Origin of the sequence: Nocardiopsis prasina DSM 43845, from assembly GCF_000341265.1 — a bacterium.
Classification (GTDB): Bacteria; Actinomycetota; Actinomycetes; order Streptosporangiales; family Streptosporangiaceae; genus Nocardiopsis; species Nocardiopsis prasina.
This window is the reverse complement of the sequence record NZ_ANAE01000070.1, coordinates 1-47,417: the sequence shown is the minus strand read 5'-3', so window position 1 is coordinate 47,417 and position 47,417 is coordinate 1. Positions and strand designations below refer to the sequence as shown.

Annotated in this window: 41 protein-coding genes and 1 pseudogene; 19 read left to right on the top strand and 23 right to left on the bottom strand. The window is 71.0% G+C overall.

Annotated features, from left to right (window positions below; all coding sequences use genetic code 11):
- On the bottom strand, window positions 1-4,554 hold a 4,554-nt coding region (locus tag D452_RS0102050; RefSeq protein ID WP_017542490.1), incomplete at its 3' end, for an NAD-glutamate dehydrogenase.
- A gap of 366 nt (window positions 4,555-4,920) precedes the next feature.
- Window positions 4,921-5,667: an HAD family hydrolase gene (locus D452_RS0102045; RefSeq protein WP_017542489.1), complete on the bottom strand. Its 747-nt coding sequence runs from the start codon at window positions 5,665-5,667 to the stop codon at window positions 4,921-4,923.
- A 133-nt stretch (window positions 5,668-5,800) separates the two neighbouring features.
- Here D452_RS0102045 and D452_RS0102040 point away from each other — a divergent pair, with 133 nt between their 5' ends.
- On the top strand, window positions 5,801-6,283 hold the full coding sequence (locus D452_RS0102040) for a hypothetical protein (RefSeq protein WP_017542488.1): 483 nt from the start codon (window positions 5,801-5,803) through the stop codon (window positions 6,281-6,283).
- Between the two features lie 106 nt (window positions 6,284-6,389).
- The gene (locus tag D452_RS27560; RefSeq protein WP_017542487.1) at window positions 6,390-6,668 is read left to right on the top strand and encodes a hypothetical protein; all 279 of its coding nucleotides are present in this window, start codon (window positions 6,390-6,392) and stop codon (window positions 6,666-6,668) included.
- Between the two features lie 152 nt (window positions 6,669-6,820).
- Here D452_RS27560 and D452_RS0102030 read toward each other — a convergent pair whose 3' ends face one another.
- Window positions 6,821-7,135 (bottom strand): DUF397 domain-containing protein, encoded by a 315-nt coding sequence (locus D452_RS0102030; RefSeq protein WP_017542486.1) that lies wholly within the window; start codon window positions 7,133-7,135, stop codon window positions 6,821-6,823.
- A 2-nt stretch (window positions 7,136-7,137) separates the two neighbouring features.
- Window positions 7,138-8,103: a helix-turn-helix domain-containing protein gene (locus D452_RS0102025; protein WP_239646308.1), complete on the bottom strand. Its 966-nt coding sequence runs from the start codon at window positions 8,101-8,103 to the stop codon at window positions 7,138-7,140.
- 66 nt (window positions 8,104-8,169) lie between these two features.
- Here D452_RS0102025 and D452_RS0102020 point away from each other — a divergent pair, with 66 nt between their 5' ends.
- The 3 genes from D452_RS0102020 (at window position 8,170) to D452_RS30160 (ending at window position 9,829) form a co-directional block, all read left to right on the top strand.
- The gene (locus tag D452_RS0102020; RefSeq protein WP_017542484.1) at window positions 8,170-8,487 is read left to right on the top strand and encodes a hypothetical protein; all 318 of its coding nucleotides are present in this window, start codon (window positions 8,170-8,172) and stop codon (window positions 8,485-8,487) included.
- Between the two features lie 107 nt (window positions 8,488-8,594).
- Window positions 8,595-9,683: a methyltransferase domain-containing protein gene (locus D452_RS0102015; RefSeq protein ID WP_017542483.1), complete on the top strand. Its 1,089-nt coding sequence runs from the start codon at window positions 8,595-8,597 to the stop codon at window positions 9,681-9,683.
- Window positions 9,680-9,829 (top strand): hypothetical protein, encoded by a 150-nt coding sequence (locus tag D452_RS30160; RefSeq protein ID WP_017542482.1) that lies wholly within the window; start codon window positions 9,680-9,682, stop codon window positions 9,827-9,829. The genes D452_RS0102015 and D452_RS30160 overlap by 4 nt, the downstream gene beginning before the upstream one ends.
- Here D452_RS30160 and D452_RS0102005 read toward each other — a convergent pair.
- The 7 genes from D452_RS0102005 to D452_RS0101975 all read right to left on the bottom strand — a co-directional run bounded on the left by D452_RS0102005 (window position 9,802) and on the right by D452_RS0101975 (window position 16,071).
- On the bottom strand, window positions 9,802-10,260 hold the full coding sequence (locus D452_RS0102005; RefSeq protein ID WP_017542481.1) for a DUF6912 family protein: 459 nt from the start codon (window positions 10,258-10,260) through the stop codon (window positions 9,802-9,804). The genes D452_RS30160 and D452_RS0102005 overlap by 28 nt on opposite strands.
- Window positions 10,261-10,314: 54 nt before the next feature.
- Entirely contained in the window at window positions 10,315-10,971 is a 657-nt protein-coding gene (locus D452_RS0102000; protein WP_017542480.1) for an HAD family hydrolase, read from the bottom strand.
- Between the two features lie 138 nt (window positions 10,972-11,109).
- Window positions 11,110-12,780: a glycoside hydrolase family 3 protein gene (locus D452_RS0101995; protein ID WP_017542479.1), complete on the bottom strand. Its 1,671-nt coding sequence runs from the start codon at window positions 12,778-12,780 to the stop codon at window positions 11,110-11,112.
- A 97-nt stretch (window positions 12,781-12,877) separates the two neighbouring features.
- Window positions 12,878-13,366, bottom strand: a complete 489-nt coding sequence (locus D452_RS0101990; RefSeq protein ID WP_017542478.1) for a PTS sugar transporter subunit IIA — start codon at window positions 13,364-13,366, stop codon at window positions 12,878-12,880.
- A 94-nt stretch (window positions 13,367-13,460) separates the two neighbouring features.
- Window positions 13,461-13,697 carry a glucose PTS transporter subunit EIIB gene (locus tag D452_RS0101985; protein WP_017542477.1) on the bottom strand — a complete coding sequence of 79 codons (237 nt, stop codon included), beginning with the start codon at window positions 13,695-13,697 and terminating at the stop codon, window positions 13,461-13,463.
- A 119-nt stretch (window positions 13,698-13,816) separates the two neighbouring features.
- Complete coding sequence (locus tag D452_RS0101980; protein ID WP_017542476.1) at window positions 13,817-15,286, bottom strand: PTS transporter subunit EIIC; 1,470 nt, start codon at window positions 15,284-15,286, stop codon at window positions 13,817-13,819.
- Between the two features lie 47 nt (window positions 15,287-15,333).
- Entirely contained in the window at window positions 15,334-16,071 is a 738-nt protein-coding gene (locus D452_RS0101975) for a GntR family transcriptional regulator (RefSeq protein ID WP_017542475.1), read from the bottom strand.
- A 282-nt stretch (window positions 16,072-16,353) separates the two neighbouring features.
- Between D452_RS0101975 and D452_RS0101970 the strand changes: the two genes are divergently transcribed.
- Together D452_RS0101970 and D452_RS0101965 are read left to right on the top strand one after the other, a co-directional pair.
- Complete coding sequence (locus D452_RS0101970; protein WP_017542474.1) at window positions 16,354-17,394, top strand: SIS domain-containing protein; 1,041 nt, start codon at window positions 16,354-16,356, stop codon at window positions 17,392-17,394.
- Window positions 17,395-17,646: 252 nt separating this feature from the next.
- Window positions 17,647-18,042: a YciI family protein gene (locus tag D452_RS0101965; protein WP_017542473.1), complete on the top strand. Its 396-nt coding sequence runs from the start codon at window positions 17,647-17,649 to the stop codon at window positions 18,040-18,042.
- Window positions 18,043-18,115: 73 nt separating this feature from the next.
- Here D452_RS0101965 and secA read toward each other — a convergent pair whose 3' ends face one another.
- Entirely contained in the window at window positions 18,116-20,962 is a 2,847-nt protein-coding gene (gene secA / locus D452_RS0101960; RefSeq protein ID WP_017542472.1) for a preprotein translocase subunit SecA, read from the bottom strand.
- Between the two features lie 329 nt (window positions 20,963-21,291).
- On the opposite strand from secA, the gene D452_RS0101955 reads away from it, so the two are divergent.
- The gene (locus D452_RS0101955) at window positions 21,292-21,792 is read left to right on the top strand and encodes a hypothetical protein (RefSeq protein WP_239646307.1); all 501 of its coding nucleotides are present in this window, start codon (window positions 21,292-21,294) and stop codon (window positions 21,790-21,792) included.
- A 91-nt stretch (window positions 21,793-21,883) separates the two neighbouring features.
- Here the strand turns inward: D452_RS0101955 and hpf are convergent, their stop codons facing one another.
- The 5 genes from hpf to mtrA form a co-directional block, all read right to left on the bottom strand.
- Window positions 21,884-22,555, bottom strand: coding sequence for a ribosome hibernation-promoting factor, HPF/YfiA family (gene hpf, locus D452_RS0101950; RefSeq protein WP_017542470.1), 672 nt, complete (start codon window positions 22,553-22,555; stop codon window positions 21,884-21,886).
- 773 nt (window positions 22,556-23,328) lie between these two features.
- Window positions 23,329-24,411 (bottom strand): phosphoribosyltransferase family protein, encoded by a 1,083-nt coding sequence (locus tag D452_RS31625; RefSeq protein ID WP_017542469.1) that lies wholly within the window; start codon window positions 24,409-24,411, stop codon window positions 23,329-23,331.
- 75 nt (window positions 24,412-24,486) lie between these two features.
- Window positions 24,487-26,391, bottom strand: a complete 1,905-nt coding sequence (locus D452_RS0101940) for an LpqB family beta-propeller domain-containing protein (RefSeq protein ID WP_017542468.1) — start codon at window positions 26,389-26,391, stop codon at window positions 24,487-24,489.
- Window positions 26,388-28,166: an MtrAB system histidine kinase MtrB gene (mtrB, locus tag D452_RS0101935; RefSeq protein ID WP_026128893.1), complete on the bottom strand. Its 1,779-nt coding sequence runs from the start codon at window positions 28,164-28,166 to the stop codon at window positions 26,388-26,390. The genes D452_RS0101940 and mtrB overlap by 4 nt, the downstream gene beginning before the upstream one ends.
- A gap of 16 nt (window positions 28,167-28,182) precedes the next feature.
- Window positions 28,183-28,860: an MtrAB system response regulator MtrA gene (mtrA, locus tag D452_RS0101930; RefSeq protein WP_014908694.1), complete on the bottom strand. Its 678-nt coding sequence runs from the start codon at window positions 28,858-28,860 to the stop codon at window positions 28,183-28,185.
- Window positions 28,861-29,876: 1,016 nt separating this feature from the next.
- On the opposite strand from mtrA, the gene D452_RS31195 reads away from it, so the two are divergent.
- The 5 genes from D452_RS31195 to D452_RS0101905 all read left to right on the top strand — a co-directional run bounded on the left by D452_RS31195 (window position 29,877) and on the right by D452_RS0101905 (window position 35,031).
- Entirely contained in the window at window positions 29,877-30,887 is a 1,011-nt protein-coding gene (locus D452_RS31195; protein ID WP_017542467.1) for a glycerophosphoryl diester phosphodiesterase membrane domain-containing protein, read from the top strand.
- Entirely contained in the window at window positions 30,884-31,519 is a 636-nt protein-coding gene (locus D452_RS0101920) for a DUF4129 domain-containing protein (RefSeq protein ID WP_017542466.1), read from the top strand. Before D452_RS31195 ends, D452_RS0101920 begins: the two co-directional genes overlap by 4 nt.
- Window positions 31,516-32,685, top strand: coding sequence for a DUF4350 domain-containing protein (locus tag D452_RS0101915; RefSeq protein WP_017542465.1), 1,170 nt, complete (start codon window positions 31,516-31,518; stop codon window positions 32,683-32,685). The genes D452_RS0101920 and D452_RS0101915 overlap by 4 nt, the downstream gene beginning before the upstream one ends.
- Window positions 32,686-32,749: 64 nt before the next feature.
- Window positions 32,750-33,733 carry an AAA family ATPase gene (locus D452_RS0101910; protein ID WP_017542464.1) on the top strand — a complete coding sequence of 328 codons (984 nt, stop codon included), beginning with the start codon at window positions 32,750-32,752 and terminating at the stop codon, window positions 33,731-33,733.
- Window positions 33,733-35,031, top strand: a complete 1,299-nt coding sequence (locus tag D452_RS0101905; RefSeq protein WP_017542463.1) for a DUF58 domain-containing protein — start codon at window positions 33,733-33,735, stop codon at window positions 35,029-35,031. Before D452_RS0101910 ends, D452_RS0101905 begins: the two co-directional genes overlap by 1 nt.
- 59 nt (window positions 35,032-35,090) lie before the next feature.
- Here the strand turns inward: D452_RS0101905 and D452_RS0101900 are convergent, their stop codons facing one another.
- The 4 genes from D452_RS0101900 to D452_RS0101885 all read right to left on the bottom strand — a co-directional run bounded on the left by D452_RS0101900 (window position 35,091) and on the right by D452_RS0101885 (window position 39,781).
- Window positions 35,091-36,581 (bottom strand): sodium:solute symporter family protein, encoded by a 1,491-nt coding sequence (locus D452_RS0101900; protein ID WP_026128892.1) that lies wholly within the window; start codon window positions 36,579-36,581, stop codon window positions 35,091-35,093.
- Window positions 36,582-36,717: 136 nt separating this feature from the next.
- Window positions 36,718-37,101 carry a RidA family protein gene (locus D452_RS0101895; protein WP_017542461.1) on the bottom strand — a complete coding sequence of 128 codons (384 nt, stop codon included), beginning with the start codon at window positions 37,099-37,101 and terminating at the stop codon, window positions 36,718-36,720.
- Window positions 37,102-37,146: 45 nt separating this feature from the next.
- Window positions 37,147-38,334, bottom strand: a complete 1,188-nt coding sequence (locus D452_RS0101890; protein WP_449289515.1) for an alanine racemase — start codon at window positions 38,332-38,334, stop codon at window positions 37,147-37,149.
- 178 nt (window positions 38,335-38,512) lie between these two features.
- Window positions 38,513-39,781: an amidohydrolase/deacetylase family metallohydrolase gene (locus tag D452_RS0101885; protein ID WP_017542459.1), complete on the bottom strand. Its 1,269-nt coding sequence runs from the start codon at window positions 39,779-39,781 to the stop codon at window positions 38,513-38,515.
- A gap of 221 nt (window positions 39,782-40,002) precedes the next feature.
- On the opposite strand from D452_RS0101885, the gene D452_RS0101880 reads away from it, so the two are divergent.
- The 5 genes and pseudogenes from D452_RS0101880 to D452_RS0101865 all read left to right on the top strand — a co-directional run bounded on the left by D452_RS0101880 (window position 40,003) and on the right by D452_RS0101865 (window position 44,433).
- Complete coding sequence (locus D452_RS0101880; RefSeq protein WP_152498512.1) at window positions 40,003-40,890, top strand: sugar kinase; 888 nt, start codon at window positions 40,003-40,005, stop codon at window positions 40,888-40,890.
- A gap of 73 nt (window positions 40,891-40,963) precedes the next feature.
- Window positions 40,964-41,056: pseudogene (locus D452_RS31810) on the top strand (IclR family transcriptional regulator); the annotation flags it as partial.
- A gap of 91 nt (window positions 41,057-41,147) precedes the next feature.
- Entirely contained in the window at window positions 41,148-41,708 is a 561-nt protein-coding gene (locus D452_RS27555) for an IclR family transcriptional regulator (protein ID WP_017542457.1), read from the top strand.
- A complete protein-coding gene (locus D452_RS0101870) occupies window positions 41,705-42,337 on the top strand; it encodes a bifunctional 4-hydroxy-2-oxoglutarate aldolase/2-dehydro-3-deoxy-phosphogluconate aldolase (RefSeq protein ID WP_017542456.1) in 633 nt (210 codons plus the stop codon). Before D452_RS27555 ends, D452_RS0101870 begins: the two co-directional genes overlap by 4 nt.
- Window positions 42,338-42,396: 59 nt before the next feature.
- Complete coding sequence (locus D452_RS0101865) at window positions 42,397-44,433, top strand: tetratricopeptide repeat protein (protein WP_017542455.1); 2,037 nt, start codon at window positions 42,397-42,399, stop codon at window positions 44,431-44,433.
- Here D452_RS0101865 and D452_RS0101860 read toward each other — a convergent pair.
- Complete coding sequence (locus tag D452_RS0101860; protein WP_026128890.1) at window positions 44,430-45,425, bottom strand: stage II sporulation protein M; 996 nt, start codon at window positions 45,423-45,425, stop codon at window positions 44,430-44,432. The two genes, D452_RS0101865 and D452_RS0101860, sit on opposite strands and share 4 nt — an antisense overlap.
- 116 nt (window positions 45,426-45,541) lie before the next feature.
- Here D452_RS0101860 and D452_RS0101855 point away from each other — a divergent pair, with 116 nt between their 5' ends.
- On the top strand, window positions 45,542-46,369 hold the full coding sequence (locus D452_RS0101855) for an RDD family protein (protein WP_017542453.1): 828 nt from the start codon (window positions 45,542-45,544) through the stop codon (window positions 46,367-46,369).
- Here D452_RS0101855 and D452_RS0101850 read toward each other — a convergent pair.
- Window positions 46,345-47,417, bottom strand: a 1,073-nt coding sequence (locus D452_RS0101850) for an adenosylhomocysteinase (protein ID WP_017542452.1), incomplete at its 5' end; no start/stop codon positions are given. The two genes, D452_RS0101855 and D452_RS0101850, sit on opposite strands and share 25 nt — an antisense overlap.

Sequence of the window (47,417 nt, the reverse complement as noted above, 5' to 3'; positions counted from 1 at the left end):
CCGGCCGCCCCGCCGGACCGGCTGGCCCGTACGCCTGGCGATCTCCACCAGGTCCAGCGTGGAGTAGGCGGGGACCATCACGGCGACGCGCTCGGCGAGGTCCCTGGGCACGCCCAGCGAGGTGTACCGGTCGCGGCGCTCCTCGAAGGCCTCCAGGTCCCGCCCGCGCAACAGCTCCTTGAGCTGCGGCAGCACCTCGCCCACGCCCTCGGCGAAGAAGCCGATCTCGCTGGCGAGGTCGAACGGGAAGGTCCGGTTGCGCAGCAGCCACCGGGCGGACCGCTCGGCCAGCTTGCGGATCTCCAGCAGGAGCACCAGCTGGCTGTCCACCGAGATCTGGTGGTCCAGCTCCTCGATCTCGCCCCAGTACTGGCGCAGCCCCAGGATCTCCTGGGTGACCAGGTAGGCCCGGGTGATGTCGGCGGCGCTGGAGCCCAGCTCCTCGTTGAGGCGGAACGCGAAGGTCGTGCCCGACCGGTTGACCATCTGGTTGGTCACCTGGTTGACGATGATCTCCCGGCGCAGCGGGTGCGACTGCACACCGGCGGCGAAGCGCTCCAGCCGCAGCGGGGTCGGGAAGTAGTTCGTCAGGGTCGACGCCAGGTACGGGTCGTCGGCCAGGTCGGACAGGCCGATCTGCTCCTTGAGGCTGATCTTGGTGTACGAGAGCAGCGTGGCGAACTCGGGGCCGGTCAGCCCCTTGCCCTGGGCGCGCCGCTCGGCGATCGCCTTGTCGGAGGGCAGGTCCTCCTGCTTGCGCTTGAGGACCTTGGTGCGCTCCAGGTGGCGCATGTAGCGGCCGTGGACGTGCAGCATCTCGTGGGTCTGCTTGCGCGCGGCGGCCAGCACGGCGTTCTGGGAGTAGTTGTTGTCCAGGACCAGCGACGCGACCTCGTCGGTCATGTCGATGAACAGCTGGTCGCGGTCGGCCTTGGCCATCTCGCCGGAGCGCACCTCGCGGTCCAGCATGATCTTGATGTTGACCTCGTGGTCGGAGGTGTCCACACCGGCGGAGTTGTCGATGAAGTCGCTGTTGACCCGGCCGCCGTCGCGGGCGAACTCGATGCGGGCGGGCTGGGTCAGGCCCAGGTTGCCGCCCTCGCCGACCACCTTCACGCGCAGCTCGGTGGCGTCCACCCGCACCTGGTCGTTGGCCTTGTCGCCGACGTCCGCGTGGGTCTGGCCGCTGGCCTTGACGTAGGTGCCGATGCCGCCGTTCCAGAGCAGGTCCACCGGCGACGTGAGCACGCACCGGATGAGCTCGTCCGGGGTGAGCGCCGTGACGTCCTCGTCGATGCCGAGGACCTCGCGCACCTGCGGGGTGATCGGGACGGACTTGGCGGTGCGCGGGTGCACGCCGCCGCCCTCGGAGATCAGCGACGTGTCGTAGCTCTCCCAGGTGCTGCGCGGCAGGCGGAACACGCGCTCGCGCTCGGCCCAGGAGGTGGCCGGGTCCGGGTCGGGGTCGAGGAAGACGTGCCGGTGGTCGAAGGCGGCCACCAGCTTGATCTTGCGGGACAGCAGCATCCCGTTGCCGAACACGTCACCGGACATGTCGCCGATCCCGACGACGCTGAAGGGCTCCTCCTGGACGTTGACGCCCATCTCGCGGAAGTTGTACTTCACCGACTCCCACGCGCCCCGGGCGGTGATGCCCATGGCCTTGTGGTCGTAGCCCACGGAGCCGCCGCTGGCGAAGGCGTCGCCCAGCCAGAAGCCGCGCTCGAGGGAGATCGCGTTGGCGGTGTCGGAGAAGGTCGCGGTGCCCTTGTCGGCCGCGACCACCAGGTAGGAGTCGTCGCCGTCGTGCAGGACGGTGCGCTCGGGGTGCACGACCTGGCCGTCGACGAGGTTGTCGGTGACGTCCAGCAGGCCGCTGATGAACTGCTTGTAGCAGGACACGACCTCGGCCATGACCTCCTCACGGCCACCGCCGGAGGGCAGGCGCTTGCAGACGAACCCGCCCTTGGCGCCGCTCGGCACGATGACGGAGTTCTTCACCATCTGCGCCTTGACCAGGCCGAGGATCTCCGTCCGGAAGTCCTCGAACCGGTCCGACCAGCGCAGACCGCCACGGGCGACCGAGCCGAAGCGCAGGTGGACGCCCTCGACGCGCGGCGAGTACACGTACATCTCGAACCGGGGCCGCGGGTGGGGCAGGTCCGGGATCTCCTGCGGGTTGAGCTTGAGCACCAGGTAGGGGCGCCCCTCGGAGCCGCCCTGGTAGTGGTTGGTGCGCAGGGTGGCCTGGATGACCGCCAGGAACGAACGCAGGATGCGGTCGTGGTCCAGGCTGGCCACTCCGTCCAGCTCGCCCTCGATCTTGCCGACGATCACGTTGCCGCGCTCGGTGCGGCCCTCGTCGGACTGGTCGGGGTCGAAGCGGGCCTCGAAGAGCTCCACCAGGAGGTTGGCGATCCCGACGTTGGCGACGAGGACGTCGGCCAGGTAGTCGGGGGTGAAGGTCGATCCGGTCTGGCGCAGGTACTTGGCGTAGGCGCGCAGCACGGTGAGCTGGCGCCAGTCGAGTCCGGCGCGCACGACCAGGGCGTTGAACCGGTCGGACTCGCCGAGGTCGCGCCAGGAGGCGTCGAAGGCGTCCTCGAAGAGGCTCTTCAGACGGCTCGGGGAGAGGTCGGAGGCCTCCAGCGGGCCCAGGCCGAAGTCGTAGATCCAGACCCGCCCCACCCCGTCGACGGTGATGTCGTAGGGCAGCTCGTCGACGACCTCCACACCAAGGTGCTCCAGGACCGGCAGGACCTGGGACAGCGAGATGGGCTCGCCGATCCGGGCCAGGCGGAAGCGCCAGCTTCCGGGGGCGCCCTCGGGCTGGTGGAGGCTGGCCGAGAACTCGCCCTGGCGGTTCTCGGCGTCGGTGCGCTGGAGCAGCTCCTCGATCCGGGAGATGTCCTTGGCGGCCACCGTGGGGTCGTTGTCGATCTTGTAGGCCTCGGTGAGACCGGGGCCGTAGCGCTCCTTGAGAGTGGTGGCGCGCGTGGGACCGAACTCGTCGACGAGGGCGTCGTCGAAGTCGGCGTCCCAGGAACGGGCCGCCTGACGGACCTTCTCCTCCAGCTCGACCTGGTCGATGTCGGCGAGGGTCTGTCCGCTCTGGGCCCTGGCCACCAGGTAGAGGCGGGCCAGCGGGGCCGCGCCGATCATCACGTTGTGGTCCATGGTGGCGCCGTGGAAGGCGTCGGCCAGGACGTCCTGGATGTCGAGGCGCACCTGGGTGCTGTACTCGTCGCGCGGCATGTACACGAAGCAGGACATGTAGCGGCCGCCGTAGGGGTCGCGGCGCATGAACAGCTTGGTGCCCCGGCGGTCGCGCAGGCGCAGCACACCGCGGACGATGCTGTAGAGCTCGCCCACGGGGATCTGGAGGAGTTCCTCGCGCGGGAAGGTCTCCAGGAGTTCGATCAGGTCCTTGCCGTCGTAGCTGTCGGCCTCGAACCCGGCCAGGGCCAGGACCTCGGCCTGCTTGCGGCGCAGGATGGGGATCTGGGCGATGCTGCTGGTGTTGGCCTGGGACGAGAACAGGCCGAGGAAGCGGCGCTCGCCGACGATGTTGCCCTGGGCGTCGAACTTCTTGACGCTGATGTAGTCCAGGTACTTGGGCCGGTAGACCGTGGCGCGCGAGTTGGCCTTGGTGAGCACCAGCAGGTAGGGCTCGCGGGCCTTGCCCCGGATCTCGGGGGGCAGCGCGGAGAACCGGGTGGACGCGGACGGGTCCATGCGCAGGATGCCCAGGCCGGTGCCGGGCTCAGGGCGCAGGGAGTCGTCGCCGTTGTCGTCGGTGACCAGGGCGTACTCGCGGTAGCCCATGAAGGTGAAGTGGCGCGAGGCGATCCAGCGCAGGAAGTCGACGCTCTCGCCGATCTCGCGGGGGTCGACGCCGCCGGCGACCAGACGGTCCGGGTACGCGGAGAGCTCGTCGGCGATCCGGATGACCCGGTCGCTCATCTTGGCGGAGTCCTCGTCGGCGTAGCGGACGTCGCTGAGGACGCGCTCCAGCCGGGTGCTGATCTCCTTGACCCGTTCGGGGTCGCTCTGCCGGTCGATCTCGATGTGCATCCACGACTCGTCGATGGGCAGCAGGCCGTCGCCGCCGATCTCCGGGTCGACCTGGACCAGCTTGCCGGCCAGGTCGCGTCCGACGGTCATCTGCGGGTGGATGATCAGCCGCACCCCGGCGCCCAGGTCGCTGAGGGCCATGGTCACGGAGGAGACCAGGAACGGGGCGTTGTCCGTGACGATCTCGACGATGCTGGTCTGCTGCTCCCAGCCATCGTGTTCGAGGGTCGGCGTGTAGACGCGGACCTTCGCGCGTCCCGGTGCCCGTTCGGCGCCGAAGGAGCGGTGGGCCTCGGCGGTCCCGCAGATCTGCTCGGGGCTGCGCCCGCTGATCTCCTCGGGGTCCGTGTGCCGGTAGTAGAGGGGAAGGAAGGCGCGGACCGCGTCGGCGGCCTCGGGGCTCAGTCGGTCCCCCGGACTCCATCGGGAGGCCGCGTCATTGAGCAGCTTCTGAAGGATGACGTCGGATTGCCCGGACATAGGGATCTCTCACTCCTTTGTGAGCAACGTCGCACGAGCACAGTCGAGGACACCCGGTCATGTGACGTGTGTGACTCGTCAAGCGACGTGTGAACTTCTGTGGCTGGCTTGTGAATTCTCGTGAGGTCCTTGGGCCGCAAGGATCCCACGAGGGCGTTGGTTGGGTTGGTACCTGTGCGCACAGGTGGCGTCAAACGAGGTCGGGACGTCGTTGTCCCGGCCTCTGCACGGTCCCCACTCAGTGGGGACCGACCCCAGGCTACTGCTTTTCGCGCACGAGAACAGGACCAACACCGTTACAGCACGGTTACGCACTGTAAGACCTGGATTGCGGCGGACACCGGAGGAGCCGTGTGCCCGGTGCGGTCACCGCGTCGTGGCCTGGTGGACGGCGGTCATCACGGCCCGGGGATCGCTCAGGTCCGGGAGCACGATCTGCGCTCCGGCGTCCCGCAACTGCCCCTCGGTCGTGGACCCGTTGAGCACCGCGACGGGGATCGCGCCGCCGATCAGGGCCGCGCGCACGTCCGGGGCGGAGCCGGTGACGAACACCGTCTCGTCCTCGGCGTAGGCCCGGCCGCCCTCACCGGAGGCGTGCAGCCTGATGGACTGGATCAGGCTGGACTTGGGGTAGTTCACGGAGCCGAACCCGCCCACCGCGAGGTTGAGGTGGGTGTCCAGGCCGAAGGCCACCAGCTTGGCGATGGCGTTGGCCCGGGTGCTGCCGCTCACCACGGTCTGCACGGTGTCCGGCAGCGCGGCCACGGCGGCGAGGGAGGCGGCGGCGCCGGGCATGACCCGGCCCTTGGCCAGGAGCTGTTCGTGGCGGGAGGCGAAGGAGGCCTCCAGGGCGGCAAGGAAGTCGCCCAGGACCTCGGTGTCGGGTTCGAGCTCGACGTAGTTGCGGGCGCAGAACTCGAAGAACATCTCGGAGTCGGTGCGGCCCGAGGCCGAGGTCAGGTAGACCAGCGGCTCGCCCGTGACCTTCTCGAAGGCCTCGGCGTAGGCGGCCCGCATCACCTGCCCCACGTCGAGGAGGGTGAGGTCGATGTTCCATAGCACCAGGCGGCTGATGGCTGACTCCTCGGCGTCGGGGTTCGGGGACGCCACCATTGTGCCGGATGGGCGATTCAGGGAGGAAACGGAGTTCGCACCCGGCCACCGCCGGAGCGGCCGGGGGACCCGCCGCGTCCCATCCACGCGGACGCCCGTGAGCGGACGTACCCCTCCCCCGAAGGAAGGTTCCATGACCGGATTCCGGAAGCTCTCACTGCTCGCCGCGACGGCGGTGGTTCTGACCGCCTGCTCCCCCGGCGGCCCGCCCCGCGACGGGACGGCGGTCGTCGGCGACGATCCCCGCGTCGTCGTCCACGACCTCTCGTTCGGTCCGGACATGCTCCTCGTCCTGACCCTGGAGTACGTGCCGGAACACGGTTGCCTCCTGGTGCGCACGATCGACGCCGAGACCGGGGAACCCGGGGAGGTGCTGACGCCGATCTGGCCGAGCGACGTGGAGCCCCTGAACACGGGAGGGCAGGCCGGGGTCACCGTTCCGGAGGTGGGTGAGTTGGTGGACGGTGACTCCTTCACCAGCGGGGGCTCCCACACGGACGCCTCCGAGCTGGACGAGGTCCCCGACCTGCCCGGAGAGTGCCTGCCGGAGGGCGGGTTCGTCACGATCAACCAGGGTTCGGTGGAGAGAGGTGCCCCCGTCCCGGGCCAGGAGTGACACGCGGGGCAAACGGCGTCTCGGCTGGTGGCCGGATGGGGCCACTCCCCCGTTCCCGCTCCTTCCGAGGCGTACCGTGATGGTCCCCGCGCCCCCTGGAGGCCCCGTGGACGGCAAGGACGTGCTCGCCCTGACAGCAGGTCTGATCGGCGGGATGGCCGTCGTGGCCTACCTCGGCGGGGGGCTCCTGGGCCGGGTGTTGGACGGCGACGGTTCCGCGCTCGTTCCCCTGATCCTGCTCGCCTCGGGGACGGTGGTGGCGTTCGCCGCCCTCAACGCGTGGCTGGACTGGGACTCTGACGGCGGGAGCGGTGGTGGCGGCGGTGGCGGTGGCACGGGCAGCAGCGGAGACGGTGGGGACGGAGGGGGCGACGGCGGCGGCTGAGCCCGACGCCGCCCCGCAGAGGCGACGCCCACCGTTCGTGATCCGAGCGGGCATCGGGGGCAAGGAATCTTGTCCCGGGCCAGGAGTGATGCGCGAGGCACACCCGACGGCGTCCCAGCCCGGGCCAGGGCCGGGACGCTGAAACGGGAACCTCAGAGGTGCGAGGGACGAGCGGCGATCAACTGCGTGAAGGCGGCCCACTCGGCGGCCCCGATCGGCAGGAAGCCGTGGTCGGGGTTCTTGGAGTCACGGATGGCCGCACCGGTGGGCAGGTCAGCGACCTCGACGCAGTTTTCCTGGGAGGAGGAGTGGGAGGACTTGCGGAAGGCTGGAGCGACCTGGGCTACCTCGACGCAGTTGTCCCCGCCGGATGAGTAGGAGGACTTGCGGAAGGTGAGGATGGGCGCGACCTCGACGCAGTTGTCCTGGGCGGATGAGTAGGAGGACTTACGGAACTCCAGCAACATGATCAGGCTCGCTTGTCGTGCTCGGCGGCGATGGATTCGATGAGGTCGAGGGACCTCTGAGGATCCAGAGCCAGATTCTGAACGGCATCGAAGACCAGCGCATGCTGATCGAAGTAGCTCTCGTCCTCAACGTACAGCGCCTCAACCACCGTAGGAATCGAGACTATGCCCGGCTCCGGCCTGGGGAAATCGAAGAGCGTGAAGGCCCCGTCCACAGCCGGATGACCACCTACCTCATCAGGCAATACCAGAATCGTGACCTTGTAGTGGGAAGCCATCCCAACCAGGAAACGCAACTGCTCCGCCATCACCAAGTGGGAACCGACGACTTTTCGAAGCGCTGGTTCGTCGACGATGGCGGTCAGGCGAGGACCATCAGGCACGTCGAGAACCCCGCGTCGAGCCATACGCGACTCCACCTTGCGGGCGATCTGATCAGGCGGCACGACCTGACTGGCCCTGGACACCGCTGCGGCGTAGTCAGGCGTCTGAAGCAGTCCAGGGATCAGAACGACTTCGTATGTGCGGATTCGGACTGCTTCGGCTTCCAGGTCAGGCAGCGGTCCAGTGAAGAGGTCAGCGTACTTGTGCCAATCGCTGCGTCCGCGGGCCTCCTCAGTCAGACTGAGAAGATGCGCCCGTTCCTCTCCCTCCACCCCGTAGAGGTCGAGCAGGGCTTCCACCTCGGAGCGCTTGGGGAACTTCCACTCGTTGCGCTCAGCACGCGTCAACTTGGTGGCCGAGGACCATCCCAGCTCTGCCGTCACCTGGGCGGCGGACATACCGCTGTTTGCCCGCAGCCGTTTGAGTGCGGCCGACAGGCGACGGCGCCGTACGCCAGGCGAGTGTCCACCAGTCACGGAAACCCCTTCCAGACCGAACCTTTGGGTCTGAATCGTAGTGGTGAACGCTCCCGGCAGGTTTTTTAGATCAAACACAATAATCGCCTTGCGATTGTGTCTGAACACAATCATACTGGAGCCAGTGGGACACCCATACCGGGTGTCGCCTCCTCTACGTAGGGAGCTGACTCCATGGCGTCAACCTTCGTGCCTGATGTCGAGCTGTACACCGAGGTCATCCAGATCATCCGGGGCGGTGAGCCCGACGAGAACGGGATCTCGCTGGCGGGGCGAATCTCACCGCTGGCTCCGAGCTACAACACGCAGACCTGCGCGTGCTCCTGCGTCGCGATCGGGCACAGCTTCTGGGAGCGGCTCGACCGGCTGAACCCCTACCGGAAGGACAGCGACATCTGGATGCGTGTCCTCCTGGAGGGCGACGACGAGGGCGGTCTTCCCGAAGGCGCGAGTGTCGTCGAGACGAGGCGGGTGAGCTACCGCGTCCGCTAGAGCCCCTTCCGTGCCGTTGGGCGGCGCCGTCCTCGCAACGCGGCGCCGCCCATCCGCACGGCCGGACATCATCCATGGCAAAAGTGCCTCAAGGAAAGCGGTACGGCGTGAACCTGGACAACCTTCATGCGCGGCTGGTCGACCGATTGGACACCACCGACACGATCCGTGCCGCCTTCACCGACCACTCCCGGCACCGGTTCATCCCGGACCTGGTCTGGCCCAGCAGCCAGGGCCTACCGCTCTACCGAACCGCCAACCTCGCGCGGTGGGCGGCGTACGTCTACGACGATGACGCCGTGGTCATCCAGGCCAATGACGGGGGCAGCGGCTCGTCCAACATCGCCACTTCCTCCTCCTTGGCACCGCAGCTCATGGCGGACATGATCGCGGCGGCCGGGGTGGAACCCGGAATGCGGGTGCTGGAGATCGGTACCGGGACCGGCTGGAACGCCGCGATCCTCGCCTCTCTGGTCGGACCCACCGGGCACGTGACCTCGTTGGAAATCGACCCCGACGTCGCCGCACACGCCCGGTCCCGGCTCTTTGGAACCGGAGTGCGAGTCATCACCGGAACCACCGCCCCCGATGCGGACGCCTACGACTCGGTCATCGCCACCTGCGCGGTGAGGCACGTACCCGAGTCGTGGACCACCTCCCTCACCTCTCCGGGCGTGGCCGTCCTCCCCTGGGCGCCCTACGACTACGACGGCCCCACCCCGGTTGTCGCCCTGTCCCACGCCCTCCGGGGCGACTTCCTGTGCGATGCCTCGATCATGCGCGACCGCACTCAGAGGCTCCCCCGAGACACCTTCGCGGGGACCGCCCAGGAGATGGAACAGGTGGGTGGCTTCCCTGTCGGCTCCCGAGAGCTGGTCGACCGTGACCTGCTCACCCGCCTGACCCTGGCTGCCCCAGATCTGCGTCTTGAGGAGGGAAGACGCCCCTGGGACGGTGACTCCGCCCCGGTCATCGCGCTGAGCACGGCTGATTCCTGGGTGCACCTGTGGCCGGACGGCACCACCACGGGGGCCGGTCCCCGCGACCTCGGCAAGGAACTGGGAGAGGCCTACGTCGAACTCGACGCGGCGGGCTGGCCCGAGCTGACGGAGTTCACCCTGGAGGTCTCTCCCGACCGCAGAACACACACGATCCGAGCAGGTGCCCTCGGCCCCTGGGAGCACAGGCTCCGGTGAGCGCTCCCGAAGAAGCCAAGGACCGGGCCGCCACCCGCCTGTACGAACGCCTGGGCTGGGAGCGTCTGGGCGCGATCACGCACGCCTTCGACGGATCCCCCGGGGTACCCGCGTACTGCTACGTCTGGGACTCCTCGACCAGGTAGCGGATCTCCTGGACCGCGAACCACATGAGCTCGTGGTCCTCGGCGGCTTCGGAGGCCGGCTCGGCCGCGGCCTCGGCGATGTCGGCGGCCGCGTCGGTGTCGTCCAGGTGCGCGGACCGGAGCTTCTTGTAGGGCACGCCGCCCCGGACGGTGACGCGGGAGACCCCGTCCGCGTGGCGGGCCTCGTGCTCCACGGCGGCGTCGGGCATCTCGGCGGCGAGGACCACGCGGCGGCGGGGCGCCCCGGGGTCCTCGGACAGCATGCGCAGGGAGGCCTCGGCCGCCGCGTACATGGCGTCGTACTCGGCCTCCTCGGGGTCCCCGTCGGGACCGGCGTCGGCGGTGAAGGCCGGGAGGGCCTCCCCCTCCAGTCGACCCCGGTCGAGCAGGGCCGCGAGCGCGGGGACGGTACTGGGCAGGAAGACGTACATGGGCTCTCCAGGCGGGATCGGGTCCCTACGAGTTTCCCAAAGAACCCGACGAGGTCAGACCGGCTGCCGCTGGTGGTCGTCCTCCGGGGCCAGGAAGCGGGACAGCGCCCGACGGGTGCTCTCCACGTCCGTGTGCAGGATCCCGGTCATCCCCAGGGACTCGGCGGTCTCGATGTTGTGCGCCAGATCGTCGATGAACACGCAGTCCTCGGGCTCCAGGCCCAGCTGCTCGCAGGTGAGCAGGTAGATGCGCTCCTCGGGCTTGCGCATGCCCACCTCGCCGGAGATCACCACCGTGTCGAAGGTGGCCGCGAAGTGGTCACGCGGGTATCCGTTGCCCCAGGAGTTGGACAGCAGCGCGGTCGCGTGTCCGCTCCCCCGGGCCGAACGCAGGGTCTCGTACATGCCGTCGACCGGGTCGAAGTGCGCGAACATGCGCTCGATCAGACCCTGCGCCCGTACCGGGGCGCCGTGGGTGGAGCGCAGCAGGGCGGCGAGGTCGCGTTCGAACAGGTGGGTCTCGATCTCGCCGCGTTCCAGGGCGTGCACGGGGTTGTCCGGCACGCTGTCGTCGAAGTACGGACGCATGACCTCGTGGTAGTGCTCGATGTCGATGCGGTCGGACCTGAGCCAGGCCCGGATTCCCTCGGGCAGGGGTGGGGTGAGCACACCGCCCCAGTCGGAGATGACCCCTCGTCGGGTGCCGTTCATCCGGTCGCCTCCTTCGGTGATCGCCATGGGGACCACCCGCCCGGACCTGTGCGGAGCCGACGGAGCCGGACGGGGACCGGGTTCTTCCCGTTCCCCGTCCGGTTCAACCGCGCGTCACCCGGTGGCGACCCGGTGGCGTCAGTAGCCGAGTCCGGTTCCGGAGGCCACGTCGGCACCGGGGATGTCCACCGGCAGTGTCCCGGAGGGGTCGACCTCTCCGGCGATCACCCGGGCGGCCGCCACCCGGGAGACCTCGACCGCCGAGTACAGGGCCAGGTAGGCGTCGACGTCCGGGAAGGCCTCCAGGTCGTAGGGTCCGCCCTGGGCGACCACGACCACCGGGGTGCCCTGGGAGCGCCCCGCGGCCACCATCCCGCGCTGCTCCTCGGAGCCCCGCGCGTTCCGGGTGCCGACCACCAGCACGTCCTCGCCGCCGTCCACGACCTCCAGTCCGGCGTCGGTCAGCGCCGGGGCGATCCGGTCGGCGCCCTCACCCTGGACGCGCACGCGCGTGCCCGCGTCCAGCGGCAGGAGGTCCGCCTCGTTCCGGACCAGGGTGACCGAGGCGTCGGCCACCCGCTGGGCGGCCTCGGCGTGCTCGGGGTTCTCCATGGCCGCGTCGGCCTGGGCCGGGTCCGCGGACTCGCGTTCCAGGACGCCGCGCTTCTCCTTGAGTGTGAGGACGCGCAGCACGGACTGGTCGATGCGCTCCTCGGTGAGGCGTCCGCTCTCGACCGCCTCCCGGATCGCCGCCACGGCGGCTCCGGGGTCCGGCGGCATGAGGAGCTGATCCACCCCCGCCTCCACCACGCGGACGGCGACCTCGCCGTCGTCGTGGGTCTGGCGCACGCCCTCCATGTTGAGGGCGTCGGTGGTGACCACCCCGTCGTAGCCGAGCTCGCCGCGCAGGATCTCGTCGATGATCACCGGCGACAGGGTGGCCGGGTCCTCGCCCGGGTCCAGCTGCGGCATGAGCACGTGCGCGGTCATGATGGCGTCCACGCCCGCGTCCACGGCGGCCCGGAACGGCGGCAGGTGCTCGGCCTCCCAGCGGTCCCGGGGCAGGTCGATCACGGGCAGCCCCGTGTGGCTGTCGACGTCGGTGTCGCCGTGTCCGGGGAAGTGCTTGATGACCGGCACGACGCCGTGCTCGGAGTAGGCGTCGGACTCGGCCAGCACCATCTCCGACACCAGTTCCGGGTCGGAGCCGAAGGAGCGGATACCGATGACCGGGTTGTTGGGGTCGGTGTTGACGTCGGCGTCGGGCGCGTAGTTCATGTTGACGCCGACCGCGAGGAGCTCGTCCGCCGTAGTCGACGCCCGCAGCGCGGCGAGGTCGGTGTCACGGGTGGCACCGACAGCCATGGCATCGGGGAACAGGGTGCCCACGGGCATGCGCACCACGAGGCCCTGTTCCTGGTCGATGCTGACGAACAGGGGCACCCCCTGACCGACCTCGGCCGCCTGGTCCTGCATCCCCGCCGACATCCGCGCGATCTGCTCGGCGTCGTTCAGGTTGGCGTCGAAGTAGATGACGCCGCCGGGCCGGTGCGCCTCGATCTGGGCGGCGTTGTCGGCGGCCGTGGTGCCCTGCGCGGTCAGGACCAGGAGCTGGCCGATCTTGTCGTCCAGGTCCATCTCGGCGAGCAGCTGCGGGGCAAGGACCGGCTCGAAGGGCTCGGCCGTGGCCTCCGCACTGGGGTCGTTCTCGGGCGAGGTGTCCACCTCCTCGGGTGTGGTGCAGGCTGTGGTGATCAGGGTGAGGGCCACGCAGGCCGGGGCCAGGGCGCGTGGCACGGACGATCTCATAAGGGACTTCATCTCCGCCGGATCGCTGGTTGCGGCCGGAGACTACCCGTTCGCCGGAGCGGGCAGGACACACCCCGCCGTGGCGGGGGGCGGGGGCTCACTCCCAGACGAACAGGACCTCCCCCGGCTCGACCGCTCCCGCGGCCAGGTCCGCGAGGCCGCCCGGCTGGGCGTCCAGGGCCACCACCGGCACGACCGAGGGTCGACCGGCGGCGGCGACCGCGCCGGGCGACCAGCGGATCACCGGTGTGCCCGCCGCCACCTCCGTGCCCTCCTCGGCCAGGAGGGTGAACCCCTCCCCCGCGAGCTGCACGGTGTCGATGCCCAGGTGGACGAGGACACCGCGTCTGTTGTCGGCGGCCATGACCACGTAGGCGTGCGGGTGGAGCTTGACGAGGGTCCCGGCGATCGGGGCGACCGCCTCGTGTTCGGACTCCTGGCCGCCCTCCTGTCCCGGTTCGGGGTGGACGGCCACGCCGGGGCCGACCATGCTCTGGGAGAACACCGGATCAGGCACCGTGTCCAGGGACATGGCCGTTCCGGCGACGGGCGAGAGTACGCGCAGCGCACCGTTCAGGTCTGACATGGAGGAGGTCTTCCCTGGGAGGGGGACTTAACCCGGAAAAGGGGCGGCCAAAAGAGCACAAAGGCCCGACTTTGCCGAAACCCGCTCCGGGTGGCTAGTCCAGCAGGTCCTGGATGTCGTCGGTGAGGGAGTCCGCCTCCGGGCCCACCACGACCTGGACCACGTTGCCCGAGACCAGGACGCCGTGCGCGCCCGCCGCCCGGAGGTCGGCCTCCCGAACCAGCCCGGGATCACTGACCTCGGTGCGCAGCCGAGTGATGCAGGCCTCGATGTCCTCGATGTTGGCCGCGCCGCCCAAACCGGCGACGATCGCCGTTGCCTTGTCCGACATGTGCCCTCCGTGCTCTACCCGGGATCACGTGACCCGGGGGGTCTGAGCCGAGCTTAGAGGTGGTGTGCCTCACACGCCAGGGTCGGCACGGTGGTCGATCGTCGCCGGGGGCGCCGGGCTCAGCCGGAGCGGCCGGGATCCCCGCCGCTCGGGGCGTCCGGTCCGGCCTCGGCCGTGCCGTCCGCCGTGGCCGGGGCCGTGTGCGGCGTCCCTCCGGGCTCGTCGGGGTCGGGCTCACGTCCGGGGGTGGGGAAGTTGAACCTGCTGATCAGTACATAGAAGATCCCGAAGTAGACCAGGAAGTAGAACGTGCCGAACAGCAACAGCACGCCGAGCCCCTCGGTGTTGCTCTTCGTCGCGTTCAGCAGCAGGTCGATCAGCCCCGCCGAGAACCCGAAGCCCAGTTGGACGTCGAGCAGGTTCATCACCGCCAGCGAGACGCCGGTGAGCAGGATGTGGACCGCGAAGAGCACCGGCGCCACGAAGATGAAGGCGAACTCCACCGGCTCGGTGATGCCCGTGACGAAGGCGGTCAGCGCCGCCGGGATCATGATGGAACCGATCTGCGCGCGCCTGGCCTTGGACGCGGTCAGCCACATCGCCAGCGCGGCGCCCGGAAGACCGAACATCAGCACCGGGAAGAAGCCGGACAGCATCGTGCCCGCCTCCGGGTCACCGGCGAAGTAGCGCGTGATCTCCCCGTGCGAGACCACGCCGCCCTCGTCGGTGTAGGTGCCCGAGACGAACCAGACGAACGAGTTCACCACGTGGTGCAGGCCCAGAGGCAGCAGGATGCGGTTGACGACGCCGTAGATCCCGGCTCCGAGGGCTCCCGCGCCGATGAGGGCCTCGCCCAGGTTCTGGATCCACATGCCGACGATCGGCCAGACCAGGCCCAGCACCACGCCCATGCCCAGACCGGCCAGGGCGGTGACGATGGGAACGAAGCGGCGGCCCCCGAAGAAGCCGAGCCAGGTGGGGAGTTTGATCCGGTGGTAGCGCTGCCACAGCACGGCGGCCACCAGGCCCACCACGATCCCGCCGAGCACGTCGGTGGGGTTCTTGACGGCGTGGTTGATCATCGGGAGGACGGCGTTGACCGCCTCCGGGTCCGCGACCGGTTCGCGGGTCACCGGATCGGTCGCCAACGGGTAGGTGACCAGCCGCGACCCGATGTCCCCGGCGGGGCCGTCGAAGGTGACCATCGTCCAGGTGGCCACCCGGTCGAACACCAGGTAGCCGACCACGGCGGCCAGGGCGGTCGAGCCGTCCGCGCGCCGGGCGAAGCCGATCGCGACACCGATCGCGAACAACAGCGGCAGGGCCTCGAAGATCGCCTCACCGGCGGTGCCCACGGCACCCGAGACCGGCTGCATCCAGCCCATCCCGTCGATCCCGGCCAGGCCGTCCGCTCCGAGGAGGTCGTCCTGTCCGAGGCGGAGCAGGATCGCGGCGGCGGGCAGGACCGCGATGGGCATCATCAGGCTCCGGCCGAGCCTCTGGAGCACGGCCAACGCGGCGGAGGAGCGTTTGCGCGGGGGGTCCCCGGGTTCGGCGGGGGCCTTCTCCGCGGGGGTGGGGTCCGACATGGTGGGGGGTCCTCCCTCTCGGACGCGCGCCCCGAGGGCGCGAGACGTCAGTCTCCGTGCCTCCGCGGGTCCAGGCGGGAGTGCAGCTGGTAGCGGTCGGCACGGTAGGTGGACAGGGCGAGTTCCACGCACTGTCCCTTGGCGAAGCTGCGGCGCTGCATGATCAGCACCGGGCTTCCGGCGGGTAGGCCAAGGAGACGGGAGTCGGCCGAGTCGCAGATCCCGGCCTCGATGGTCTGCTCACCGGAATCCAACAGGATGTCGAACTCGTTTTCCAGGACCTCATAGAGAGATCGTTCGGCCAGATCGTGGTCCTCCAGGCCGGGCACCATGGCCGCCGGGATGTTGGAGCGCTCGACCGCCATAGGCTCGTCGTCCGCCGTACGCATGCGTTCGATGTGGTGGACGAGGGTGCCGGGGGCGATGTCGAGCATGCGCGCGGTGTGGCCGCTGGCCGGGATGACCTGACGGATCAGCTCGCGCGCGCCCGGCTCGAAGCCCCGGGCCCGCATGTCCTCGCTGAAGGAGGCCAGGACCAGGGACATCTCGATCTTCGGCCGGGCCACGAAGGTGCCCTTGCCCGGGACCCGGTACAGGCGGCCCTCGGCGACGAGGAGGTCGATGGTCTGGCGCACGGTCATGCGGGAGAGGCCGTAGGTGGAGCTGAGCTCGCGCTCGGAGGGGACCATGTCGTCCACGCCCAGCCCCGCCGCGGTGATCCAGTCCAGGAGCAGATCGCGGAGTTGGACGTACTTCGGCAGGGGGTTGCTGGCGTCGATCGGCATGGAGCGAGTGGCCTTCTCGGTCGGCGGGTCGGGTGGTCCGGTGGTCGGCGTTCGACCTTAGCGCGGCATCCGCCCGGACTCGTGACACTTGCCGGGTCATGCCGGGATCTGACTGGTATAGTCCGGACTAGACCATAGCTCGACCCGCGTGTCAATCCTCCTTGTGGCACGCGGAGTGAACCAGCATCGTGGCTGGCCAGCGGCGTAGTCCGGGCCGTCCACGCGACCAGCGCGGCCCCCGGCGTACGGCCAGGACCGCACGTCCCCACCGGAAGGCTCCGTATGTCCACCACGAGCATGATGCTCTCCGAGATCGCCGAACAGCCCGAGGCCCTGCGCCGGACCTTCGCCGAACTGCTGCCCCTGCGCGGGGAGATCGAGGCGCTCGGCCGCGCCACCAAGCACGTCCTGTTCATCGCCCGGGGCTCCTCGGACAACGCGGCGGTCTACGGCAGCTACCTCCTCCAGGCGCACACCGGCCGCCTGGCCACGCTGGGCTCGCCCTCCATCGCCACCGCCTACGGCGCGCGGATCGACCTGTCCGACGTCCTCGCTGTGGCCATCTCCCAGTCCGGCAGGACGGAGGAGATCGTCGAGACCATGCGCTGGGCCGCCGACTGCGGCGCCCGGACCGTCGCCGTCACCAACGGCGCGGACTCCCCGTTGGCCACGGAGGCCGACGTCGCCCTGGTCACGCGGGCCGGAAACGAGCTGGCGGTCCCCGCCACGAAGACGTACAACACGCAGCTGGCCGCGCTCGCGGTGCTGGCCCTGGGCCTGGGCGCGAACCTGGACGCCGGAGAGCTGGAGCTGGTGCCCGCCGGGATCGAGGAGACCCTCGCCGCTCCCACGGACTCCCTGGAGGAGATCGTGGAGCGGATGGTGGCCGTGCAGGGCGCGGTGATCTCCGGTCGCGGCATGGCCTTCTCCACCGCCCTGGAGGCCGCCCTCAAGCTCAAGGAGGCCTGCTACCTGCACGCCATGGGGCTGTCCTACGCGGACCTCCAGCACGGGCCCATCGCCGTGGTGGACCCGCGTACCCCGGCCCTGCTGGTGGCCGCGCCCAGCGGCCCCACCCTGGAGGGCACGGTCGCCCTCGCGGAGCGGGTCCGTTCCGCCGGGGCCCCGGTGTTCGGCTTCGGCGGCGGTTCCGCCCTCGCCGCCGCCAGCGACGTGTCGGTGCCGGTCCCGGACGTGCCCGAGTGGGTCGCGCCCATGAACCTCATCGTTCCCGCCCAGCTGCTCACCGAGCACCTCGCCCGGCGCCTGGGCTACGACCCCGACGTTCCGCGCGGCCTCAACAAGGTCACCCAGACCACCTGAGCCCCGGCCTTCCCCCGCGACCCGCCGCTCCCACTCTCGTGGGTCTCGGGCCGCACGGGACGTCCACGGCCCGGTACCGCGCACGCGGCGCCGGGCCCTCGGTGTTCCAGGGCACCCCACACACTCGTCCCGGGCCCGCCGGTGTTCCAGGCTCCGGCAAAGGAATCCGGCCGACCGGGTCGCGTACGCGTGCCCGACTCCGCCCTGTCGTAGGCGCGACCCACAATGGGCGCACCACGCAGAGGAGAGACCATGGCCAAGTACGTGATGATCAAGCACTACCGGGGCGCCCCGGCCTCAGTGAACGACGTCCCCATGGACCAGTGGACGCCAGCGGAGGTCGCGGCACACGTGGGGTACATGAACGACTTCGCGGACCGGCTGAGGGAGACCGGGGAGTTCGTGGACTCCCAGGCGCTCTCCCCGGAGGGGACCTTCGTGCGCCACGACGGTGAGGGACGACCGCCCCTCACCTACGGCGCCTTCCCCGAGGGCAAGGACCTCGTCGCGGGCTGGATGGTGATCGACGTCGACACCTACGACCGCGCACTGGAACTGGCCGGGGAGCTCTCGGCCGCACCCGGGGCCGGGGGACGGCCCATCCACGAGTGGTTGGAGCTGCGCCCGTTCCTGGGGCCGCACGGCTGACGCGCTGACGCGTGTGGGCGCGGCCCCCTCGGGAGCCGCGCCCACACGCGTGATCTCTGGTGTCCCTCAGCCGTTACCGGGCCGTGGGGTCACCGTGGCACTTCTTGTACTTCTTGCCGGAGCCGCAGGGGCACGGCGAGTTGCGGGCGGTACCCGCGTACTCGTCGTCCACCGTCTCGGTGTGCCGCTCGACGGTGCCGTCCTCGCTCGGCGCGGAGTACTGGAGCCTGTTCGGCTGGTCCTCGCCGAAACCGGGGACCACCACGTCCTCGGCGGCCTCGGCCTCCTCGGTGGGAGCGTCCGCACCGGCGGCCTCGACGTCCTCGTCCACGGCCGTGGCCACGGCGGTCGCACCGGAGGAGCCACCGACGGTGGCGGCGGTCTGCGCGGCGGCGGCGGCCGTCAGCGCGGGCTCCGCCTTCTTCTGGACCTGGACCTCGACGTTGAAGAGGAAGCCGACCGACTCCTCCTTGATCGCCTCCAGCATCTGCTGGAACATGTCGAAGCCCTCGCGCTGGAACTCGATCAGCGGGTTGCGCTGGGCCATCGCGCGCAGGCCGATGCCCTCCTGGAGATAGTCCATCTCGTAGAGGTGCTCACGCCACTTGCGGTCCATGACCTGGAGGATGACGCGGCGCTCGACCTCGCGCATCGCCTCCTCACCGAGCTCGGCCTCGCGGGTGTCGTAGGCCGCCTTGGCGTCCTCGACCACCTGGGTGGCGATGAGCTCGCCGGTCAGGGTCTGGAGGTCGCCGTTCTCCTCGACGAACTCGTCGACGGTGAAGCTGATCGGGTAGACCTGCTTGAACGCCCGCCAGAGCTTGTCGAGGTCCCAGTCGTCCGGGTCGCCCTGGGCGGTCTCCTCCACGACGTAGCCGCGCAGGACCTCCTCCAGCATCTCGATGACCTGGTCGCGCAGGTCCTGGCCCTCCAGCACCTTGCGGCGCTCGGCGTAGATGACCTTGCGCTGGCGGTTGAGGACCTCGTCGTACTTGAGGACGTTCTTGCGGATCTCGAAGTTCTGCGTCTCGACCTGGCCCTGGGCGGAGGCGATCGCCTTGCTCACCATGCCGGACTCGATCGGCTGGTCGTCGGGGATGTTCAGCTGGTTCATGAACACCTCCAGACGACTGGAGTTGAACAGACGCAGCAGGTCGTCCTGGAGCGACAGGTAGAAGCGGGACATGCCCGGGTCACCCTGACGGCCGGAACGGCCCCGGAGCTGGTTGTCGATACGGCGGGACTCGTGGCGCTCGGTGCCGAGCACGTAGAGACCACCGGCCTCGACGACCTTCTCGTGCTCCGCCTCGAACTCGGCGGTGGCCTTCTCCAGCGCCTCGGGCCAGGCCGCCTCGTACTCCTCCGGGGTCTCCAGGGGGCTCAGGCCACGGGCCTGGAGCTCCTCGTCCGCGAGGAAGTCGGGGTTGCCGCCCAGCATGATGTCGGTACCGCGACCGGCCATGTTGGTGGCCACGGTGACGGAGGCGAGCTTGCCCGCACGGGCGATGATCGACGCCTCACGGGCGTGGTTCTTGGCGTTGAGGACCTCGTGCGGGACGCCCTCGCGCTTGAGCATCCGGGAGAGGAGCTCGGACTTCTCGACGCTGGTCGTACCGACCAGGACGGGCTGCCCCTCCTCGTGGCGCTCCGCGATGTCCTCGGCCACGGCCTGGAACTTGGCGTCCTCGTGCTTGTAGACGACGTCCTTGACGTCCTCGCGGACCATCGGCTTGTTGGTCGGGATGGGGACCACGCCGACGCCGTAGGTCTGGGTGAACTCCGCCGCCTCGGTCTGGGCGGTACCGGTCATGCCGGACAGCTTCTCGTAGAGGCGGAAGTAGTTCTGGAGCGTGACCTTGGCGAGAGTCTGGTTCTCGTCCTTGATCTTGACGCGCTCCTTGGCCTCGATGGCCTGGTGCATGCCCTCGTTGTAGCGGCGACCCGCCAGGACGCGACCGGTGAACTCGTCGACGATGAGGACCTCACCGTCCTTGACGATGTACTCCTTGTCCTTGCGGTACAGCTCCTTGGCCTTGAGGGAGTTGTTGAGGAAGCTGATCAGCGGGGTGTTGACGGCCTCGTAGAGGTTGTCGATCCCCAGCCAGTCCTCCACCTTGGCGACACCGGACTCGGTGATGCCGACGGTGCGCTTCTTCTCGTCGACCTCGTAGTCGGTGTCCTTCTTCAGGCGGGGCGCGATCTTCGCGAACTCGGCGTACCAGCGCGAGTTCTGCTCGGAGGGGCCGCTGATGATCAGCGGGGTGCGCGCCTCGTCGATGAGGATGGAGTCGACCTCGTCGACCAGGGCGAAGAAGTGGTCCCGCTGGACGGTGTCCTTGAGCGAGAGCGCCATGTTGTCGCGCAGGTAGTCGAAACCGAACTCGTTGTTGGTTCCGTACGTGATGTCGGCGAGGTAGGCGTTGCGGCGCGCCTCGGCGGTCATCTGGGGGCCGACGACGCCGACCTCCAGCCCGAGGAAGTGGAAGATGCGGCCCAGGTTCTGGGCGTCGCGTCGGGCGAGGTAGTCGTTGGTGGTGATGACGTGCGCGCCCTTGCCCGCGAGGGCGTTCAGGTACACCGCGAGGCTTCCGGTCAGGGTCTTGCCCTCACCGGTCTTCATCTCGGCGATGTTGCCCAGGTGCAGGGCGGCCGCGCCCATGATCTGCACGTCGAAGGGGCGCTGGCCCAGGGTGCGCTTGGCCGCCTCACGGACGGTCGCGAAGGCCTCGGGGAGGAGGTCGTCGAGGGACTCCCCCTCCTCATAGCGCTCCTTGTACTCCTTGGTCAGGTCGCGCAGTTCGTCGTCCGAAAGGTCGACGTAGTCGTCCTCAAGGGCGTTGACCTGGTCCTTCAACTTCTTGAGCCGGCGCAGGATCTTACCTTCACCCGCGCGCAGGAGCTTGTCGAGTATGCCTGGCACTTCCTATGCGCTCCTCGCAGATCGCGGTTGGCTCCACCGGGGGGTGGAGAGTCAGATCTAGGCCCGCTGACCGCTTCCCATGGCCACGGAGGTCAGGGGTCAATCCTGGGTCCTCGGGCCTACATCCTAGAGGACCCGGAACCGCTTCCCGTCCTCTGGACAAACGAGCGGGACGGGCCTGGATGTTCCCACCTTTTTCGTGATCATTCGTGCAGAGTCGCGCATTGTTCCGGGTAGTTCAAAGGGAGAGAGCGGTGGTTTCGGCCGACCCTTTCCGTCGGTTCGGGCGAAACTCCACCGAACCCGACCGTGTTCCCAGGGGGACCACCATGCGAACCAGAAGAGAGCGTGAGCCCACAGAGACGACCGGCACCGGAACTCCCCGGTTGTCCAGGACTCCGGACGACGCCGTGGACGAGTTCCTCCACGGACGGCGGCCCACCGTGCTCGGGCCCCGCGACGACGAGGATCCGGGACTCGCGTGGGAGCAGTACCGGCCCACGGGCGACGACCAGGACCGGAACGGGCGCATCCGGGGCTTCCAGCGCCAGGGCGGTTCACTGGCCCCGTCCAACGGGCACCGGGGCAGCGCGGCGTCGTGGGCCTGCGTCGCCCTGGCCGTGGTGGGCTTCGGCCTCGGCGGCCTGGCACTGGTCCTGGGCGGGTCGGTGCCGCTGCTGGTCGTCGGGGTGGTCCTGATGGTCGCCGCCGCCGTCGTGGCGGTGGCGTTCGACATCCTCAGCGACGTGGTGCTGGACCCGCCGCGCCTGGAGGCGGAGGAGCCGCACCAGACCCCGCTCCACCGCATCAAGCACCCGCGCAGGGCCTGACCACACGCGTCGCGGCGGGCCGCTCGGGCCCGCCGCGACGACTGTTCAGTCCACCTCCGTGCGGGGGCGTCGGGGACGAGGACCGCGTGGACTAGTCCACGAGACGAAGGACGCCGTAGTTGAAGCCCTTGCGCCGGTAGACGACGCTCGGGGTGTCCTTGACCTCGTCATGGAAGAGGTAGAAGTCGTGTCCGACGAGTTCCATCTCCATCAACGCCTGGTCGATGCTCATCGGCTTGGCACGGTGGAACTTCTCGCGGACGACCACGGGGGTCTCCCCCTGGGTGTCGAGTTCCACGAACTCGTCGGAGAAGCGGCCGTCGAGAGCGACGCCGTCGATCGCCTCCTCGTCACCGCGCTGGGCCGGGGGAGCCTGGGTGACCGTCTGGACGGATGAGGGCAGGTCTCCGGGGAGGTCGGCCGTGGCGGCCGCGACGGAGACGGGAGTGTGGTTTCCGCGGTGCACCTTGCGGCGGTCCGCGGACTTGCGGAGGCGGGCCTCGATCTTGTCGATCGCGAGGTCGAGAGCGCCGTGACGGTCCACGGACGCGGCCTCGCTCCGGATGACCGGGCCGTCCGAGTGGATGGTCAGTTCAACCCGCTCGCGGACGTCGGCGAGCTTGGGGTTGCGCTCCTGGGACACCTCCACATCGACGCTCATGCCCTTGCGCTCCCACTTGGAGAGCCTGTCGAGCTTGTTCTCGACGTGCTGTCGGAACTTCTCACTCACACCAGTGCGTCGACCTTTGACGATGATGTCCATAGGACCCCCTTCATCGCGTGGCCGTCGTGAAGGCGACGGCCAGGCTGGCTCTGCTCCCCTCCCACGGCGGGGAGGGTGTGACGCGTCGGCCCTCCTTCCGTTCGTGCCCCGTTCGCTTGAGGGACACCGCTCGGTTGGAAATGCGTATACCCATCAGAGGCAGGGTCATCACGCGCCCCAGGGACACGATTGGCCGGGGCCTTCGGACGGGAAAGAAGGAAATATGACTCGATCGGGGTGAGTCGCCCACCAAACGGCGAAGACCGGGCGGGATCGGTCGGGGCCCGGGAAGCTCCGGGAGGGAGAGGGCCGAGGCGGTGTCGGGGAACCGTGTGGGGGCCCGCGTCCCCGGGACCTGCGTCCCGGGCACGACGAACCCCCCAACGTCGGCATGCCACCCGTCCGGCCGACCTGGTCTTCGTCCCCACATCCGCCTGCTGAGAGTGTCGCCGCTCTTGTACGCGACTACTGCTCTTCTCCCGGTCATGAGGGACATCGGGACCCTCAGCGGGGCAGGGCTTACCTCTAAGGCGCACCGTGATCGGTCGACGAAAAGTCGCCTTACGTGGGCCGTTTCGCCTGCGCCTGGCATCGGCTTGCCGGATGCGCTCCACGGTGTTCCCGGGAGCACTGTGTATCCGGCGCAACCACGGACCCGGACGGGTGCCATACCTGGACCGTAACCTGTCCCAGCCCGGATGTCAGGTAGCGAACGGGGTACCAAGCGGTCGACAAGCGCCGCAAACCCTTGCGAACAGGCATGTTTCGCCCGATCAGGGGGGTTTGTAAAACCTTCTTTCCGACCTGCTCCCCAATCCCGAACCGGGACGGTCCGGAACCCGGTCCCGTTCCGCGAACACCAGGGCGCCCACCACCCTCGCACCCTCGGCGCGCAGCGCCCGGGTCGCCTCCTCCACCGTCGCCCCCGTGGTGAGCACGTCGTCCACCACGACCACCCGACGCCCGCGAACGTCCCAGCGCCCGCCCACCGGCCCGTCCGCGCGTTCCGGGGGCTCTCCCGAGCGGCCCCGGCGCTGCCACGCCCTCCACGGCCCACCGGGCTTTCGGGGTTCCGCCGTCAGGTCACCCGTTCGGTCACCCCGCGCCACCGGGGGCGGACTCCCACCCGCGTTCCGGACTGCCGCCGTGGACACGTCGTCCTGTGGAGCCGCGCGTGGTCCGTTCGTCGGATGACGCTCGGCCCTGAGTCCGGGCACACCGTGCCGTTCCGTCCGGCGCTGGCCCACCCGGCACCGCCAACCCTTCCACGGCCCGCCGGGCTTCCGGGGTTCGGCGGTGAAGGCGTCCACCCGGTTGTCCAGGCGGTCCGCGCGGCACAGCCCCACCTGGGGGCGGGCTCGGCGCCGGTAGCGGAGCACCGGCGCCACCCCGGCCGAACCGGTGGGACCCACCTCGTGAGCGCAGGCGCCCGCCAGGCCCAGGACGGGGTTCCGCCCGGGGGACGCGCCCCCGCGCGCCGGTACCGGCACCAGGAGCGTGTCCGGGGCCGCCCAGCCCGAGGCGCGGTAGGCGACGGCCATCCGCTCCCCCAGGAACCGCGTCAGACGGCGCTCGCCTCCGTGCTTGAGGGCGAGCAGGATCCGGCGGTGGCGTCCCGCGTACGGCCCGACGGCCCAGACCGGCGGACAGCGTTCTCGTCCGCGCGCCCGGTGCGGCCGGTGGTCCAGTTGAGCGCGACAGGCGGCGCACAGGGGGTCGCCGGGGCCGGAGCAGCCCGCGCAGTCCCGGCGCTGCACGAGTTCCGTGAGGGGGTCGAGGAGGGCGGAGACCAGCCGGAGCGCCCGCAGGAGCGCGCCGAGCCATCGCCGCCCGCGAGGGGCACCGGTCGGGTTCATGCTTCCAGCTTGTGCGGCGCGGGCCCCGGGCGCCAGTGCGGGATCGCGGCCTGTGGACAACCGAGCCGGAAGCGCTCAGCCCGGGAAGGTGGGCGAGCCGCCCTCCACCACGTTCTGCCAGTTCAGGGGGTCGTTGGACACCCAGATGTTGCCGTCGTCAGACCCCGCGAGCAGCGGCTGGCCGGGGGCACCGGAGATGGAGATCATCCCGGCGACCGGGGCTCCCGCGCTGGCGGCGGGCGTCCCGCCGTCCAGGGAGACGAACAGGGCCTGCGTGGTGCCGCCGTCCCTACTGCCCAGGACGACCAGCTGGTCGCTCGAACGCCAGGCGATGCTGGTGATGTCCTCGAGTTCCTGGTCGGCGAGGCTGATGAAGGCGCCGACGGACACCTGGCCGTCCTCGTTCTCCACCACCCGGCCGACCTGGAGCGAGCGCTCTCCGTCGCGTTCGGTGACCACGGCGGCGCGGGCACCGTCACGGGAGATCCTGAAGTGCACGAGCGACTGGTCCCGCAGGCCCCTGACCTCGGCCTGGACCACCTCGTCCCCGTCGCGGAGCAACCACAGCGCGGTGTCCCCGGGTGCGGGCGGGTCCTCCTCGGCCGAGCCCTGGGTTCCGGGTTCCTCGTCGGCGCGGGGCGCGTCCTCTTCGTCGTCCCCGTCGTCGGGACGGCTCCCGTCTCCGGTCTCCTCGACCACCCAGAGGTCGCCGTTCACGTCCCAGGACAGTTCGGTGAACACGCCGTCGCTGAGCACCTCCTGGGTCTGGGCGCCGGGGCTGGCGAAGCTGGTGACCACCTCGCGGCCGCCCAGGGTGATGCCCGCGATGGTGCTCTCGTCCAGCGAGACCGCGAACCGGTCGAGCCGGACCTCGCCCGCGCCCAGGGGGCCGGCGACCCGCTCGGCGTCGTTGAAGTTGTCGGCGTCCCAGTCGGCCGCCGACCACAGCTGGCCCTCGTGCGTGTAGTAGGCGTGGACACCGGAGAAGGTGGCCCCGGGGCTCACTCTCGACCAGTAGTCGCTGCCCGGGCGGGGGCGGTCGGAGCTGTCGCCGTCGGACTGCGGGAAGCTCACCTCCTCGCCGTTGATCCTGAGGGTGAACTCCTGGATCTCGGGGAGCTGGCGCAGGGTCCAGGCGATCTGGGCGCCCATGCCGTACTCGTCGGCCTCGTTCTGGCCGTTGATGTTGATGACCGCGCGTTCGGCGTCGATCTCCAGCCGGGGCGCGGTCCCCTCGGGGAAGGCGGACAGCACGGCCGGGGCCAGCCAGTCGGTGGGGCCGCCGATGAGCTTGCGCAGCAGGCGTTCGGCCAGCTGGTCGGTGCTCACGGGCAGGTACACCGGGTCCGGCACCAGGGCCGTCCCCGCCGGGTTGAAGAAGTACAGGTTGAACGGGCGGTAGGTGCGCTCCACGTCCAGCTGGCTGAGGATGATCTCGTCCGGCAGGTCCTGGATGCGCCACTCGCCCTCGGGGTCGTCCCCCTCCTTGGCGAGGGTGAACGTCTCCTCCAGCATGGTTCCCGTCTCGGCCGGAACGTACTTGCCGCTCTCGTCGATGCTGGCGATCTCGTTGCTGCGGATGCGCACGGTGGCGCTGAGGCCGTCCGCGGAGACCTCGGAGTCCATGTCCACGGCGTCGAGGTCGGAGAAGACCCGGACTGCGGCGTCCGGTGTCCACTCCTCGCTCTGCTCGGGGAGCATGTAGCTGCGGGCGGCCTTGTGGTCCTCCTCGAAGCTGCCGAGGTCCTTGAGGAACCCGTCGATCAGCCCCTCGGGCTCGACCCCGGGCTGCGGACCGGCGGGCAGGAGCCGCACGTAGCCGCCATAGGGGTCACCGGAGCCGTCCCCGCCCTCACTCGGGACCACGGGGCCGGTCATGGGAACACTCGCACAGGCCGCCAGGGACACACAGGCGAGAGTTCCGGCCGCGATGGTCCGCGCGGCCCGGACCAGTCGTCCCGGGCGCTCCACGTCGCTCACAGCGCCTCCTCCTCGTCGGGTCCGAACCGGCCCCGGTCCGGAGCCCGCACGTCCTCGGTCCCGTTTGCGCCGTCCTTGTCACCGAAGGGCGGGTAGTTGCGGCCCAGCGCGATCTCCGGCGGCACCAGCGGCAGCGGTGAACCGCGCAGCTCGGCGCCGGACTGGCGGGGCAGGGAGAGCCGGAACTGGGAGCCCTGGCCGGGCAGGCCCCAGGCCTGGAGCCAGCCGCCGTGCAGGGTGGCGTCCTCCTTGGCGATGGACAGGCCCAGACCGGTCCCGCCGGTCGTGCGCACCCGCGAGTAGTCGGCCCGCCAGAAGCGGTCGAAGCACAGGTGCTCCTCCCCCTCCTTGAGACCCACGCCGTAGTCGCGCACGGCCACGGCGACGGCGTCACGGTCGCCCGCGGCGGCCACCACCACGTCGCGTCCCTCGCTGTGCTCGATGGCGTTGACCACCAGGTTGCGCAGGATGCGGTTGATCCGCCGGGTGTCGAACTCGGCGACCACCGGGTCCGCGGGCAGGCGCAGGATCACCTTGATGCCCCGGCGCTCCGCGATCTGCTCGGCGTCGCCCACCGCCTTCATGACGGAGTCCCGGATGTCCGCCGACTCGGTGCCCAGGGTGGCGGCCCCGGCGTCGTGGCGGCTGATCTCCAGCAGGTCGGCGAGAAGCTCCTCGAACCGTTCCACCTGGCTCTGGAGCAGCTCCACGGACCGGCGGTGGGAGACGTCCAGCTCCTCGCGGTCGTCGAACAGGAGGTCACCGGCCATACGGATGGTGGTGAGCGGCGTCCGGAGCTCGTGCGAGACGTCGGAGACGAACTGGCGCTGGAGCTTGGACAGCTCCTCCAGTTCCTGGATCTTCTCCTGGAGGTTTCCCGCCATGTCGTTGAAGGACATCGCGAGCCGGGCGAGGTCGTCCTCGCCCTGCACCGTCATGCGTTCGGTGAGGTCCCCGGCCGCCAGGCGTTCGGCCGACTGCGCGGCGGAGCGGACCGGTGTGACCACCTGCCGGGTGATCATGAACGCGATCAGCCCGAGGAGGATCACCAGCAGAACCGCGACCAGGGCGACCGTCCCCTGCACCAGGTCCAGGATCTCCTGCTCGTGCTGGAGCGGGAAGATGTAGTAGAGCTCGTAGGCCTGGTTGATCTGCGCGCCCACGACCAGGGCCGGTTCGACCGAACCGTCCTCCATGTCGATGCGCGTGTACGTGTGGTACTGCTGGTCGAACACCTCGGACTGGCGGACCTGCTCCACCAGCCGCGGCGGGACGCTGCCCTCGCCGGTGGCCCAGCCGAGTTCGTCGCTCACCGACGGCAGGATGAAGACGCTGTAGAGACCGGTGTCGCCGCTGCGGCTGGTCAGCTCGCTGGCGACGTTGTTCAGGAGACGGTTGCGGTCACCGATCTCGTTCTCCTGGAGCTCCGCGAGCGCGTAGCTGAGCCCCGCGCGGTGGTCGTTGACCGCGGCGTTGGTCTTGGCGTCCAGCAGACCGCTGCGCACCTCGGAGATGAGCACGTACCCCAGCCCCGCCATGACCAGCAACGACAGGACCAGGGTCGTGCTGATCACCCGCAGGTGCAGGGAGCGGCGCCAGTTGGTGTGCGCCCCGCGCACCAGCGCGCGGGCCGCGCGCTGGGCGAGGAGGTAGGCACGGGTCAGGCCCGTGTTGTTCTCCCGCCAGCCGCCGCTCTCGGGCAGGCCGGAGGGAGGGGCGGACCGCTCCCCCTCGGAGTCGGCTCCCCTCCCCTCCTCGGGTTCGGACGCGGTCATGTGGGTCCCGAGCGGGTCAGGCGGTCCCGGCCTTGTAGCCGACGCCGCGGACGGTCACGACGACCTCGGGGTGCTCCGGGTCCTTCTCGATCTTGGCGCGCAGGCGCTGCACGTGCACGTTGACCAGGCGCGTGTCAGCGGCGTGGCGGTAGCCCCAGACCTGCTCCAACAGGACCTCGCGGGTGAAGACCTGGCGCGGCTTGCGGGCCAGGGCGACCAGCAGGTCGAACTCCAGCGGGGTGAGGCTGATCTGCTCGCCGTCGCGGCGCACGGCGTGCCCGGCGACGTCGATGGTGATGTCCCCGATCTGGAGGACCTCGGGCGCGGGCTCCTCGGTGCGCCGCAGGCGCACGCGCACGCGGGCCACGAGCTCCTTGGGCTTGAAGGGCTTGACGATGTAGTCGTCGGCGCCCGACTCCAGGCCGAGGACGACGTCGACGGTGTCGCTCTTGGCGGTGAGCATGACGATGGGAACCCCGGACTCGGCGCGGATCTGACGGCAGACGTCGATCCCGTCGGCCCCGGGCAGCATCAGGTCGAGGAGGACCAGGTCGGGCTTGGTCTCGCGGAAGGCCTCGAGGGCCTTGTCGCCGTCGTGGACGAACGAGGGCTCGAACCCTTCACCGCGCAACACGATGCCCAGCATCTCGGCGAGGGCGAGGTCGTCGTCGACAACCAGTACACGTCCCTTCATCGGTGTGTCCGGCGCCAGGGTCCGCCACCGCCTCGGGGCGGAGGGGATACCGGCGCCTACTCCTCTCTCCTGGAACACTCAAGCGGCGTCAGTGGTCGGTGCCCGTGATCCCCGCGTCGGGGAACGATCCCCGACTGGGGACCGCGTTTCGTCCCCCAACCTTGCCAGCTTCGGACACTGTTGGAGGAGCGGTCAGCGGTGTTGGGCCCTTTTGGACCGTATTCGGTCACCGGCGGCGTCATCCCTGGCAAGGAAGGCCCGGAAAGCTTCGTGACTTGGCCGGTTGGTAACAGAAAGCATACAAAAGGAATGAAGTGCGTGGGTTGCCTACGACACACTGCAAGCGCACTGAGAAGCGGTGGAACCGGCCGGTAGGTTGGTTTCCAACACGTCAGAATTGGCGCGAAAACGCTCGCGCGCAGTAACCGAACCTCACGGAGGGCGGGCAGATGAGCCAGGAGGACGACCACCGGGAGAGGCCGGGGGACGCCCCGGACGTTTCCGGAGGACAGGGGTCGCCCGATTCTGGAGACACCGGGTCGGGTGGTTGGTCCGCTCCGGGACAGGGCCCCGCCGCACCGGGTGAGGGTGGTTCCACGCCCACGCCTCCGGGACCGCGGCCCGGTCACGGTCCCCCCGGCTTCGCTCCCCCCGAGCAGGGGCCGACCCCGGGATACGGCACCCCTCCCGGGCAGGGCACTCCCCCGGGGTACGGACAGGCGCCCGGCCACCCGCAGCAGCCGGGCCAGGGAACCCCTCCGGGTTACGCGCCGCCTCCGGGATACGGCCAGCAGCCCGGCTACGGCCCACAGCCCGGGTACGCGCCGCCCCCCGGTTACGGCCCCCCGCCCGGGTACGGCCAGCAGGGCTATGGTCCACCGCCCGGTCACGGAAACCCGCCCCCGGGGTACGGGCCCCCGCCCGGATACGGTCCCCCCGGCCAGGGTGCCCCCACCGGTCACGCCGCCCACGGGCAGGACCCGAACGCCCCCCGCCCGGCACCCATCAAGCCGGGCGTGGTGGCGCTCCGGCCGATGTCGCTCGGCGACGTCTTCAACGGTGCGTTCAGCTACGTCCGCCAGAACCCCCGGACCACCTTCCTGCTGTCGCTGATCGTCATGGCGGCCGCGTCGATCATCGGCAGTGTCGCGGCGACCTGGGCGACGGGCGACTCCCTGGAGTCCCTGAACATGTTCGACGAGATCATGGCGGACCCGGAGGCGTTCGACCCGGACGACCCGATGTTCGCGACCTCGCCGATGGCCACGGTGCTGAGCTTCCTCGGCAGCCTCGTCGTCATGGTCGGCGGAGCGATCCTGATCGGCATGCTCTCCGGTGTCGTCGGTATGGCGGTACTGGGCTACCGGCTCACCATCGAGCAGGCCTGGGCCTCCGTTCGCGGACGGATCGGCTCCATCATCGGCCTGGCCTTCATCAGGCTGGCCATCCAGGTCGTCATCGGCGCCGTCGCCTTCATCGCCTTCTTCGTGGCCCTCTTCATCGGCCTCATCACGGGCTTCGGCATGGCCGACCCCGTGGTCGGGATCATCATCGGGTTCCTCATCATGCTCGTGGCGGCGCTGGTGATCGGCGCCCCCGCCCTGTGGATCTGGGTGCGCCTGTACTACGCCATGCCGTTGGTCGTGCTGGAGCGGCTGGGCCCCGGCCAGGCCATCGCCCGCTCGTGGCGGATCTCCCAGGGTGCCTGGTGGCGCACCCTCGGCTACTGGCTGCTCAGCGCGCTGATCGTGCTGGTGGTCAACCTGATCCTGGCCGGACCGGTCGGCCTCGTCATGCCCTTCCTGTTCGAGGTCGAGACCTTCGGACCGGTCCTGGCGGGCGTCGTCAACTACGTTGCCACCGTGCTGATCTACGCCCTCACGCTGCCCTTCGTGGCCGGTGTCACCACGCTGCTGTACATCGACCTGCGGATGCGCCGTGAGGGTCTGGACCTCCAGCTGCACCAGATCGCCCAGCGGGGGCAGCCGGTCGGCGCGGAGGTCTACCTTCCGGGGTACCGGGCGTGAGGGCCCCGCTCGTCGCACCCACCGACGTGACCGGGGAGGAGGGTCGGCGCCGCGCCATCGAGGAGCTGTCCGACCCCCTCTACGGCAAGAGCGAGCCCTCCCTCCTCGACCGGTTCCTCAACTGGCTGGGTGAGCTCCTGGACCGCCTGTCCTCCGCGGGCGAGGGGGTCATCCCCGGCGGGTGGCTCCTGGCCCTCGTGCTGCTGGTGGTGGCGGTCCTGGTGATCGCCCTGATCGTCTACCTGCGCCCCTCCCGCAACCGAGGGGCGGAACCTCCCCTGCACGCGGGCGCGGTGCGCACCGCCGCCGACCACCGCGCGCTGTCCGACCAGGCCGAGGCGCGGGGCGACTTCTCCGAAGCCGTGACGGAGCGGCTGCGTGCCATCAGCGTGGACCTGGAGGACCGGGCGATCGTCGCACCGCGTCCCGGACGGACCGCCACCGAGCTGGCCGCCGAGGCCGCCCGGTCGCTGCCCGGTGAGGCCCAGGGACTGGACGAGGGCGCCCGCCTCTTCAACGACGTGGTCTACGGCGACCGCGTCGCCACGACCGAGTCCGCCCGCACCATGCGTGAACTGGACGTACGGCTGAGCGCGGCCCGCCCCGTACTCGACGACGAAGGGGCCCGATGACGACCACCGCACCGGGACCGGTCACTCCCCGACCAGCCGCCGGACGCCTGTGGCGTGCCAGCCGGCTGCCGATCGCCGTCATCACCGTGCTGGTCGTGGCCGCCGTCCTGCTGTCGCTGGGTGAGGAACAGTTCCCGTCCGGCTACCTGGAGCCCGGCAGCCCCGAACCCCACGGTTCACGCGCGCTGGCGCAGTTGCTCGACGAGGACTCCGACGTCTCCGTCGCCCGCACCTCCGACGCGGCTGTCCGGGCCGTGGAGCGGTCCGGGGACGACACCGTCCTGCTGCTCATGCTCGACCACCGGCTGCTCCCCGAGGAGCTGGACGCGCTCGCCGAGCTGGAGGCCGACACCTTCCTGGTACAGCCGTCCCTGCGTTCCCTCACCACCTTCGCGCCCGGCGCGGACGTGACCGGGAGGGCCCACGGCGACGCCAACCTCGCGCCCGACTGCGCGCTGCCCGACGCCACCCTCGCGGGGGACGCCGGGGTGACCGGTGAGCTCTACTCCGCCGAGTCCGGAGTCGAGGCCCTGGGCTGCTACCCGTCCGAGGGCGGGTTCTCGGTGCTCCAGGTGGCCAGGCCCGACGGCTCCACGACGACGGTCCTGGGCACCGGCGCCCCGCTCACCAACCGCGACATCGACTCGGCGGGCAACGCGGCGCTGATGCTCAACCTGGTCGACGCGGAGCACGTGGTGTGGCTGCGGCCGGACCCGCCGCAGGAGGTCGGAGCCCCCAGCCTGTGGGAACTGGTCCCGGCGGGTCTGCGCTGGTCGCTGGTTCCGCTGGCTCTGGCCCTGCTGCTGTTCGCCCTCTGGCGGGGGCGGCGGATGGGCGCGCTGGTCCCCGAGGCGCTCCCGGTCGTGGTCCGGGCCGCAGAGACCACCGAGGGCCGCGCCGGGCTGTACCAGTCCCGGCAGGCGCGCGACCGCGCGGTCGCGGCGCTGCGCGGGGGTTTCCTGGAGCGGTCGGTACCGAGGCTCGGCCTGCACGCTGAGGCCGGTCCGGACGCCGTGGTGGCCGCCGTGGCCGAACGGAGCGGGGCCGACCCCCAGTCCGTCGGGCCGTTGCTGTACCCGGCCGGACCCGACCCGTACACGGCCGACGACTCGGCCATGCTGCGGCTGGCCGAGGAGCTTGACCGACTCTCCGAGGCACTGCGGTGAGCCCCGCGCCATCGCGCCCCGGAAGAGAACTGACCACTGAGGTATCGAGAGAGGTAGACGGCACGTGAGCGCCTTCACACCCGAGGCACTGCCCTCCGCCGACGAGGCCCGGGCGGCGCTGACCGCCCTGCGCCGCGAGGTGGCCAAGGCGGTCGTGGGCCAGGACGAGACGGTGACCGGTCTGGTCGTGGCACTGCTGTGCCGTGGCCACGTACTGCTGGAGGGCGTGCCGGGTGTCGCCAAGACGCTGCTGGTGCGCACGGTCTCGCAGGCCCTGTCGCTGGACCACAAGCGGGTGCAGTTCACCCCGGACCTGATGCCGGGCGACGTGACGGGTTCGCTCGTCTACGACCAGCACACGGCGAAGTTCGAGTTCATGAAGGGCCCGGTCTTCACCAACCTGCTGCTGGCCGACGAGATCAACCGGACGCCGCCCAAGACCCAGGCCTCCCTGCTGGAGGCCATGGAGGAGCGGCAGGTCACCGTCGAGGGGCGGCCGGTCTCGCTGCCGGACCCGTTCATGGTGGCGGCCACCCAGAACCCGGTCGAGTACGAGGGGACCTATCCGCTCCCCGAAGCGCAGCTGGACCGGTTCCTGCTCAAGGTGACCGTTCCGCTGCCCGAGCGCAACGCCGAGGTGGCCATGCTGGGCCGGCACGCCGCCGGGTTCGATCCGAGCGACCTGACCGCCGCCGGGGTAACCGCCGTGGCCGGGGCCGCCGAGCTGCACGCCGCACGCGCGTCCGTGGCGCAGGTGCGGATCGCCCCCGAGGTCCTCGGCTACATCGTCGACCTGTGCCGGGCCACCCGTTACTCCCCCTCGCTCCAGCTGGGCGCCTCCCCCCGCGGCGCCACCGCGCTGCTGCGCACAAGCCGGGCGTGGGCGTGGCTGTCCGGCCGCGACTACGTGACCCCCGACGACGTCAAGGCCCTGGCCAAGGGCACCCTGCGGCACCGGATCGGTCTGCGCCCGGAGGCCGAACTGGAGGGCGCCACCGCCGACGGCATCCTCGACGGCGTGCTGTCCTCCGTCCCGGTGCCGCGCTGATGGTGGTCACCGGCCGGGCCGCTCTGCTGGCGCTCGTCGCGGCGGGCGCGGTGGCGATCTCCGGCGACATCGGCGGGATCGTCACCTACGTCTCGGCGGGCCTGGTGGTGCTGCTGATCGTTCTGGACGTGCTGCTGGCGACCGGGCCGGGGCGGCTGCGGCTGTCCCGGGAGGGCGACACCACGCTGCGCCTGGGCGAGACGGCCGAAGTGTTCGTGACGGTGGCCAACCCGACCCGGCGGCGGCTGCGCGGCAGGGTCCGCGACGCCTGGCAGCCGAGCGCGCATTCCTCTCCCAGGGCGCAGCCGCTGCTGGTGGGTCCCGGGGAGCGGCGCCGTGTGCGGACCACGCTCACGCCCTCGCGCCGGGGTGACGCCCGCGCCGCCGGAGTGACCGTGCGCAGCGTCGGCCCACTGGGGCTGGCCGGGCGGCAGCGCACGCTCACTGCCCCCTGGACCGTGCGAACGCTGCCGCCCTTCCACAGCCGCAGGCACCTGCCCGGCAAGCTGTCCCGGCTTCGCGAGCTGGAGGGACAGCACACGGCGATGGTGCGCGGCCAGGGCAGCGAGTTCGACTCCCTGCGCGACTACGTGCCCGGGGACGACGTGCGCTCCATCGACTGGCGGGCCACCGCGCGCAACGACGGCGTGGTGGTGCGGACCTGGCGGCCCGAGCGGGACCGGCGCATCCTCGTCGTGCTGGACACCGGTCGCACCTCGGCCGGTCGGGTGGGCGACACCCCCCGTCTGGACCACGCGATGGACGCCGCGCTGCTGTTGACGGCTCTGGCGGGCAAGGCGGGCGACCGGGTGGACTTCATAGCCCACGACCGCACCGTGCGCGCCCAGGTCCGGGCCTCGGGCAAGGGCAGCCAGGTCAACCGGGTCGTGGAGGCCATGGCCCCGCTGGAGCCCACGCTCGTGGAGTCGGACCCGGCCGCCCTGGTGAGCTCCGTGCTCACCCAGGGGCGGGCGCGCAGGCTCGTGGTGCTGCTGACCGACCTCGACGCGACCTCGCTTGAGGAGGGGCTGCTGCCGAGGCTGCCACTGCTGTCCGCTCACCACCTGCTGCTGGTGGCGGGGATCAGGGACCCGGAGGTCGAGGAGATGGCCGCGGACCGGGGCAGCCCCGAGGCCCTGTACCGGGCGGCGTCGGCCGAGCGGACCCTGAGTGAGCGGCACCGGATCAGCAGGGAGCTGCGCCGGATGGGCGCCGAGGTGGTGGACGCGGGTCCCGAGCAGATCGCTCCGGCGCTCGCGGACGCCTACATCAACCTGAAGGCCCAGGGGCGGCTGTAGCGACGGACCGACAAGGGGCCACCACCGGGCGCGGTGGTGGCCCCCTTCGTGATCCGGGGTCAGGCGTCCTCGTTCGCACCGCCCCGCAGTTTGGCGCCGACCTCAAGGGCGGACCGCTCCTCGGTCAGCAGCCGCAGGGCCTCCTCCTTGGAGATGGGAGTGCGCGGGGTGACCAGGCTGACGACCACCCCGGCGACCAGCGCCACCGCCAGCGACGGAATCACCGCGTTGCCCCAGAACGCGGTGAACGACGCGACGTTGTTGACGACCAGGGCGGCCACCGAGCCGCCCAGCATCGCGGCGATCCCGCCCTGCCAGGTGGCGCGGGGCCAGAACCTGCCCAGGAGCGACGCCACCAGGAGCCCGGTGAGCACCGTGGAGATCATCAGGGTGATGTAGCCGATGAGGGTCGTGGCCATGAGGGAGAACACGAGGGCGAGCCCCATCACCGCGGCCAGCCCCCACCGCGAGTAGCGCACCAGGTGTTCGGGGTTGGGCAGTCTTCCGGTGACGACCTGGGAGATGTCGCGCACCAGGATGGTGACGCTCACGATGGCGTCCGAGTCACCCGAGGACATCGTGGCCGACAGGCCCGCCACGAGCAGGAACGCCCCCAGCCACACCGGGAACAGGGTGGTGACCAGGTAGGGGAAGGCCATGTCCGGGTTGTCCAGGGCGGGTTCGAGGGTGCGGGCGGACATCCCGGCGACCGCCGGGAGGATCGAGAAGGCCGCGAAGAGGACGCCGGCGAGGAGGAAGCTGCGCCGCACGGTCCTCACGTTGACCGCGGAGTAGATCCGCTGGCGGTACGACGGCGTGGCCAGGACTCCGACGGCGATGACCACGGCGAGGGAGATCGCCGGAACGGGGCCCAGGGCCTCGTGACCGAACATGGAGAGCGCCTCCTCGGAGGAACCCTCGCTGAGCCCGTCGAGTCCGCCGACGCTCACCAGGGCCAGGACGGCCAGGATGGTGAATCCGAGGAAGAGGATGGTGCCCTGGATGGCGTCGGTGATGACCACGGCGAGGTAGCCGCCGACGATCGTGTACACCCCGAAGCCCAGGGCGATGACCACCTTGGCCGTGTTCTGGTCCATGTCGGTGAGGAAGGACAGGTACATGGCCCCGCCCATGATGTGCGCGCCCAGCCAGCCCACCGAGGCCAGGAACAGCAGGACGGCCACCACCCCCTTGATCGCGCGGCTGGCGCCGAAGTAGTAGCTCATCTCCTCCGGGAAGGTCATGAACCCCTTCTCACGCACGTCGGCGAAGAGCCACAGGAGGAGGAAGACGCCGGCCGCTCCGCCGACCCCGTACAGGGTCCCGGCCCAGCCGTTCTGGTAGGCGAAACCGACCGCGCCCAGGCTGGATCCGGTGCCGACCAGGGTGGCGAGGGTGCTGCCCATGACCAACGGTGTGCCCAGACCGCGTCCGGCGAGGAGGAAGTCCTCCCCGTCCTTGGTGCGCCGGGCGACCCACCAGCTGATGGCGACCATCAGCAGCACGGAGGCGAGCAGGGCCGATAGGTAGATCACATGGGACTGGCTCATGGCGAACCTCCGGGGTGACGGGGGGTGAGGGGGTGGGGTGGGGAGTGGGGGGAGGGGACCGGGGTGGGTGGGTACGTGCGGCCCGGACCCGGGGACCGGGCCGCACTGCGGGGTGAGGGCTCGGACGGCCCCGGGGTCAGCCGACCGGGTGGTACAGCACCGCGTCGACCTCGATGGCGAAGCCGGGCAGGTCCGCCTGGATGGTGGTGCGCACCGGCGCCCTGTCGCCGAAGTACTCCGCGAAGACGCCGTTCATCGCCTGGAAGTCGTCCAGGTCGCGCAGGTAGACCCGGGCCTGGACGGCTTCGGACAGGTCGGCGCCCGCAGCCGCCGCGACGGTGGCCAGGTTGTCGAACGTGGCCCGCGCCTGCTCCAGGAACGTGCCCTCGACCACCGACCCGTCGGTGCGGTGCGGCGTCGCCCCCGCGAGGTACACGAAGTCCCCCGCGACGACCGCGTGGGAGTAGGGGCCGCCGGGCGGCGCGGCGTCCGGGGTGTTGACGATCTTCTTCTCGGACAAGGGTCCTCCTTGGGTTGGGTGGTGCCGGTTTGGTGCCGGACCGGTTCAGAACAGTGTGCGCACGGCGTCCACGACCCGGCCGTCGCCGTCCAGGACGGGGATGAGCGGCCACTTGTCGAACACCGTGCAGGCGTGGGACAGGCCGAGCTCGACCACGTCACCGACGCGCAGCGCCTCCTCGGCGGGGCCGCTGAGGTCGAGGAACGCGTGGTGGTCGTTGAGCTCGACCACCCGTGCGCGGTCCGTGAGGGGAATGCGCTCCCCGTCGCGCAGGACCGCGCGGGGGACGGGCAGGTCGATGTCGAACGACACGTCCCGCTTGCCGACCCCCAGCAGCGCCCGGCCCGGTTCGGGCCGGGACAGGACCCGCGCGTGGCAGCTCAGCGCGGGGCGCAGGGGGTCGTCGTCGGCGGCGGACCGCAGCGGGGACGCCCGCTCCATGAACAGGTCGTCGTGGGCCAGGTAGCAGCCGGACCGCACGATCCTGCGGATCGGCCGCGACAGCTCCGGGGGCTCGGCGAGGGCGTCGGAGACCAGGTCGGGGTAGCTGCTGCCACCCGCGGTGACGATCACCTCCGCGGCGCCGTCGAACAGGCCCTCCGCGTCCGCCCGGCGGGCGAAGTCGTACAGGCGGTCCAGCCAGGCGCGCACGCGGTCCGGCGAGTCGTCGTCGCGGCGCTGCGGGAACACCCCCTCGAAGGCCTCGACGCCGACGAGGGTGAGCGCGGGGCTGGCCGCGACCGAACGGGCCAGGCTCAGGGCCTGGCCCATGTCCCGGACGCCCGTGCGGCGCCCGGCCACCCCCAGCTCCACCAGGACCGGGAGCGGACGAGCGGCCCCGGCCAGGGCGTGTTCCATGAGGCGGACCCCTGCGGTGGAGTCCACCAGGCACAGCGGATCGAACCCGGGGTCGTCCAGGGCCTCGGCGAGCCACGCCAGCTGCTCCGGCTCCACGACCTCGTTGGCGATCAGGACCCGGGGCACTCCGAAGCGGCGCATCACCCGTGCCTGGGCGACGGTGGCCGCGGTCAGGCCCCAGGCGCCCCGCTCCAGCTGCGCCGACCACAGTCCGGGGGCCATCGTGGTCTTGGCGTGCGGGGCGAGGTCGACGCCCCACTCGGCGCACCAGCGGGCGAAGCGGTCGAGGTTGTGGGTGAGCGCGGCCTCGTCCAGGGTGACGGCGGGCAGCCAGAGGTCACTCAGATGCAGCTCGGCGGCGCGGACGCGCTCCACCGTGGTGGGGCTGTCCGGCAGGGACCGCGCCTCGACCGGCGCTCGGTCGAGTTCGGCCAGTCGCGCGGCGGGCANGGCCCCCCCCCCGCCGGTGGCGGGGCCGGTGCGTGCGGGGCGGGGGTCCGCAGGTGGGGGTGGGGTGGTCTCGGTCAAGGTGCGCTCCCGTCGTGTCCGGCTCTCAGGTCCGGTCCGTGGCGGCTGGGCGGGGGAAGGGCTCGTCGAAGTCCTCGGGGCGGTCCAGGCGGCGGACCGCGGAGCGGACCTGCTCCTGGCGGTGTTCCTCGGCGCTCTGCTGGGCCTCGCTCAGGGGGACCCAGTCCGGCGGTGGTTCCGCGGCGCGCGGTGTGAGCAGGCGCCCGTCGGCGTAGGTCGCGGTGTTGGTCAGGCGCAGCGGGGCCTCGCGTGTGCCGCCGTGGACGTCGACGACCGGGAAGCGTCCCTCCTCGGCGTCGAACACGGCGATGTCGGCGGCCTCGCCCGGGCGCAGCGTCCCGGCGGGCAGGCCGAAGGCGTGCGCGGGGCGGTGGGTCACGGCGGCCACCACGTCGGTCAGGTCCATCCCTGCGGCCAGGGCCTTGCCCATGACCGTCGGCAGGTCGAACGCGGGGCCGTACACCGAGCGAATGTGGAGGTCGGTGGAGACGATCGGGACCAGTCCGGCTGCCAGCTCGGCTTCGAGCACGTCGAAGTCGAAGGCACCGGAGCCGTGGCCGAGGTCGAAGAGCACACCGGAGTCGCGCAGGCGCAGCAGGGTGTCGGAGGCGCGGCCGTCGACGAGCAGGTCGGTGGCGACGCCGGTGGCGCAGTGGGTGACGACGTCGCCCTCGGTGAGCAGGGGCGCGATGTCGGCGAGGTCGGGCGGACCGTAACCGATGTGCACCATGAGCGGACGCTCCAGGCGCCGTGCCAGGGCCACGGCCCTGCGGAGCGGCTCCAGCCCGTGCGTGCCGACGGTGTGGCTGTCCATGCGCGCCTTGACGCCGCAGACCAGGTCGCCGTGGCGCGCCGCAACGGCGGCCGCGGCGTCGACGTCGAGGTTCTCCAGGACGTGGTGCTCGCCGGTGCGGCCGACCAGCCCGATCCCGGAGACGTTGACCAGGGCCTTCACACGGAAGGGCGCGGGCTCGACCACGGAGCGGCGCAGCCCCTCCAGGCCGTAGGCACCGGCGGAGCCCGCGTCGATCCAGGTCGTGACGCCGGTACGCCAGGCGATCGGTTCCGGGTCGACGCCCCAGTACGTGGAGCCGTGCAGCACGTGGGTGTGCGCGTCCACCAGGCCGGGAAGCACCAGCTTCCCCCGGACGTCCACGACCCTCGCGGCCCGTTCCGCCGGCAGGTCGGCTGCGACCTCGGCGATCCGTCCGCCGCGTACGGCGATGTCGGCCGTCGCGTCACGCCCGCAGGCCGGATCGACGACGCGGCCTCCGCGCAACAACAGGTCCCACACTCAAGCCACCTCCTTATGCTGCGTCCTGCGCAACACTGTTGCGCAATAAACAACATATTGAATAGCATTTGCCGGTGACGCAGGTCAATACACCCCATGACGCCAGTCACCAGACGAACCGGAGGTCGTGAGTGAGCACGCAGCGACGGAACGAGGTGCCACCGCCGCCCTCCCCCGCGAGCTCCCAGGACGCGCCCCTCCCCCCGCTCGACGCGGTGTGCGTGGGCGAGACGATGGGGCTGCTCGTCCCCGAACCGCACGGGAGCACCCCACCCCGCTTCCGCACCGAGGTCGGCGGCGCGGAGTCCAACGTCGCGGTCCACCTCGCCCGCGCCGGACGGGCCGTGGGCTGGCGCAGCGCCCTGGGCGGCGACGTGTTCGGACGGCACGTGCGCGAACGCCTGACCGGGGTCGGCGTGCGCTGCCTGGTCCGCGAGGACCGCGCGCGCTCCACCGGGCTCTACATGAAGGAACCCGGCCCCGAGGGCACACGGGTGCGCTACTGGCGCGCGGGCTCGGCCGCCTCCACGCTGCACCGGGGTGACGCGGCCGAGGTCTGGCGGTGGCGGCCCCGCCTGGTGCACACGACGGGGATCACCGCCGCCCTGTCCGACACGGCCGAAGGCCTGGTCCACGAGCTGGTCGAGCAGGCTCCCCCCACCACGCTGCGCTGCTTCGACGTGAACTACCGCCCCGCGCTGCACGGCGAGGACAACGCCGGGCTGCTGCTGGACCTGGCCCGCCGCGCTGACGTGGTGTTCTGCGGTCTCGACGAGGCCCAGGCGCTGTGGGGGGTGCCGACCCTGCCCGAACTGGTCCGGCACCTGACCGGACCGGACACCGGCCCCGACATCCTCGTCGTCAAGCAGGGCGCACGGGGTGCCACCGCCGTCCGCGACGGACGGACCTGGTTCGAACCCGCTCCCAGGGTGGAGGTCGTCGAACCCGTCGGGGCCGGGGACGCCTTCGCCGCCGGGTTCCTCGACCGCCTGCTGGACGAGGCGCCCCTGCCCGACTGCCTGGCCGAAGGCGCCAGACTGGCCGGGGTGGTGCTCGGCCTCCCCGGCGACATCCCGCCTCCGCCGGAGGGGAGTCCCGCCACCCGGTGAGGGCCGTCAGGTCCGCAACCACCTCCGACCACACCAGGGGCCAGACCCCTGCCGACCAAGGGGAGAACCACCGGTGTCCAACAGTGTCGAACGAGCCCTGCGCATCCTCGTGGAGCTGGCCGACGGCCCCAGCACCATCAGCGAGCTCGGCCGCCGCCTCGACGTGCACCGCACCACCTCGCTGCGCCTCCTGCGCTCCCTCGAGGAGGAAAGGTTCGTGCGGCGCGCGGANCGGCGCTTATCGGCTGGGGCCCCGGATGGCCGCCCTGGCGGCCGCCGCGCTGGACGGGCTCGACATCCGTGCCGGCGCCGCCCGGCACCTCGCCGCGCTGGGCGAGGCCTGCGGCCAGACCATCCACCTCGGCGTGCTCGAGGGCCACCAGGTGATGTACCTGGACAAGGTGGAGTCGCGCCAGGCGGTGCGGATGTACTCCCACATCGGCGCGCTGGCGCCGCTGCACGCCACCGGGATCGGCAAGGTCCTCCTCGCCTACATGTCCGCCGGAGAGCGCGACGCTCTGCTCGGGGCGGACCCCTACCCGCGCTTCACGCCGAACACCCTCACCGACAGGCAGGCGCTCGACGAGGCGCTCGACAGCACCGCTCGCCAGGGGTGGGCCCTGGACGACTTCGAGCACGAGGAGTTCATCCACTGCGTGTCCGCGCCCGTCTTCGACGCCGCCGGACGGGTGGCCGCGGCGATCTCCGTGTCCGCTCCGAGCATGGTCCTGGACCGGCCGGGGCTGCTCGCGTACACCGAGGACCTCACCTCCACGGCGAGGGCCATCAGCGAAGAACTGGGTTGGAGCCAACGATGACCACGAACGACGACGCCGGGACGGGCTCGATCCCCCGCTGGGCCGACTTCTTCGGCGCGGGGCTCTCCCCCGTGCCCCTGGTCCTGATCCTTCGGGGGGTCGCCCCCGACGAGGCGGTCGCCGCCGCCCGGACCGCGTGGGGCGCCGGGGTGCGACTGGTGGAGGTCACCCAGGAGAGCCCCTCCGGGCTGCCCGCCCTGGAGGCGGTGGTTCGTGCGGCCGAGGGACGGCTCCCCGTGGGCGCCGGAACGGTGACCACCCCGGAACGGTTGCGTCGCGCGGTGGAGGCGGGAGCGGAGTTCGGGGTGGCCCCGGGGCTCGACCCGGACACCGTCGCGGAGGCCGACCGTCTGGGCGTGCCCTTCCTCCCCGGGGTGTCCTCGCCCACCGAGGCGGGCCGCGCACTCCGGCTGGGCGTGACGACGGTGAAGGCCTTCCCGGCCAACGTGCTCGGCCCCGCGTGGGTGTCCGCGATGGCGGGCCCGTTCCCGGAGCTGCGGGTGGTGGCCACGGGCGGGGTCAACGCCCGCAACGCCGCCGAGTACCTGCGCGCGGGTGCGGTCGGCGTGGGTGTGGGCCGCTCCGCGACCGAGGGCGGCGCCCTGCCCGGACTCCTCCGGACCCTCTAACCCCCGGACGAGACACGTGCTGCTGCGCCAGGGGTCCCCCTTCGTGCAGTATGTGCCCCATGGCCCCTCCCCCCGAAGCCCGCAACCACGCCGACGGACCCGTGTACGGGCACCTGGTCCAGGCCCGGGACATCCACGGTGGCGTCACCGTGAACGCCGCCCCGGCGGCCGCCCCGGTGCCCGACGTCTCCCTCGACCCCCCGCGCCCCGCCACGGCCGTACGCGGGCGCCACGACCTGCTGACGACCCTGCGCGAGGGCATGCACGGCGGGGACGCGGTTCCGCACGTGCTCACCGGGCCCGGCGGGTTCGGCAAGACCACCGTGGCGGCCGCCCTCGCCGAGCACGCCCGCACGGAGGGATGGACGGTGTTCTGGGTGCGCCCGGACACGATCCTGCCGAGCATGCTGGAGGTCGCCGTGGAACTCGGCGGCACCCGTGAGGAGGCCGACCGGTTCAGGACGGCTCCCCGCCAGGCCGCGCGCTGGGTCTGGCGACACCTGGACACCGCGCCTCGCCCCTGGCTGCTGGTCATCGACAACGCCGACCAGCCGGAGCTGTTGGACCCGGAGAACCGCCCGGGCGAGCAGCGCGGCTGGATGCGGTCCAGCCCGGGCGGGTTCGTCCTGGTCACCAGCCGAGTGGATGACCCCGCGCTGTGGGCGCCCGCGACGGTGCACCGCGTGGACTCCCTCCAAGGTCCGGACGCGGTGAACGCGCTCGTCGACCACGCGGGAGAGCGGGAACTGCCCGGAGCGGAGGAGCTGGCCGCGCGCCTCGGCGGGGTTCCGCTCGCCCTCTTCCTGGCGGGGCGCATCCTCGCCACCCACGGGGTCCTCTTCCCCGACGCGGACGCGCTGCTGGCGCACCTGGACGAGGACCTCGCTCGGCTCGACGAACTCTCCGCACCACTGGTGACCGGCGAGGACGGTGAACGCCGCCTGCTCTCCGGCGTGTGGGAGCTGTCCCTGCGTATGGTGGGCGAACGCGACGCGCACGCCGAGGCCGTGCTGCGGGCCCTGGCTCTGCTCGGCCCGCGCGGTCGGATCGTGCCGCTGCGCAGGCTGCCGCTCTCCGGGCTGATCGACCACGTCCTGGCCCCCTCAGAGGAGCCCTTGGACGAGGCGGCCTTCGCCCGAACGGTGAACGCCCTCGTGGTCCACGGGCTGGTCGAGGTCGACCAACGCCACGAAGAGGTCGGGCTGCGACTGCACCCGCTGGTCTCGGAGACGGTCCGTGCGCGACTCGGCGCGGACGACACGCGCCTGGTCGTCGGGGTCGCGGAACTCCTCGCCGGTCAGGTCGACGAGGACCCGTGGTTCGAGCTGGGTGCCTTCGCCGCGCTCAACGCCCTGGCCTCCCGCGTGTCGGTCCTCGGTCCCGCCTTCCTGGCGGAGACGGGCCTCGCGGAGGCCACCGCCCACATCCAGCTGGGGCAGTTCGCAGAGGCGGAGGGCGTCGCGGGCGCCGCTCGGCGCACCGCTGAGGAGGCGCTCGGTCCCGATCACCCCCTCACCCTCCAGGCCCGGCACCTGATCGCCGAGGGGCTGCTCTTCCAGGAGCACGTCTCCGAGGCGGAGCGAGAGTACTCGGCCCTGTTGGAGGACCGAAGGAGGGCCCTGGGCGCAGAACACCCCCGGACCCTGGACACCCGCCACCAGATCGCCCTGGTGGCCGGGATGCGGGACGACTGGGCCTCCGCCCGGGAACAGCACGAGGAGATCCTCCGGACGAGGCTGCGGATCCAGGGCCCGGAGGCCGCCGAGACGCTGGCCTCGATGGACGCCCTGGGCTACGCCGCGATGCACGAGGGCGACCTCAGTGCGGCGGAGGAGCTGTTCCGCGAGGTCGAGCGGACCCGCGAGCGCCTTCTGGGCCGCGAGCACCGGCTCACCATGAACGCCACGTACAAGCTCGGCCTGCTCGCGCTGCGCCGTGGTCGGCCCTCCGTCGCCCGGACGCACTTCCTCTCGGTCCTGGAGACCCGCCGCCGGGTCCTGGGGGAGGACCACCCCCAGACCCAGCTGGTCCGTGAACGGCTGGACGGGGTACCCCGTCCGGAACCACGGAACGCGGGGAACTCCGCCTCCGGCTAGCCCGCCACCGGAAGGGCGGCCGGGGCGTCCTCGATGTCGCCCGTCACGCCCTCCTGGTAGGCCCTCTTTCCCACCGTGAACACGTAGACGAAGAACAGGACCTCCGCGACCACACCGATGCCGATGGCGATCCACGTGTTGGTGATCCACCCGGTGACCAGGCCCTCGATCAACCCCGAGATGAACAGCACCACCACCAGGCCCAGGACCACCGCGATGGCCGCGCGGGCCTCCTCGCCGAGAGCCCGCAGACGGGTCCGCTCACCCGGGGAGATCAGCGACCAGCCGATCTTCAGGCCCACCCCGCCGGCGACGAACACGGCCGTCATCTCCAGCAGGCCGTGCGGGAGGATCAGCGCGAAGAACACGTCGCCGCGCCCCATCGCGAACATCATGCCCCCGGCCATCCCGAGGTTGACGGCGTTGAGGAACAGCACACCGATGGTGGGCAGGCCGAAGGCGACTCCGAAGATGATCGCCTGCGCCGCCACCCAGGCGTTGTTGGTCCACACCTGGGCCGCGAAGGAACCCGCCGGGTTCTCCACGTAGTAGTTGGCGAAGTCGTGCTCGACGTAGCGCGCGATGGACTCGGGGGTGCCCAGGGCCGCCAGGACCTCCGGGTTGGTGGCGATCCACACCCCGGTGACCGTCGCCACGGCGAGGGTTCCGGCGGTCACACCGATCCACCACCAGCGCAGCCGGTAGAGCACGGCCGGGAACACCCGGGTGAAGAACCCGGTGACGTCGGTCCACGAGGACGCGTGCGAACCGGTGACCGCGGACCGGGCCCGGGCCACCTGCGAGGTCAGCCGACCGGCCAGTTCCGGGTCGTGCCCGGAGGAGCGCACCACCGACAGGTGGGTCGACACCCTCTGGTAGAGCTCGACGAGTTCGTCGATCTCCTCACCTGTGAGCGAACGGCGCCGACGCACCAGTTCGTCCAGTCGTTCCCACTCCTGGGCGTGCGCGGCGGCGAACACGTCGATATCCACGTAAGGGACATTACTGGATTCGGTCACCGCCTCCGAGACGGGTGAGAACACGGCCGCGCGCTGGCGGGTAGTGTCAGGGAGACGGTTTCAGACACCCGGTAAGGGAGCGTGCACTGGTGTCCTATCCCGGTGGTGGCGAGACCCGTGACAACGTGTACGGCGTGACGCCGCTGGTCACGGGTGACGCGGTGGTGCTCGAACTGCGCCCCGCCGGGTTCGCCACGCGCGCGGCGGCGATCGCCATCGACTTCCTCGTGCAGGTCATCACACTGATCGCCCTGAGCCTGATCGTCAACTGGGTCGCGGTGAGCGTCGACTTCGCCGCGACCAGCGCGCTCTCGCTGGCCTCGACCATCCTCGTCATCGTCGGCTACCCCACCGCGTTCGAGTCGATCTCACGCGGTCGCTCCCTGGGCAAGATGGCCCTGGGACTGCGGGTGGTGGGCACCGACGGCTCCCCCGAACGCTTCCGGCAGGCCCTGGCCCGTGCGCTCTCCGGGTTCGTCGAACTGTGGATGACCATGGGTGTGATCGCCCTGATCACCTCGATGCTCAACCGGGACGGCCGCAGGGTCGGCGACTTCGTGGCCGGGACCATGGTGGTGGAGGAGCGCACCGGCGGCCGCCGCGACGTGGCCATCCCCATGCCGCCGCACCTGGCCGCCTGGGCCGCGACCACCGAACTGTCGCGCCTGTCCCCGGAGACCGCCAACGCCGCGCGCCAGTACGTCCTGCGCTACGCCGAACTGGCCGAGCACACCCGCCACGAGATGGGCATCCAGCTCGCCGACTCGGTTGCCTCGCAGATCAGCCCGCTCCCACCACTGGGCACCACCCCGCCGTACTTCCTCGCCGCCGTGCTGGCCGAGCGCCGTCGGCGCAGCCTGGAAGCCATGAACCCCGGCCAGGCCGGGCGGGGTCAGGGGCGCCAGGAACTGAGGTAGGCCTCCTGGTCGGGGGTGAGGACGTCGATGCCCACCCCCAGGGCGGCGAGTTCCAGACGCGCCACCTCGTTGTCGGTCTCCTCCGGCACCTCCACCACTCCGGGGGCGAGGGTGGCGTGCTCCCTGGCCAGCCACTCGGTGGTGAGCGCCTGAACGGCGAACGACATGTCCATGACGGCGGCCGGGTGGCCCTCGGCGGCGCCCAGGTTGACCAGCCTCCCCTCGGAGAGCAGCAGGAGCCTGCGGCCGTCAGCGAACTCGTACTCGTCGGCCTGCTCGCGCACGCCGCGGTCCACGGTGACGGACAGCGACTCCAGCGCGTTGAGGTCGATCTCCAGGTCGAAGTGGCCCGAGTTGGCCAGGATCGCCCCGTCGCGCATCACCTCCAGGTGTTCACGGCGGATCACGTCGCGGTTCCCGGTGGCGGTGACGAACACGTCCCCGACCGGGGCGGCCGTCTCCATGGTGGCGACCGTGTACCCCTGCATCACGGCGTCCAGCGCCTTGACCGGGTCCACCTCGGTGACGACCACGTTGGAGCCCATGCCCCGGAACCTCTCGGCCAGGCCCCGCCCGCAGTAGCCGAACCCGGCCACGACGACGGTCCGCCCGGCCAGGAGCGTGTTGGTGGCGCGCAGGACCCCGTCCACGGTCGACTGCCCGGTGCCGTACCGGTTGTCGAACATCCGCTTGGTGCGGGTGTCGTTGACCGCGACCATCGGCAGCCGGAGTTCGCCCTCCGCGCTCATCCTGCGCAGCCGGATCACGCCGGTGGTGGTCTGCTCGCAACCGCCGAGGACCCCCTCCAGCAGCTCGGGACGGCCCACGTGCGCGGTGTTGACCAGGTCGCAGCCGTCGTCCAGCAGCAGGTGCGGCCGGGACTCCAGGACGGTGACCAGGTTGCGGTCGTAGGCGGCGGTGTCCATGCCCGCCCACGCGTGCACGGCGACCCCGTACTCAGCGACCAGGGCGGCAGCGGTGTCGTCCTGCGTGGACAGCGGGTTGGAGGCGGCCAGCCACACCTGTGCCCCGCCCGCGCGCAGGACGC

Coding starts and splice junctions, on each gene's coding strand:
- D452_RS0102045 (WP_017542489.1), bottom strand. CDS start 5,667: ATGGTGGCGTCCCCGAACCCCGACGCCGAGGAGTCAGCCATCAGCCGC.
- D452_RS0102040 (WP_017542488.1), top strand. CDS start 5,801: ATGACCGGATTCCGGAAGCTCTCACTGCTCGCCGCGACGGCGGTGGTT.
- D452_RS0102030 (WP_017542486.1), bottom strand. CDS start 7,135: ATGTTGCTGGAGTTCCGTAAGTCCTCCTACTCATCCGCCCAGGACAAC.
- D452_RS0102020 (WP_017542484.1), top strand. CDS start 8,170: ATGGCGTCAACCTTCGTGCCTGATGTCGAGCTGTACACCGAGGTCATC.
- D452_RS0102005 (WP_017542481.1), bottom strand. CDS start 10,260: ATGTACGTCTTCCTGCCCAGTACCGTCCCCGCGCTCGCGGCCCTGCTC.
- D452_RS0102000 (WP_017542480.1), bottom strand. CDS start 10,971: ATGAACGGCACCCGACGAGGGGTCATCTCCGACTGGGGCGGTGTGCTC.
- D452_RS0101995 (WP_017542479.1), bottom strand. CDS start 12,780: ATGAGATCGTCCGTGCCACGCGCCCTGGCCCCGGCCTGCGTGGCCCTC.
- D452_RS0101990 (WP_017542478.1), bottom strand. CDS start 13,366: ATGTCAGACCTGAACGGTGCGCTGCGCGTACTCTCGCCCGTCGCCGGA.
- D452_RS0101985 (WP_017542477.1), bottom strand. CDS start 13,697: ATGTCGGACAAGGCAACGGCGATCGTCGCCGGTTTGGGCGGCGCGGCC.
- D452_RS0101980 (WP_017542476.1), bottom strand. CDS start 15,286: ATGTCGGACCCCACCCCCGCGGAGAAGGCCCCCGCCGAACCCGGGGAC.
- D452_RS0101975 (WP_017542475.1), bottom strand. CDS start 16,071: ATGCCGATCGACGCCAGCAACCCCCTGCCGAAGTACGTCCAACTCCGC.
- D452_RS0101970 (WP_017542474.1), top strand. CDS start 16,354: ATGTCCACCACGAGCATGATGCTCTCCGAGATCGCCGAACAGCCCGAG.
- D452_RS0101965 (WP_017542473.1), top strand. CDS start 17,647: ATGGCCAAGTACGTGATGATCAAGCACTACCGGGGCGCCCCGGCCTCA.
- D452_RS0101955 (WP_239646307.1), top strand. CDS start 21,292: ATGCGAACCAGAAGAGAGCGTGAGCCCACAGAGACGACCGGCACCGGA.
- hpf (WP_017542470.1), bottom strand. CDS start 22,555: ATGGACATCATCGTCAAAGGTCGACGCACTGGTGTGAGTGAGAAGTTC.
- D452_RS31625 (WP_017542469.1), bottom strand. CDS start 24,411: ATGAACCCGACCGGTGCCCCTCGCGGGCGGCGATGGCTCGGCGCGCTC.
- mtrB (WP_026128893.1), bottom strand. CDS start 28,166: ATGACCGCGTCCGAACCCGAGGAGGGGAGGGGAGCCGACTCCGAGGGG.
- mtrA (WP_014908694.1), bottom strand. CDS start 28,860: ATGAAGGGACGTGTACTGGTTGTCGACGACGACCTCGCCCTCGCCGAG.
- D452_RS0101915 (WP_017542465.1), top strand. CDS start 31,516: ATGACGACCACCGCACCGGGACCGGTCACTCCCCGACCAGCCGCCGGA.
- D452_RS0101905 (WP_017542463.1), top strand. CDS start 33,733: ATGGTGGTCACCGGCCGGGCCGCTCTGCTGGCGCTCGTCGCGGCGGGC.
- D452_RS0101900 (WP_026128892.1), bottom strand. CDS start 36,581: ATGAGCCAGTCCCATGTGATCTACCTATCGGCCCTGCTCGCCTCCGTG.
- D452_RS27555 (WP_017542457.1), top strand. CDS start 41,148: ATGGCCGCCCTGGCGGCCGCCGCGCTGGACGGGCTCGACATCCGTGCC.
- D452_RS0101870 (WP_017542456.1), top strand. CDS start 41,705: ATGACCACGAACGACGACGCCGGGACGGGCTCGATCCCCCGCTGGGCC.
- D452_RS0101865 (WP_017542455.1), top strand. CDS start 42,397: ATGGCCCCTCCCCCCGAAGCCCGCAACCACGCCGACGGACCCGTGTAC.